The sequence below is a fragment of the Nonomuraea sp. NPDC003754 genome, from assembly GCF_053605785.1.
On the sequence record NZ_JBSGJX010000010.1, the window covers coordinates 112,108 to 168,198 of the forward strand.

At 71.7% G+C, this 56,091-nt stretch carries 55 protein-coding genes (2 of these 55 cut by a window edge); 14 read left to right on the forward strand and 41 right to left on the reverse strand.

Going from position 1 to position 56,091, the window contains the following annotated elements; genetic code table 11:
* Positions 1 to 290, reverse strand: the 5' end (the start) of a protein-coding gene (locus tag ACWEVS_RS15290; protein ID WP_452551957.1) for a S66 peptidase family protein. The gene continues 679 nt to the left of window position 1, outside the view; only the first 290 of its 969 coding nucleotides appear in the window; the start codon lies at positions 288 to 290; its stop codon lies off the left edge, out of view.
* Between the two features lie 30 nt (positions 291 to 320).
* Between ACWEVS_RS15290 and ACWEVS_RS15295 the strand changes: the two genes are divergently transcribed.
* The gene (locus ACWEVS_RS15295; protein ID WP_452551958.1) at positions 321 to 1,199 is read left to right on the forward strand and encodes a sulfotransferase family protein; all 879 of its coding nucleotides are present in this window, start codon (positions 321 to 323) and stop codon (positions 1,197 to 1,199) included.
* Between the two features lie 76 nt (positions 1,200 to 1,275).
* On the opposite strand, the gene ACWEVS_RS15300 is transcribed toward ACWEVS_RS15295, so the two are convergent.
* From ACWEVS_RS15300 to ACWEVS_RS15320, 5 genes are all read right to left on the reverse strand, one after another.
* Positions 1,276 to 3,162 carry an ABC transporter ATP-binding protein gene (locus tag ACWEVS_RS15300; RefSeq protein ID WP_452551960.1) on the reverse strand — a complete coding sequence of 629 codons (1,887 nt, stop codon included), beginning with the start codon at positions 3,160 to 3,162 and terminating at the stop codon, positions 1,276 to 1,278.
* Between the two features lie 40 nt (positions 3,163 to 3,202).
* Positions 3,203 to 4,012, reverse strand: coding sequence for an enoyl-CoA hydratase/isomerase family protein (locus tag ACWEVS_RS15305; protein ID WP_354907067.1), 810 nt, complete (start codon positions 4,010 to 4,012; stop codon positions 3,203 to 3,205).
* A 179-nt stretch (positions 4,013 to 4,191) separates the two neighbouring features.
* Positions 4,192 to 4,407, reverse strand: coding sequence for a helix-turn-helix domain-containing protein (locus tag ACWEVS_RS15310; RefSeq protein WP_020547488.1), 216 nt, complete (start codon positions 4,405 to 4,407; stop codon positions 4,192 to 4,194).
* Positions 4,408 to 4,520: 113 nt separating this feature from the next.
* Positions 4,521 to 6,119 carry an ABC-F family ATP-binding cassette domain-containing protein gene (locus tag ACWEVS_RS15315; RefSeq protein ID WP_354907068.1) on the reverse strand — a complete coding sequence of 533 codons (1,599 nt, stop codon included), beginning with the start codon at positions 6,117 to 6,119 and terminating at the stop codon, positions 4,521 to 4,523.
* A gap of 414 nt (positions 6,120 to 6,533) precedes the next feature.
* A complete protein-coding gene (locus ACWEVS_RS15320) occupies positions 6,534 to 8,039 on the reverse strand; it encodes a golvesin C-terminal-like domain-containing protein (protein WP_452551962.1) in 1,506 nt (501 codons plus the stop codon).
* 218 nt (positions 8,040 to 8,257) lie between these two features.
* On the opposite strand from ACWEVS_RS15320, the gene ACWEVS_RS15325 reads away from it, so the two are divergent.
* The gene (locus ACWEVS_RS15325) at positions 8,258 to 10,183 is read left to right on the forward strand and encodes a family 10 glycosylhydrolase (RefSeq protein WP_452551963.1); all 1,926 of its coding nucleotides are present in this window, start codon (positions 8,258 to 8,260) and stop codon (positions 10,181 to 10,183) included.
* 105 nt (positions 10,184 to 10,288) lie between these two features.
* Here the strand turns inward: ACWEVS_RS15325 and ACWEVS_RS15330 are convergent, their stop codons facing one another.
* Positions 10,289 to 10,942, reverse strand: coding sequence for an acVLRF1 family peptidyl-tRNA hydrolase (locus tag ACWEVS_RS15330; protein ID WP_354907071.1), 654 nt, complete (start codon positions 10,940 to 10,942; stop codon positions 10,289 to 10,291).
* Between the two features lie 98 nt (positions 10,943 to 11,040).
* On the opposite strand from ACWEVS_RS15330, the gene ACWEVS_RS15335 reads away from it, so the two are divergent.
* The 5 genes from ACWEVS_RS15335 (at position 11,041) to ACWEVS_RS15355 (ending at position 16,447) form a co-directional block, all read left to right on the forward strand.
* Entirely contained in the window at positions 11,041 to 11,841 is an 801-nt protein-coding gene (locus ACWEVS_RS15335; protein ID WP_449925603.1) for a PIG-L deacetylase family protein, read from the forward strand.
* A 134-nt stretch (positions 11,842 to 11,975) separates the two neighbouring features.
* Complete coding sequence (locus ACWEVS_RS15340) at positions 11,976 to 13,457, forward strand: nitrilase-related carbon-nitrogen hydrolase (protein ID WP_452551965.1); 1,482 nt, start codon at positions 11,976 to 11,978, stop codon at positions 13,455 to 13,457.
* Positions 13,441 to 14,568: a sensor histidine kinase gene (locus tag ACWEVS_RS15345; protein ID WP_452551966.1), complete on the forward strand. Its 1,128-nt coding sequence runs from the start codon at positions 13,441 to 13,443 to the stop codon at positions 14,566 to 14,568. Before ACWEVS_RS15340 ends, ACWEVS_RS15345 begins: the two co-directional genes overlap by 17 nt.
* A gap of 7 nt (positions 14,569 to 14,575) precedes the next feature.
* On the forward strand, positions 14,576 to 15,262 hold the full coding sequence (locus ACWEVS_RS15350; RefSeq protein ID WP_452417863.1) for a response regulator: 687 nt from the start codon (positions 14,576 to 14,578) through the stop codon (positions 15,260 to 15,262).
* A 123-nt stretch (positions 15,263 to 15,385) separates the two neighbouring features.
* Entirely contained in the window at positions 15,386 to 16,447 is a 1,062-nt protein-coding gene (locus ACWEVS_RS15355) for an EAL domain-containing protein (protein WP_452551968.1), read from the forward strand.
* Between the two features lie 26 nt (positions 16,448 to 16,473).
* On the opposite strand, the gene ACWEVS_RS15360 is transcribed toward ACWEVS_RS15355, so the two are convergent.
* A complete protein-coding gene (locus ACWEVS_RS15360; RefSeq protein ID WP_449925617.1) occupies positions 16,474 to 17,058 on the reverse strand; it encodes a TetR/AcrR family transcriptional regulator in 585 nt (194 codons plus the stop codon).
* Between the two features lie 31 nt (positions 17,059 to 17,089).
* Between ACWEVS_RS15360 and ACWEVS_RS15365 the strand changes: the two genes are divergently transcribed.
* Positions 17,090 to 18,355, forward strand: coding sequence for an aminotransferase class V-fold PLP-dependent enzyme (locus ACWEVS_RS15365; RefSeq protein WP_452551970.1), 1,266 nt, complete (start codon positions 17,090 to 17,092; stop codon positions 18,353 to 18,355).
* Between the two features lie 7 nt (positions 18,356 to 18,362).
* Here ACWEVS_RS15365 and ACWEVS_RS15370 read toward each other — a convergent pair whose 3' ends face one another.
* The 18 genes from ACWEVS_RS15370 to ACWEVS_RS15455 all read right to left on the reverse strand — a co-directional run bounded on the left by ACWEVS_RS15370 (position 18,363) and on the right by ACWEVS_RS15455 (position 35,858).
* Positions 18,363 to 18,965 carry a response regulator gene (locus ACWEVS_RS15370; RefSeq protein WP_452551972.1) on the reverse strand — a complete coding sequence of 201 codons (603 nt, stop codon included), beginning with the start codon at positions 18,963 to 18,965 and terminating at the stop codon, positions 18,363 to 18,365.
* Positions 18,962 to 20,107 carry a sensor histidine kinase gene (locus tag ACWEVS_RS15375; protein WP_452551973.1) on the reverse strand — a complete coding sequence of 382 codons (1,146 nt, stop codon included), beginning with the start codon at positions 20,105 to 20,107 and terminating at the stop codon, positions 18,962 to 18,964. Before ACWEVS_RS15375 ends, ACWEVS_RS15370 begins: the two co-directional genes overlap by 4 nt.
* Entirely contained in the window at positions 20,074 to 20,808 is a 735-nt protein-coding gene (locus ACWEVS_RS15380; RefSeq protein ID WP_452417856.1) for an ABC transporter permease, read from the reverse strand. The genes ACWEVS_RS15375 and ACWEVS_RS15380 overlap by 34 nt, the downstream gene beginning before the upstream one ends.
* A 2-nt stretch (positions 20,809 to 20,810) precedes the next feature.
* On the reverse strand, positions 20,811 to 21,695 hold the full coding sequence (locus ACWEVS_RS15385) for an ABC transporter ATP-binding protein (protein WP_449925630.1): 885 nt from the start codon (positions 21,693 to 21,695) through the stop codon (positions 20,811 to 20,813).
* 475 nt (positions 21,696 to 22,170) lie between these two features.
* Positions 22,171 to 23,016, reverse strand: coding sequence for an ATP phosphoribosyltransferase (hisG, locus tag ACWEVS_RS15390; protein WP_449925632.1), 846 nt, complete (start codon positions 23,014 to 23,016; stop codon positions 22,171 to 22,173).
* A gap of 14 nt (positions 23,017 to 23,030) precedes the next feature.
* Entirely contained in the window at positions 23,031 to 23,294 is a 264-nt protein-coding gene (locus ACWEVS_RS15395; RefSeq protein WP_358139153.1) for a phosphoribosyl-ATP diphosphatase, read from the reverse strand.
* A 47-nt stretch (positions 23,295 to 23,341) separates the two neighbouring features.
* Entirely contained in the window at positions 23,342 to 24,445 is a 1,104-nt protein-coding gene (gene manA, locus ACWEVS_RS15400; RefSeq protein WP_452417854.1) for a mannose-6-phosphate isomerase, class I, read from the reverse strand.
* A 420-nt stretch (positions 24,446 to 24,865) separates the two neighbouring features.
* The gene (locus ACWEVS_RS15405) at positions 24,866 to 26,929 is read right to left on the reverse strand and encodes a DEAD/DEAH box helicase (protein ID WP_452551976.1); all 2,064 of its coding nucleotides are present in this window, start codon (positions 26,927 to 26,929) and stop codon (positions 24,866 to 24,868) included.
* Positions 26,930 to 27,244: 315 nt separating this feature from the next.
* Entirely contained in the window at positions 27,245 to 27,607 is a 363-nt protein-coding gene (locus tag ACWEVS_RS15410; RefSeq protein ID WP_354907085.1) for a metal-sulfur cluster assembly factor, read from the reverse strand.
* A 2-nt stretch (positions 27,608 to 27,609) separates the two neighbouring features.
* Positions 27,610 to 28,044 (reverse strand): Fe-S cluster assembly sulfur transfer protein SufU, encoded by a 435-nt coding sequence (gene sufU / locus ACWEVS_RS15415; RefSeq protein WP_183661900.1) that lies wholly within the window; start codon positions 28,042 to 28,044, stop codon positions 27,610 to 27,612.
* Between the two features lies 1 nt (position 28,045).
* A complete protein-coding gene (locus ACWEVS_RS15420) occupies positions 28,046 to 29,299 on the reverse strand; it encodes a cysteine desulfurase (protein WP_354907086.1) in 1,254 nt (417 codons plus the stop codon).
* A 67-nt stretch (positions 29,300 to 29,366) separates the two neighbouring features.
* Complete coding sequence (gene sufC / locus ACWEVS_RS15425; RefSeq protein ID WP_449925644.1) at positions 29,367 to 30,113, reverse strand: Fe-S cluster assembly ATPase SufC; 747 nt, start codon at positions 30,111 to 30,113, stop codon at positions 29,367 to 29,369.
* A gap of 2 nt (positions 30,114 to 30,115) precedes the next feature.
* The gene (locus ACWEVS_RS15430; protein ID WP_354907088.1) at positions 30,116 to 30,433 is read right to left on the reverse strand and encodes a non-heme iron oxygenase ferredoxin subunit; all 318 of its coding nucleotides are present in this window, start codon (positions 30,431 to 30,433) and stop codon (positions 30,116 to 30,118) included.
* Complete coding sequence (sufD, locus tag ACWEVS_RS15435) at positions 30,430 to 31,554, reverse strand: Fe-S cluster assembly protein SufD (RefSeq protein ID WP_452551978.1); 1,125 nt, start codon at positions 31,552 to 31,554, stop codon at positions 30,430 to 30,432. The genes ACWEVS_RS15430 and sufD overlap by 4 nt, the downstream gene beginning before the upstream one ends.
* Positions 31,554 to 32,966 (reverse strand): Fe-S cluster assembly protein SufB, encoded by a 1,413-nt coding sequence (gene sufB, locus ACWEVS_RS15440; protein ID WP_449925652.1) that lies wholly within the window; start codon positions 32,964 to 32,966, stop codon positions 31,554 to 31,556. The genes sufD and sufB overlap by 1 nt, the downstream gene beginning before the upstream one ends.
* Positions 32,963 to 33,655, reverse strand: coding sequence for a helix-turn-helix transcriptional regulator (locus ACWEVS_RS15445; protein ID WP_354907091.1), 693 nt, complete (start codon positions 33,653 to 33,655; stop codon positions 32,963 to 32,965). The genes sufB and ACWEVS_RS15445 overlap by 4 nt, the downstream gene beginning before the upstream one ends.
* 71 nt (positions 33,656 to 33,726) lie before the next feature.
* Positions 33,727 to 34,986 carry a multidrug effflux MFS transporter gene (locus ACWEVS_RS15450; RefSeq protein ID WP_449925656.1) on the reverse strand — a complete coding sequence of 420 codons (1,260 nt, stop codon included), beginning with the start codon at positions 34,984 to 34,986 and terminating at the stop codon, positions 33,727 to 33,729.
* 95 nt (positions 34,987 to 35,081) lie between these two features.
* The gene (locus ACWEVS_RS15455) at positions 35,082 to 35,858 is read right to left on the reverse strand and encodes a VOC family protein (protein ID WP_452551980.1); all 777 of its coding nucleotides are present in this window, start codon (positions 35,856 to 35,858) and stop codon (positions 35,082 to 35,084) included.
* A gap of 149 nt (positions 35,859 to 36,007) precedes the next feature.
* Here ACWEVS_RS15455 and ACWEVS_RS15460 point away from each other — a divergent pair, with 149 nt between their 5' ends.
* The 3 genes from ACWEVS_RS15460 to ACWEVS_RS15470 all read left to right on the forward strand — a co-directional run bounded on the left by ACWEVS_RS15460 (position 36,008) and on the right by ACWEVS_RS15470 (position 38,676).
* A complete protein-coding gene (locus tag ACWEVS_RS15460; RefSeq protein WP_449925665.1) occupies positions 36,008 to 36,916 on the forward strand; it encodes an ABC transporter ATP-binding protein in 909 nt (302 codons plus the stop codon).
* Complete coding sequence (locus tag ACWEVS_RS15465) at positions 36,913 to 37,680, forward strand: ABC transporter permease (protein ID WP_449925667.1); 768 nt, start codon at positions 36,913 to 36,915, stop codon at positions 37,678 to 37,680. The genes ACWEVS_RS15460 and ACWEVS_RS15465 overlap by 4 nt, the downstream gene beginning before the upstream one ends.
* A 78-nt stretch (positions 37,681 to 37,758) precedes the next feature.
* Entirely contained in the window at positions 37,759 to 38,676 is a 918-nt protein-coding gene (locus ACWEVS_RS15470) for an EamA family transporter (RefSeq protein ID WP_354907096.1), read from the forward strand.
* A gap of 79 nt (positions 38,677 to 38,755) precedes the next feature.
* On the opposite strand, the gene ACWEVS_RS15475 is transcribed toward ACWEVS_RS15470, so the two are convergent.
* From ACWEVS_RS15475 to ACWEVS_RS15535, 13 genes are all read right to left on the reverse strand, one after another.
* Positions 38,756 to 39,430: a GntR family transcriptional regulator gene (locus ACWEVS_RS15475; RefSeq protein ID WP_452551982.1), complete on the reverse strand. Its 675-nt coding sequence runs from the start codon at positions 39,428 to 39,430 to the stop codon at positions 38,756 to 38,758.
* A 10-nt stretch (positions 39,431 to 39,440) separates the two neighbouring features.
* Complete coding sequence (locus ACWEVS_RS15480; RefSeq protein ID WP_452551983.1) at positions 39,441 to 40,397, reverse strand: ornithine cyclodeaminase family protein; 957 nt, start codon at positions 40,395 to 40,397, stop codon at positions 39,441 to 39,443.
* A 79-nt stretch (positions 40,398 to 40,476) separates the two neighbouring features.
* Positions 40,477 to 41,439: a proline racemase family protein gene (locus tag ACWEVS_RS15485; RefSeq protein ID WP_452417845.1), complete on the reverse strand. Its 963-nt coding sequence runs from the start codon at positions 41,437 to 41,439 to the stop codon at positions 40,477 to 40,479.
* Entirely contained in the window at positions 41,436 to 42,143 is a 708-nt protein-coding gene (locus tag ACWEVS_RS15490) for an ABC transporter ATP-binding protein (protein ID WP_354907100.1), read from the reverse strand. The genes ACWEVS_RS15485 and ACWEVS_RS15490 overlap by 4 nt, the downstream gene beginning before the upstream one ends.
* Positions 42,136 to 42,903: an ABC transporter ATP-binding protein gene (locus ACWEVS_RS15495; protein ID WP_354907101.1), complete on the reverse strand. Its 768-nt coding sequence runs from the start codon at positions 42,901 to 42,903 to the stop codon at positions 42,136 to 42,138. The genes ACWEVS_RS15490 and ACWEVS_RS15495 overlap by 8 nt, the downstream gene beginning before the upstream one ends.
* Positions 42,900 to 43,877, reverse strand: a complete 978-nt coding sequence (locus ACWEVS_RS15500; protein ID WP_354907102.1) for a branched-chain amino acid ABC transporter permease — start codon at positions 43,875 to 43,877, stop codon at positions 42,900 to 42,902. Before ACWEVS_RS15500 ends, ACWEVS_RS15495 begins: the two co-directional genes overlap by 4 nt.
* Entirely contained in the window at positions 43,874 to 44,767 is an 894-nt protein-coding gene (locus ACWEVS_RS15505; RefSeq protein WP_354907103.1) for a branched-chain amino acid ABC transporter permease, read from the reverse strand. The genes ACWEVS_RS15500 and ACWEVS_RS15505 overlap by 4 nt, the downstream gene beginning before the upstream one ends.
* The gene (locus ACWEVS_RS15510; protein ID WP_449925678.1) at positions 44,764 to 45,906 is read right to left on the reverse strand and encodes a branched-chain amino acid ABC transporter substrate-binding protein; all 1,143 of its coding nucleotides are present in this window, start codon (positions 45,904 to 45,906) and stop codon (positions 44,764 to 44,766) included. Before ACWEVS_RS15510 ends, ACWEVS_RS15505 begins: the two co-directional genes overlap by 4 nt.
* Before the next feature lie 518 nt (positions 45,907 to 46,424).
* On the reverse strand, positions 46,425 to 47,426 hold the full coding sequence (locus ACWEVS_RS15515; RefSeq protein WP_354907105.1) for a proline racemase family protein: 1,002 nt from the start codon (positions 47,424 to 47,426) through the stop codon (positions 46,425 to 46,427).
* A gap of 33 nt (positions 47,427 to 47,459) precedes the next feature.
* Entirely contained in the window at positions 47,460 to 48,353 is an 894-nt protein-coding gene (locus tag ACWEVS_RS15520; protein WP_452551985.1) for a dihydrodipicolinate synthase family protein, read from the reverse strand.
* Positions 48,337 to 49,746, reverse strand: coding sequence for an FAD-dependent oxidoreductase (locus ACWEVS_RS15525; RefSeq protein WP_449925682.1), 1,410 nt, complete (start codon positions 49,744 to 49,746; stop codon positions 48,337 to 48,339). The genes ACWEVS_RS15520 and ACWEVS_RS15525 overlap by 17 nt, the downstream gene beginning before the upstream one ends.
* The gene (locus ACWEVS_RS15530; protein ID WP_354907108.1) at positions 49,743 to 49,985 is read right to left on the reverse strand and encodes a (2Fe-2S)-binding protein; all 243 of its coding nucleotides are present in this window, start codon (positions 49,983 to 49,985) and stop codon (positions 49,743 to 49,745) included. The genes ACWEVS_RS15525 and ACWEVS_RS15530 overlap by 4 nt, the downstream gene beginning before the upstream one ends.
* The gene (locus tag ACWEVS_RS15535) at positions 49,982 to 51,121 is read right to left on the reverse strand and encodes an NAD(P)/FAD-dependent oxidoreductase (protein ID WP_354907109.1); all 1,140 of its coding nucleotides are present in this window, start codon (positions 51,119 to 51,121) and stop codon (positions 49,982 to 49,984) included. Before ACWEVS_RS15535 ends, ACWEVS_RS15530 begins: the two co-directional genes overlap by 4 nt.
* A 138-nt stretch (positions 51,122 to 51,259) precedes the next feature.
* Here ACWEVS_RS15535 and ACWEVS_RS15540 point away from each other — a divergent pair, with 138 nt between their 5' ends.
* Together ACWEVS_RS15540 and ACWEVS_RS15545 are read left to right on the forward strand one after the other, a co-directional pair.
* Positions 51,260 to 52,198, forward strand: coding sequence for a COX15/CtaA family protein (locus tag ACWEVS_RS15540; protein WP_449925687.1), 939 nt, complete (start codon positions 51,260 to 51,262; stop codon positions 52,196 to 52,198).
* A gap of 72 nt (positions 52,199 to 52,270) precedes the next feature.
* On the forward strand, positions 52,271 to 52,966 hold the full coding sequence (locus ACWEVS_RS15545) for a SanA/YdcF family protein (RefSeq protein ID WP_452417843.1): 696 nt from the start codon (positions 52,271 to 52,273) through the stop codon (positions 52,964 to 52,966).
* On the opposite strand, the gene ACWEVS_RS15550 is transcribed toward ACWEVS_RS15545, so the two are convergent.
* The gene (locus ACWEVS_RS15550; RefSeq protein WP_354907112.1) at positions 52,951 to 54,168 is read right to left on the reverse strand and encodes a PrsW family intramembrane metalloprotease; all 1,218 of its coding nucleotides are present in this window, start codon (positions 54,166 to 54,168) and stop codon (positions 52,951 to 52,953) included. The two genes, ACWEVS_RS15545 and ACWEVS_RS15550, sit on opposite strands and share 16 nt — an antisense overlap.
* Positions 54,169 to 54,221: 53 nt before the next feature.
* Complete coding sequence (locus ACWEVS_RS15555) at positions 54,222 to 55,181, reverse strand: heme o synthase (RefSeq protein ID WP_449925691.1); 960 nt, start codon at positions 55,179 to 55,181, stop codon at positions 54,222 to 54,224.
* Between the two features lie 239 nt (positions 55,182 to 55,420).
* On the opposite strand from ACWEVS_RS15555, the gene tkt reads away from it, so the two are divergent.
* Positions 55,421 to 56,091, forward strand: partial view of a transketolase gene (gene tkt, locus ACWEVS_RS15560; protein WP_449925693.1) — the start only. 1,423 nt of this gene lie beyond the right edge of the window; the window shows 671 of its 2,094 coding nt (coding positions 1-671); its start codon is at positions 55,421 to 55,423; the stop codon falls past the right edge of the window.

Consider the following 56,091-nt stretch of genomic DNA (forward strand, 5'->3'; position numbering starts at 1 on the left):
ACCGCCGAGACGGCCGGGTCGCACCAGGCGGCCTGCAGGTCGGCGGCGCGGTCGGCGTCGGTGCCTGCCAGGTAGCCCTCGCGATCGAGCACGTGCCGGCCCAGGACGACCTTCAGCCCCAGCCCTTCCAGCAGCTTCACCCCCCGCTGCAGCAGCGTCGCGTTCGGCGGCCCTGACGGCGAGACGATGGCGACCGTGTCACCCGCGCCCAGGCGGAGCGGTCCTGATCCGGAGCCGGCGCCCGCTCCCGGGGTCGCCGTGGCCGATGTTGGCGTGGCCGGTTCGTTCACCCGGCAAACGGTGTCACACTTACCTGACGTATGCGACCTCCGCCCCACATTCTCGTGGTCAACGGCATCAAGGTCCGCAGGCCGGTCTTCCTGCTGGGAGCTCCTCATTCCGGCGCGGACCTGCTCGCGCGTGCCCTGAAGCGCTCCCCCGGCTTCCACATGACCATGGGCCGCCAGTCGGTGGCGCACGTGGTGCACGCCTTCGCCCGCCGCCCGTCCATCGGGCGCAGCTCGGGCGCGGTCAGGGTGCTGCGCGACTCGCTCGCCGAGTCGTGGCAGGTGCTGCCCGGCTCGTGCGGCCAGTGCGCGCTGCCGTGCCGGGAGGCGGGCGGCGTGACCGGCAGCGGTCCCTGCGTCGCCACCGCCACCGTGACACGCTTCGGCGACGCGAGCCCCGACCTGCTCTACAGCGCCGAGGTCCTGCTGCGGGCCTTCCCCGACGCCCGCTTCGTGCAGCTGATCCGCGACGGCCGCGACGTCGCCTGCGACATGGCCGCCGACCCCGACTGCCTGGCCTGGTTCAAGCCGCCGATGATGGCCGACGACACCGAGTTCCCCAACACCTTCCTCGGGATCAACCGCGACGAGCACCGCGACCGGTGGAAGACCATGCCGACGGCGGGCAAGTGCGCCCTCCGCTGGCGCAGCGCGGTGCGGCTCAGCGCCGCCCTGCGCCGGCAGCTGCCGGCCGAGCAGCTGCTCACCGTCCGCTACGAGGACCTGGTCCACTCCACCGGCGAGAGCGTCGCGTCGCTGTCGGGCTTCCTGGAGACGCGGGTGTCGAAGGTCGCGCTGTACGGCACGCGCATCCCGGAGGTGGGCGGGTGGCACACCCGGCTGCGTCCCGACGACCGCGAGCTGGTGGAGAAGGTCGCCCGCGAGGAGCTGACCAGGCTCGGCTACCTGTAGGGGCCGGGCTCGGCTGCCTGTAGGGGCCGGCTCGGCGCGGTGCGGGCGGCTCGACCGGTGGTCGCGGGGCGCGGGCTCAGGACCGCTCGCGCGCCTCGGCGGCGAACTGGGTGCGGTAGAGCTCGGCGTAGGCGCCGCCGCGGGCCAGCAGCTCCTCGTGCCTGCCGCGCTCGGCGATCGTGCCCTCCTGGACGACGAGGATCTCGTCGGCCTCGCGGATCGTCGACAGCCGGTGCGCGATGACCAGCGAGGTGCGCCCCGCCAGCGCCGTCTTCAGCGCCCGCTGCACCGCCGCCTCCGACTCGGAGTCGAGGTGGGCGGTGGCCTCGTCGAGCACGACCACGCTGGGCGCCTTCAGCAGCAGCCGGGCCAGGGCGAGCCGCTGCTTCTCCCCTCCCGACAGCCGGTAGCCGCGGTCGCCGACCACGGTGTCGAGCCGGTCGGGCAGGCCCTCGACCAGGTCGGCGATCTGCGCGGCGCGCAGCGCCTCCCAGATCTCCTCGTCGTCGGCGCCGGGCTTGGCGTAGCGCAGGTTGGCGCCGATGGTGTCGTGGAACAGGTGGGCGTCCTGCATGACGACGCCCACGGTGTCGCGGATGGAGGCGAGGGTGGCGTCACGCACGTCCAGCCCGTTGAGCCGGACCGCGCCCTCGCCGACGTCGTACAGGCGCGAGACCAGCGAGGTGATGGTGGTCTTGCCCGCCCCTGACGGCCCGACGAGCGCCACCAGCCGCCCCGGCCGGGCGGCGAACGAGACGCCCTTGAGGACGGGATTCGAGGGGCTCGTGTCCTGCCTGGCCACCGACTCCAGGGAGGCCAGCGAGACCTCCTCGGCGGCGGGGTAGCGGAAGTGCACGTCGTCGAACTCGATCGTCACCGGGCCGGCCGGCACCGGACGCGCTTCCTCCTTCTCGGCGACCATGGGCCGCAGGTCGAGCACCTCGAAGACGCGGTCGAAGCTGACCAGCGCGGTCATCACGTCGACGTGGACGTTCGACAGCGAGGTCAGCGGGCCGTACAGGCGCATCAGCAGCGCCGTGAGGGCGACCAGGGTGCCGAGCTCGAAGTAGTCGCCCACGGCCAGGACCCCGCCGATGCCGTAGACCAGGGCCGTGGCCAGGGCGGCGACCAGGCCGAGCGCGACCCTGAAGACGGTGCCGTACATGCCCACGGTGACGCCCACGTCGCGGACCCGGGCGGCGCGCCTGCCGAAGGTGTCGGCCTCCTCCTCCGGCCTGCCGTACAGCTTGGCGACCATGGCGCCGGCCACGTTGAAGCGCTCGGTCATCACCGAGCTCATCTCGGCGTCGAGCTGCATCTGCTCGCGCGTGAGCGCGGACATGCGCCGCCCCACCCACTTGGCGGGGAAGATGAAGATCGGCAGCAGGACCAGGGCGACCAGCGTGACCTGCCACGAGAGCACGAACATCGCGCCCAGCACGAGGACCAGGCTGATGACGTTGGAGACGACCGACGACAGCGTGCTGGTCAGCGCGCGCTGCGCGCCGATGACGTCGGTGTTGAGCCTGGAGACCAGCGCGCCCGTCTGGGCGCGCATGAAGAAGGCCACCGGCATGCGCTGGACGTGGTCGAAGACCTCGGTGCGCAGGTTGTATATGAGGCCCTCGCCGATGCGGGCGGAGAACCACCGCTGGGCCAGCGTCAGCCCGGCGTCCAGCGCGGCCAGCGCCGCGATCGCGACGGCGAGCCAGACGACGACGTCCGGCCGCTTGGGCAGGATGCCGTCGTCGATGATGGCCTTCATCAGTAGCGGGTTGGCGACCACGATGACCGCGCCGGCGACCACCAGCACCAGGAAGGCGGTGATCAGACCGCCGAAAGGCCGGGCATGGCCGGCTATCCGCCTGACCGTGCCAGGCCGGAGCCGCTGCTTCATGACCGACTCGTCACGGCGCAGCGATCGCATCGTCTGGGGCGCGAAGCCCCCACCCATCATCGTCATCGGCAATCTCAGCACCCGTTGGGCGGCACCGATTCCCTGATCAGCTCCCGGCGAACAGTGTCCTGATCCTGACCTGCTGCTCGGCCCGCTCGGCCGCCGCCTGCTCCTCCAGGGTGCGCCCCGCCGCGCCCTGGAGCAGCCGCTTGGTGGCCGTGGCCGCGTCGCGGTTGGTCGAAAGCAGCTCGGCCGCCTTGTCCTGTACGGCCTGCGCCAGCCCTTCCCTGCTGACGACCCGTTCGGCCAGCCCGATCCTGAACGCCTCCTCGGCGCCCACGACCCTGGCCGTGAGACAGATGTCGATCGCCTTGGCCGTGCCGACCAGATCGACAAGGGGCTTGGTCCCCGTCAGGTCGGGCACGAGCCCGAGCGCGGGTTCCTTCATGCAGAACTTGACGTCTTCGGCCACGATCCGCAGGTCACAGGCGAGCGCCAGCTGGAATCCGGCGCCGATGGCGTGACCGTGAACCGCGGCGATGGAGACGATCTCCGGACGGCGCAGCCACAGGAAACCCTGCTGGGCCTGTTCGATCCGCTGCTCGAAAGACTTCTCGTCGAGTTGTGCCGTCGAGCTGAACGAGCCCTGTCCTGGCACCCCCTCGGGTGTGAACATCCGCAGGTCGATCCCTGCTGAGAAGGACGGTCCCTCACCTTGGACCACGACGATTCGAACCTGCTCGGGCAGGTCGTCACCGATCCGAGCCAGAGCCGACCAGGTAGCGAACGTCTGTGCGTTCCGCTTGTCCGGCCGATCCAGCGTGATCGTCGCGATCTCACCGTCCACCTCGTAGCGCAGACCGGCCTCCTCGAAGGAGACGTCCGCCGCACTCCCCCCAAGCGTCGCTTCCGCCATCGCTCACTCCCGCGTGGTCACGGGTAGCGTCCCGACCTGTGACGGTCGGGTCCGCTCCCTCGCTGGTCCGTCGCGCCCGAGCCTACCGATTCCCTAGAATGAGGTTCTAGTAGGGCCCGGGCGGGACGGCACGCTGACTGGGAGACGAGCGGCTGCGGTCGCGCGTATCCGAGGCGGCCTCAGCGCTTGGACTTGCCTCGGGTGGCCCCGCCGCGTCCGCGCAGAGTCACACCGGACTCGCTGAGGATGCGGTGGATGAACCCGTATGACCGGCCGGTCGAAGCGGCCAGGGCGCGGATGCTCTCACCCGCGGCGTAGCGCTTCTTCAGATCGCCGGCCAGTTTCTCACGGTCGGCCCCGGTGACCCGGGTGCCTTTCTTCAGAGTCTCGGCCACGAGTACCTCCTGTAGTGCCAGACTTCCGCAGCGTTACTCCGCCATGATCAGTCATTTCAGCGGGATCGGCTACCTACTCCAGGGGAAAAGATCCCTACCCGCTCAAATTAAGATCAGGCAAGTGCCACAAGATCGGAAAATTCAGCGCTCCAAGCGTCTTCAGTTCCGTCAGGTAGCAAGATCACCCTATCGGGTTGCAGCGCCTCAACAGCACCCTCGTCGTGCGTAACCAGGACGATCGCCCCAGAATAGGACCTAAGTGCCGAAAGTACCTGCTCTCTGCTGACGGGGTCGAGGTTGTTCGTGGGCTCGTCGAGAAGGAGGACGTTGGCGCTCGAGAGCACCAGGATGGCCAGGGCGAGACGGGTCTTCTCGCCGCCCGACAGCACGCCGGCCGGCTTGTCGACGTCGTCGCCGGTGAACAGGAACGAGCCGAGCACCTTGCGCAACTCGGTGTCGGTGAACGTGCCGCCCGCCGACTGCATGTTCTCCAGCAGCGTGCGATCGCCGTCGAGGGTCTCGTGCTCCTGGGCGTAGTAGCCGACCTTGAGGCCGTGACCCGGCTTGACCTCGCCGGTGTCGGGCTTCTCGATGCCGCCGAGCAGCCGTAGCAGCGTGGTCTTGCCGGCGCCGTTCAGGCCGAGGATGACGACCCTGCTGCCCCGGTCGACGGCCATGCTGACATCGGTGAAGATCTCCAGCGAGCCGTACGACTTGGACAGGTCCTCGGCCGTCAGCGGCGTCTTGCCGCAGGGCAGCGGGTCGGGGAAGCGCAGCTTGGCGACCTTGTCGCTCTTGCGCACCTCCTCGGTGCCCGACAGCAGCCGGTTGGCGCGGCGCATCATGTCCTGGGCGGCCTTGGCCTTGGTGGCCTTGGCGCGCATCTTGTCGGCCTGCGACAGCAGGGCGTTGGCCTGCTTCTCGGCGTTGGCGCGCTCGCGCTTGCGACGCTTCTCGTCGGTCTCGCGCTGGGCGAGATAGGCCGTCCAGCCGACGTTGTAGATGTCGATCACGCTGCGGTTGGCGTCGAGGTGGAGGACCTTGTTGACCGTCGCTTCAAGTAGACCAACGTCGTGGCTGATGATCACCAAGCCTCCCTGATGGGAGCGCAAAAAATCCCGAAGCCACCCAATTGAGTCGGCATCTAGGTGGTTTGTCGGTTCGTCCAGAAGGAGAGTTTCTGCACCGCTGAAGAGAATTCGGGAGAGTTCGACCCTTCTGCGCTGGCCGCCGGACAGGGTCTCCAGCGGCTGCTTGAGCACCCGGTCGGGCAGCCCGAGGCTGGAGGCGATGGAGGCCGCCTCCGACTCGGCCGCGTAGCCGCCGAGGACGTGCATCTGGTCCTCGAGCCTGCCGTAGCGCTTGACCGCCCGGTCGCGCACCTTCGGGTCGTCGCTGGTCATGCCTTCCTCGGCGGCGCGCAGCTTGCGCAGCACCTCGTCGAGGCCGCGGGCCGACAGGATGCGGTCGCGGGCCAGCACCTGGAGGTCGCCCGCGCGGGGGTCCTGGGGGAGGTAGCCGATGCTGCCGGAGGCGGTGACCGTGCCCGCGGCGGGGACGCCCTCACCCGCGAGCACCTTGGTCAGGGTGGTCTTGCCCGCACCGTTGCGGCCGACGAGGCCGATCTTGTCACCGGGGTTGACGCGGAACGTCGCGTTCTCGATGAGCAGGCGCGCTCCCGCGCGCAGCTCGATATCACTGGCGATGATCATGGTTAGGAGGACACTCCCGGGCTAGGAAAGTCGGTCAGGCGGCGGGGGCCGGTCAATCGGGAGTGTGCATGGGGATCAGTGTACGGGCCGGGGCACGCCTCCTCCCCTTGTTAACGGGCTGGGCGGGGCAGGGCTTCCCGTGACGGCGAGAAGGGCGGCCCGCGGGCCGCCCTTCTCCTCGATCTTCGGTTCTCCCCTGAGGGGACTCAGCGGGCCGGACCGGCCGCCCGTCCATGGACCGGAGACAGGTCCGGATCCCCGCCACCCGGCTTCCGCCGCTTCGCGGTCCGGTGACCTGGGACACAGCGCCCCGTGAGCCGGGTCAGGGTCCGGGGTTGGGGTCCGGGGGCGGGGCAGCCGGGTCCGGGTCCGGGTCCGGGGCAGCCGGGCCGGGGGCGTTTCGGTGGTGATCGGTCAGAGGCGGGTGATGCGGACGGCGTCGGCTATGACGTAGCCGGTGCCGGAGGTCCAGCGGCTGACGCCGACGACGTCGCGATCACCGGCGTTGAGCGTGAAGGTGCCGATGCTGCGCCAGCCGCCGCCGCCCGACCGCTGGTCGACGTAGACCGTCTGGTTGCCGCTGGAGGTGGCCACGATGTAGGGGGCCGAGCTGTTGTAGCCCGGGTCGGAGGGGTACCAGACCTCGACCCGGTAGCTGCCCGCGCTGGGCAGGTTGGCCCGGTACCAGGCGGGGTCGCTGGCCGCCACGGGGTTGGCGAAGCGGTAGTCGGCGCCGTAGCGCTGGGCGGAGTAGCTGGAGGTGCCCCAGTTGCCGCTGGCCGTGAACGCGCCGGTGTTGTCGATCGTGGTGGACCACGAGCCGCCGCCACCGCCGGTCACGTACGACATGTAGGTGGTCCAGTTCCAGTACTGGCCCGGGTCGGTGTGCGTGGCGCCGGGGACCTCGTTGTGGCCGATGATGTGGGCGCGGTCCTTGGGGATGCCGTACTTGTCGCAGATGTTGCGGGTCAGGGCGGCCGAGGCCCGGTACATCGCGTCGGTGAACCACGAGGCGTCGCTGATGAAGCCCTCGTGCTCGATGCCGATGGAGCGGGTGTTGTAGGACCAGTTGCCCGCGTGCCAGGCGACGTCCTTCTCGCGGACCATCTGGGTGATGGCGCCGTCGGAGGAGCGGACCACGTAGTGCGCCGAGACCTGGGCGCTCGGGTTCTGGAACCAGGAGATCGTCCCCGCGTAGGAGCCCTGGGTCACGTGGATGACCACCCGGTCGATGGCGTAGCTCGACGGACGGCTCGACGCGGTGTAGTTGCTGGAGCTGGCGGGCACCCAACTGGCGTTCGGGTAGTCGGGGCTGGCGGCGGCCACGGCGTTCGTGTCCTTGGCGTTCAGGTCCTTGACCGTGGCGTACCGTCCACGCTCGGCGGTGACCTCCCGGGGGGCCACGCGCAGGCCCTTGGCCTTGAAGCCGAGGCCGAGCATCTCGTAGACGGCGTCGGCGTAGAGGCGGGCGAGCTCGGGCGAGGTGGCGTTGCCGTACGCGGCGACGGCCTCGTACCAGCGACCCTCCTCCTTCCTGGCGGCCTCGTCGAGGCCGAGGCCGTCGGCGAGGGAGCGCAGGACCGCGGCGCCGCCGAGGATGTTGGCCTCGGTGTCGGCGCGCAGCTTCTCCACCGGCAGGCCGGTGAGTTCGGCGGCCTTCTCCAGCGTGTGCGTGGTGGGGTTGCTGACCAGGTGCATCACGCCGTAGCCGCCGCTGGCGCTCGGCTCGCCGTTGTGGCCGTCGAGGTGGGTCTCGGCGTAGGCGATGGCGGCGAGCAGGTCGCGGGGGACGTCGTGGGCGGCGGCGGCCTTGTCGAAGGCGGCGCCGAGGGGTGTCGCCCGGTCGGCGACGGCAGGCTGACCGGTAAGGACGAGGAGGGCGGAGAGGGCAGAGGCGACAAGAGCGGCTAATCGGGTCATGAGCGCTCCTCGAGCAGGGGGTGTGGCTGCACATTAAGGGCTCTTCATGACAGATGTCGATAATTGACATTACCGCGATTGTGGATGAAAATTTCCGTCCTTCGCCGAGGAGGGGATGACCGCCGGGCGCCGGCCACGCGCCACCCGTCGCCGCGTCGCCCGGCGATCGGGATGAAGACTATTGCGTTCGTCGGCATCTTGGATGAAAAATTCCTTCTGTGACCCGATTAGCGGCGCTCTTCGCCCTCGTGCTCACCTTCCTCGTCAACCCAGCCGCCGTCCCGACAGCCGCCTCCGCAGCCGCCGCTCCCGCCACGGCGGCCTGCGTCCCCGATCCCGCCACGCCCAAGCGGCAGCTCAGGGCCATGTGGATCTCCTCGGTCGCCAACATCGACTGGCCCAGCAGGACGGGCCTGTCCGTCTCCGCCCAGCAGGCCGAGTTCCGCTCGTGGCTCGACCTGGCCGTCCAGAAGCGCCTGAACGCCGTCGTCGTCCAGGTGCGCCCGACCGCCGACGCGTTCTGGCCCTCGCCGTACGAGCCGTGGTCGCAGTGGCTGACCGGCACCCAGGGCACCGACCCCGGCTACGACCCGCTCGCGTTCATGGTCGCCGAGGCGCACGCCCGCAACCTGGAGTTCCACGCGTGGTTCAACCCCTACCGGGTGGCCAACCACGACGACCCCACCAAGCTCGTCGCGACCCATCCCGCCCGCCAGAACCCCGGCTGGCGCTTCGCCTACGGCGGCAAGCTGTACTACAACCCGGGCATTCCCGCCGTCCGCGCCTTCATCCAGGACGCCATCATGGACGCCGTCACCCGCTACGACGTGGACGGCGTGCACCTCGACGACTACTTCTACCCCTATCCGGTCAGCGGCCAGACCATCCCCGACGCGGCCACCTTCGCCCAGTACGGCGGCGCCTTCACCGACATCGCCGACTGGCGCCGCGACAACGTCAACCTCCTGGTGCGCGAGCTCGGCCAGCGCATCCACGCCGCCAAGGCGCACGTCGCCTTCGGCATCAGCCCGTTCGGCATCTGGCGCAACGCCTCCACCGACCCGCTCGGCTCGCGCACGTCGGGCCTGCAGTCCTACGACGCCATCTACGCCGACAGCCGGCGCTGGGTGAAGCAGGGCTGGATCGACTACCTGACGCCGCAGCTCTACTGGCACATCGGCTTCGCCGCCGCCGACTACGCGGTGCTCACCGCCTGGTGGTCGGAGGTGGTGCGAGGCACGAACGTGCAGCTCTCCGTCGGACAGGCCGCCTACCGCGCGGGCGCCTCCGGCCAGGATCCCGCCTGGCAGGACCCCGCCGAGCTCAGCGACCACCTGCGCGACAACCGCGGCCACCCCGAGGTGCAGGGCGACGTCTACTTCAGCGCCAAGGACGTGCGGGCCGACAGGATCGGCTCCTTCTCCCTGGTCGTCTCCGACCACTACCGCAGGCCCGCCCTGATCCCGCCCAGAGGTACGGCGCCCGCCCCGCCGTCCCCGACCGGCGTCTCGGCGACGCCGGTGTCCGGCGGGGTGAAGGTGTCGTGGCAGGGCAGCGGCGCCGCCTACGCCGTCTACCGGGGCGACCCCGCCGACCCCTGCCTGTTCACCGACGCCCGCAACCTGATCGGCACCACCCGGGGCACCTCCTTCATCGACACCTCGCCCGGGCCCGGCACGTACCACGTGACCGCGCTCGGCAGAACCCACCAGGAGAGCGCCGCGAGCTCGGGCGGCGGCGGCGGCCCGTTCAGCGTGATCGTCGACGGGCCGGCCGCCGGGTCGGCGTGGGGCACCTCGGCGTACTCCACGCAGCGCTACGGGGCCGACTACCGGTTCGCCGACCCCGTCGCCGCCAGTGACCCGGCCTGGTTCAGGACCACCGTCCCCCAGGCGGGCGCCTACCGGGTGGAGGTCTGGTACCCGGCCAACGCCGGGTACAACAGCGCGACCCCGCACCTCGTGGCCGCCGCGAGCGGAACCCAGACCGTGACGGTCGACCAGCGCACGGGCGGCGGGCAATGGCGCTCGCTGGGCACCTTCACGCTGAACGCGGGCACGTACAACGTGGTCGGGGTGAGCAGATGGACCTCGGCCACCGGCTACGTCATCGCCGACGCCGTCCGGATCACGGCGACCGGCTGAGGCGGCCGTGCGGAGTGGCCCGCATCTCCGGACGGCGGGTCACTCCGGATCGGCGACATGGATCCGGACGGCAGGTCACTCCGGATCATGAATCCGGACGGCGGGTCACTCCGGATCGGTGACGTGGATCCGGACGGCGCGGAACAGCGCGGGCGTCTCCCGCAGGACGGCGAGTCTGGGGTCGGGCACGGTGAGGAACGGCTCGGTCTCCAGCGCGAACAACGGCGCGAGGCGCCGGTCGGCACGCATCGCGTCGACCGCCTTCCTGTCGCCGCCGAACACCACCCCCGCCAGCGCCTCCAGGTGCGGCGACAGCACCTGGAGCGCGGTGTCGGCGGCGGCCTGCCAGACCTGGTCGGCCTGGTTCTGCCTGCGCCTGGCGAAGCGCTGCTGGGACCAGCCGCCGGCCGCCGTGCGGCCCTGCACGTAGCGGGAGCCGACCTTGGAGGCGACCAGTTCCGAGCCGTGGAAGACGCCCGCCGCGTAGCCGCCCAGGCGGACGAGCACCACCCCGACGAGCCGGTCGGCGCGGGCGTGCGTCACCAGCCGGGCCACCCTCGGCGGGCCCTGCGGCAGCGGCGGGAACGGGGCGTGGCACGCCGCGATCGCGCCGTCGGCGGCGGCCAGCCGTACGACATGGGTGTCACCTGTCGCCTCGAAGGGGCCGTGCCGGTCGGCGAAGCCGTCGATCCAGCGCTGGACGCGCTCGGGGGGCACCGACACCCACCGTCCCCCGCCCTTCGCCGGTCGCGCCTTCACCCTGGCAGCGTACCGGTGCCGGGGTGAAGATCCGCGAAGTCGGCCGGCGAAGATCATCCAGTGGCTACGCTGGTTGGCTTCACGACCCAGGGGGACGCATGGCAACAGTCGTGGCATTCCACGCGCATCCGGACGACGAGGCCATCCTGACCGGCGGCACGCTGGCCCGTGCCGCCGCCGAAGGCCACCGCGTGGTGATCGTCGTCGCCACCGACCACATGGGGGCCGCCGCCGACGGCGACACGACGCGCATGGACGAGCTGCGCGCGAGCGCCGCCGTCCTGGGCGTCCACCGCGTCGTCCACCTCGGCTACGCCGACAGCGGCCACGGCGCGATCCTCTACCCCGATCCGCCGGACCGCGCCCGTTTCGTCGCCGCCGACCCGGCCGAGGCCGCGGGCAGGCTCGCGGCGATCCTCACCGAGGAGCGGGCCGACATCCTGCTCAGCTACGACGCCAACGGCGGGTACGGCCACCGCGACCACGTCAGGGTGCACGAGGTCGGCAAGCTCGCCGCCGCCGAGGCGGGGGTGCCGCGCCTGCTGGAGGCGACCCTCCCCCGCGACATCGTCGCCCGGCTCATGACCGCGGCGCGCGTCCTGCGGCTGCCGCTCCGCTACGACCCCGACGCGCTCAGCCGCGCCTACAGCCCCCGCGAGGCCATCACCCACCGCATCGACGTACGCCGCTTCGCCCGGCAGAAGCGCGACGCGATCGCCGCCCACCATTCGCAGGTGGCGGGCCGCGGCAGGCCGGCGCCCGTCATGCGGGCGCTCCTCCGGCTTCCTGTCCCCGTCTTCGGGTGGGTGCTCGGCAGGGAGTGGTACGCCGAACCCGCCGCGGGAGCGGGACCGGGGCGCGTCCTCGACGACCTGTTCACCCCGGCCGCGCCGCGCTGACCCTTCGGCGGCCGCAAACCCCTGCTTCGGATGTGACCGGCGGAAACACGATCTCCGTCACCCGTGCGGATGAGGGCGGGGATCATCCGCCCGCGCGACGCGCCGGGCGCGGTCCCCGGCCGACCATGGCGGGCATGAATCGTCTTCTTCTCCTGATGCTCACCGCGCTGTCGGCCGTCCTGCTCGCGTTCGGGACGGGGCTCACGCCCGTGTGGTGGTGCGCGTGGATCGCGGCCCTTCCCGTGCTGGCCGTGGCCGTCAGATCGGGCCCATGGACCCGCACGGCCGCGGGCACGGCCGCCTGGCTCGGCGGCCAGACGCCGATGTGGGGCTACTACCTCGATGTGCTCGAGCTGCCGCCCGCGCTCGGGGCGGCGCTGATCGCCGGGACCTCGCTGCTGTTCGGTCTGGCGGTGCTCGCCTTCGGGGCGATCGCACGGCGCGGCAGGCCGCTCGTCGCCGCGCTGGCGTTCGGCTCGTCCTGGGTGGCGGCGGAGTTCGCCGTGTCGCTCACGCTGCCGCACGGCGCCTGGTGGAGCATGGTCTACTCGCAGGCCGACGTCCTGCCGGTGCTCCAGCTGGTGTCGCTGACCGGCCCGTGGGGCGTCACCTTCCTGCTGCTGGGCGTCCAGGCCGTCCTGGCCGGCCTGCCGTGGACGGCGGGCGGGCTGCTGCGGGCCGCCGGAGCGGCGGTCGTCGTGGCACTCGTGACCGGCTACGGCGCCGCACGGCTGGCCGCCGCGCCCGGCGCGGCCGGCGGTACGACGCGGGTGGCGCTGCTGGCCACCGACGAGCCGAACGACACCGTCCCCGTCGGCACCCCGCAGGGCAGGACGCTGGTCGCGCGCTACGTCGGCGCGCTGCGCAAGCTGCGCGCCGACGTCGTCGTCCTGCCCGAGAACACCTTCGCCGCCGACGCCGCCACCCTGCCGGCGCTCGCCCGGCCGCTGGGCGCGCTGGCCGCCGAGCGCCACGCCACCATCCTGGTCGGCCTCACCCTCGCCGACGGCGACGTACGCGGCAACAGCGCGCTCGCCTTCTCCGGCAAGGCCGCCCCGGTCCGCTACGACAAGCGACATCTCATCCCCGGCATCGAGTCGGCGTACGAGCCGGGACCCGCGGACGCGGTGGCCTTCCTCCCGGGATCAGGCGGCCGGTGGGCCATCGCCATCTGCAAGGACCTCGACTTCACCGCGCTCGTGCGCGACTACCGGCGGCGCGGCGCGACCGCCGTCTTCGCCCCCGCGTGGGACTTCCCCGGCGACGCGTGGATCCACAGCAGGATGGCGCTGGTGCGCGGGGTGGAGAACGGCATGACCGTCGTGCGCGCGCCCAGGGCGGGCATCCTGCTGGCCAGCGACGCCTACGGGCGGGTGCTCGCCGAGGCCCGCACCGGGCCGGGCTTCGCCTCCGCCGTCTTCACGCTGCCCGCGCCCGTGGCGGCCACGCCGTACAGCGTGCTCGGCGATTGGCTAGGCTGGGCCGGCCTCCTGCTGCTGCCCCCGACCCTGCTCGTCGGGCTGCGGGCCGCAGGGAACGGAAGGGATGGCGATGGTGCGCGCGGCCGGCTCGGCTCCGACCGTTCCGCGAAGCGGGCTCATGCGGTTCGCCCGTAGCCTGCCCACACCGCCCGCCGGGCTGGTCGACGCCGTGCTGGCAGGGGCGGTCACCGTCGCGACCGTGGCGCCCACGCTCCTGCCCACGCCCACGCCCGCGCCGTGGTGGGTGGTCCTGTCCGCGGTGGCCTCCGGCGTGCCGCTGCTATGGCGGCGACGCGCCCCCGTGCCGGTCTCCGTCGTCTCCGGACTGGCCATGACCGCGATGGTGCTGTGGGAGAAGCCGTTCCTGCCGTGGGGGCCGCTGCTGGGCGTCTACACCGTCGCCGAGCTGAGCGGCACCACCGTACGGCTGCTCGCCGCGCCCGTCGTCGGGATCGCCGTCTACGTGTCGCTGGCCGTACCGCACGAGGAGAGCGAGGTCTACCGGATGGTCGGCACCGCGTTCGTGGCCGCCTGGGCGCTCGGCGCCGGGGCGCGGGCGCGGGCCGCGCGGCTGGCCGAGCGGGCCGAGCGCGGCAGGAGGGTGAAGCTGGAGCGCGCCGCCGCGGCCGCGCTGGAGCGCACCCGCATCGCCCGCGACGTGCACGACGTCGTCACCCACTCGGTCGGGCTCATGGTCGTGCAGGCCGAGGCGGGCTCAGCCGTCCTCGGCTCGGACCCGCGGCAGGCGCAGGCGGCGCTCGACGCGGTCGCCGACACCGGCAGGACCGCGCTGGTCCAGCTGCGCGGCCTGCTCGACACGCTGCGCCGCGACGACCGCCACGACGCCGACCCGCCGGGACACCCGCCCCCCGGCCTCGACACCCTTCCCGGCCTGATCGACAGGACCCGCCGGGCGGGCCTCGAGGTGACGCTGGAGACCGGCGCCGGTCCTCACCCGGTGCCCCGCGAGACGGCCGTCGCCGCCTACCGGATCGTCCAGGAGGCGCTGACCAACGTCATCAGGCACGCCCGAGCCCGCCATGCCCACGTGGCGGTGACCTGCGCGGACGACCTGCTGACCGTCACCGTCACCGACGACGGCGCGGGCGCGGGCCCCGGCGGGCCCGGCGGCCACGGCCTGGCAGGGATGCGGGAGCGGGTCGCCGCCTGCGGCGGCACGCTGCGGGCGGGAACCGCGCCCGGCGGTACCGGGTTCGTCGTCCACGCCGAGCTTCCCCTCCCCTAGGAGTCGCGTGATCAGCGTCCTCATCGCCGACGACCAGGATCTGTTCCGCGCCGGCTTCGCCATGATCCTGGGCGTCCACCCCGACATCACCGTGGTCGGCGAGGCCGCCGACGGCGCCGCCGCCGTCGCGGCGGCCGAACGGCTGCGGCCCGACGTGGTGCTCATGGACGTGCGGATGCCCGGCATGGACGGCCTGGAGGCCACCGCGCGCATCTGCGCCGCCACGAGCGCCAAGGTCCTCGTGCTGACCATGTTCGACCTGGACGACTACGTCTACGACGCGCTGCGGGCCGGGGCGAGCGGATTCCTGCTGAAGGACATCCGCCGCCAGGAGCTGGCCGAGGCGGTCAGGGTCGTGGCCGCCGGCGAGGCGCTGCTGGCGCCCTCCGTGACCCGACGGCTGGTGGAGAGCCTGGTCCGCCGCCCTGGGCACGGCGTCGCCCCGCGGCTGGCGGCCAGGCTGGAGCGGCTGACCGACCGCGAGAGCCAGACGCTGAGACTGCTGGCGCGGGGGCTGTCCAACGTGGAGCTGGCCGCCGAGCTCGTCGTCAGCGAGAACACCGCCAAGACGCACGTCAGCCGGATCCTCACCAAGCTGGGGCTGCGCGACCGGGCCCAGGCCGTGGTGTTCGCCTACGAGTCGGGGCTGGTCGTCCCCGGCGCCCCTGCCGACGGCGGCGGGTGGCCGCTCTAGACGGGCCCAGGGCCGCGCCGGGCTGGAGACCCGGTGTGGCGTCCCAGGAACCGGGAGCGAAATGTCGGTGAATTTCCCCGCACCGGGCTTCTGGGCTGCCAGGAGCGGCCCCAGAATTTGGACGTGTCTCCCCAGACTCCCCTGCTTCCCCAGTACGACCAGGAAGCTTCCGCCGCGATCTCCCCTGTGGTCGACCTCGAGACCGGCGGTGTCATCGCGTTGCACGTGTCCCCTGACGCCGCCGAGATCGGCGCAGGAACCCTTCCCGTCATCCTCGATCTTCCCACCCACATGGTCATCGGCGGCTCGGCCGCGCTCTCGCCGCTGCACGAGGCCCTCAGGAGGTCCGGCAGGCGGCCGAGGGAGGTGATCCTCCAGGTGCACGGCCCGTGCGTGGACGCGGACAGGAAGGCGCTGCTCGTCGGGCTGGACGGCCTGCGGGCGATCGGCTACCTGGTCGCCTTCGGCGGCCTGGGCGTCGGCAGCCTCCCGATGGAGCTGATCATCGAGGCCGCGCCGTACCTCATCGTGCTCGCCCCCGAGCTGGTCGCCCGCGTTCCGCAGGATCCCAGGAGGTCGGCGGCGGGCGAGGCGCTGGCGACGCTGGCGCGCGGCATCGGCGCGCACGTGCTGGCCCCCGCCATCGCGCAGGAGGCACAGCTGGCGGCCGTGCGCTCGTGGGGCACCCGGCTGGCGGAGGGACCGCTGCTGCGGCCGGGACCGGACGGCCGGGTGCGGGTGCCGCTACCGGTGCGCAAGCCGTCGCAGGCCGACCTGATGCTCGGACCGCGCGTGCACGAGCTGCTGATGCCGGCCGTGTCGCTGCCCGCCGGGGCGACGGCCGAGGAGGCGGTGGAGGCGTTCGGCACCGAGCCCTCGATCACCAGCGTCATCCTGGTGGACGAGTACCAGCGTCCCGAGGGCAGCCTGGACCGCAGCAGGTTCCTGCTGTCGATCGCGGGGAGGTACGGCCACGCCCTGCACGCCAAGAAACCGGCGCTGCGGCTGGCCGACCCGCCCAGGACCGTTCCCAAGACCACCCCTGCCATCGCCGCGATGCAGGTCGCGGGGCGCGACACCGCCCGCGTCTACGACGACCTGGTGGTGACCGACGAGGTGGGCAGGTGCATGGGGATCGTCAGGGTCAGCGACCTCATGCGGGTGGCCAGCGGGCCGTACCGGTGACCCGCGCGGGGCCGGCCGCGCTCGTCTCAGAGATCCTTCTCCAGGATGACGGCCAGGGCGGCCACCTCGGCCAGCCGTACGGCCGCATCCGGTACGGCCCGCCCCTCGAGCACGTGCCGCCGCGCGGCAGCCACGGGCACGTCGACGAGCGCGAACGTGACCCGCTCCAGCCCGTCGGCGCCCGGCACCCGCTCCGCCAGCTCGCGCAGCGCCGCCATGACGTCGGTGTTGAGCGCGTCGAGCTGCGCCCCCAGCTCGGCCGGCCAGCGCTCGCGCAGTTCGGCCACGTTGTGCGCGAGCAGCAGCCGCGCCTCGTCGGGGTGCTCGGCCGACCAGCGCACCACGTGCGCGGCCGCGGCGCGCACCGCCTCGGCCAGGTCGGGCCTGCGCACGGCGCGCAGGAAGCCCTCCTGGAAACGCCGCACGGCCCTGATCCACAGGTGTGCCAGCAGCAGGTCGCGCGAGCCGTAGCGGTGGTAGATGGATCCGCTCGGCGCGCCCAGGCGCGCGGCGACGGCGGTGACGGTGACGGCCTCGTGGCCGCCCTCCGCGGCGAGCGCCGCGGCGGTGTCGAGGATCTGGTCGGCGCCGAACTTGGCTGGTCTTCCCACATCGGCACGTTAGCGTGCTAGGAAGGAAGTCGTGCTGAACAGGCGGACGTTGCTGGTGGGCGGAGCGGGCGCGACGCTGGCGGGCTGCACCGCGCCCGCCGAGGGCCCGAGGCCGGTGACGGACGACTGGGCCTCGGTGCGCGCGCAGTTCGCCCTCGACGCGAAGGTGGCCAACTTCGCCGCGTACGTGCTGGCCGCCCACCCGGCCGTGGTGCGCGCGGCGATCCAGCGCCACCGCGACGGGCTCGACGGCGACACCGCCGGATACCTGGAGGCCGATGACCGCGACGCCGCGGTCCGGGCGGCCGCCGAGCGCTACCTCGGCGCCGAGGCGGGCCAGGTCGCGCTCACCGACAGCACGACGATGGGCCTGAGCGTGATCTACTCGGGCTTCCGCCTGCGCCCAGGCCAGCACGTGCTGACCACCGAGCACGACTTCTACGCCACGCACGAGAACCTCAGGATGCTGGCCGAGCGCACCGGCGCCCGGGTCACGCGCGTGCGGCTGTACGACGACCCGGCCAAGGCCGACGCCGGGCGGATCGTGGCGGCGCTGAAGGCGGGGCTCACCCCGCGCACCCGGATCGTCGCGGTCACCTGGGTCCACTCCGGCACCGGCGTCAGGCTGCCGATCCGCGCCATCGCCGACATGCTCGCCGAGGCCAACCGCGACCGCGACGAGGCCGACAGGGCGCTGCTGTGCGTCGACGGCGTCCACGGCTTCGGCGCGCTGGCCGACTCCGTCGCCGACCTCGGCTGCGACTTCCTGGCCTCCGGCACCCACAAGTGGCTGTTCGGCCCGCGCGGCACCGGCATCGTGTACGGCAGGGCCTGGGAGCACGTCGCCCCCATCATCCCGAGCTTCAGCGGCCCGGGTTTCAGGGCCTGGTTCGGCCGTACCGCGCCCACCGGGCCTGGCGGTCTGGTCAACACCCCCGGCGGCTACCAGACCTTCGAGCATCGCTGGGCGATGGCCGAGGCCTTCGCCTTCCAGACCTCGATCGGCAAGCAGCGCGTGCACGAACGGACGATCGAGCTGGCCACCCGCCTCAAGCAGGGCCTGGCCGCCGACCGGCGGGTGCGGCTCATCACGCCGATGGATCCGGCGCTGTCGGCGGGGCTGGTGTGCTGCGAGATCGACGGCGTGACGCCCTTCCAGGCGACGGAACGCCTGCGCGCCCGGCGCATCCTGACCAGCACCACCCCCTACCAGCAGGTCTACCTGCGCTTCGGCACCTCGATCCTGGTCAGCCCCGAGCAGGTCGACCAGGCCGTCAAGGCGGTCGCCGCGCTCTAGCGCGGCCTCACAGCCACCCCTGCTCCCTGGCCCGCCGGACGGCCTCCATGCGGTTGCGGGCGTGGGTCTTGCCGATGGCCGACGACAGGTAGTTGCGCACCGTGCCCTCCGACAGGTGCAGGCGGCGGGCGATGTCGCCGATCGTGGCGCCGTCGACGGCCGCCGCCAGGACGTCGCGTTCGCGGGGCGACAGCGGGTTGGGCCCCGCGCTGAGCGCGGCGGCGGCCAGAGCCGGGTCGATGACCCGCTCCCCCTCGTGGACCCGGCGGATGGCGGCCGCCAGCTCGCGCGCGGGGCTGTCCTTCACCAGGAACGCCACGGCGCCCGCCTCCATGGCCCTGCGCAGGTAACCCGGCCTGCCGAAGGTGGTCAGGATCATCACCCTGCATCCGGTGGCGGCGATGGTCGCGCCCGCGGTGATGCCATCCACACCGCCAGGCATCTCGATGTCCAGCAGGGCGATGTCGGGCCGTACGGCTGCCGCCACGGCGACGGCCTCCTGCCCGTTGGCCGCCTCCCCCACCACCTCGATGTCGGGCTCCAGGTTGAGCAGCGAGGCCAGGGCGCCGCGGACCATGCTCTGGTCCTCCGCCAGCACGACCCTGATCATGCGGGTACCGCCACCCACAGCCGGAAGCCGCCCGCCTCGCGGGGGCCCGCCTCGATCGAGCCGCCCGCCGCCCTGACCCGTTCGGCCAGGCCGGCCAGGCCGCTGCCGGTCGACTCGGGCGGACCGCCACGCCCGTTGTCCACGATCTCCAGCGTGGCCGCCGTCCCGTCGTAGGTGACGTCGATCTGGCAGCGGGTGGCGTCCGCGTGCCGTACGACGTTGGTGACGCCCTCGCGGGCCGCCCACCCGAGCAGGCCGTCCAGGGCCTCGGGCAGCGGGGTGCCCGTGACGCGCACCACCGGCTCGGCCCCCGCGGCCCGCAGCACGGCGCGCGCGTTGTCCAGCTCCTCCGACAGCTCACGCTGGCGGTACCCGGTGACGGCCTCGCGCACCTCCGTGAGCGCCTGCCTGGCCACCTTCTCGATGTCGCCCACCTCCTCCTGGACCCGGCCCTCGGCCAGACGCCCCGCCAGCTCGCTCTTGAGCACGATCAGCGACAGGCTGTGGCCGAGCAGGTCGTGCAGGTCGCGGGCGATGCGCAGCCGCTCGTCGGCCGCGGCCAGCCTGGCCACCTCGTCCTGCGCGGTGCGCAGGCGCTGGGCCAGCAGCCGGGTCCTGCGCACGCCCATGAACAGGATGCCGAGCGTGACGACCTGCAGGCCGAGGATCACGATGGTGGCGGCGTCGCTGCCGGACAGCAGGCCGCAGCCGACGACGGCCGCCAGCATGCCCGCGATGCCCGCCGCGGCGGGACGCGGGGACAGGATGAAGGAGTACAGGACGGTCGTGTAGACGGGCAGGGTCAGCCAGCCCTCGCCGAAGACGGCCGCTCCGGCGACCGCGACGACGGTGGTGAGCGCGAGCAGCGGGTAGGTCCAGGGGCTGCGCTCCTCGAAGGTGCGGGGACCCACCGTGGTGGCGATGTAGGAGGCGGCGAAGACGACGAGGGTCACGCCGCCCCACGCCGCCCTGGCGCCGGTCACCGCGCCGGTCGCGATCTCCGAGGCGGGGAAGAAGAGGTAGACGAGCCCGACCGACATGCCCGCCAGGCGCCTGCCGCGGGAGGGGACGTCGCCGGCGCCGAAGGTCATCAACGACTGGCCCGAGGTCATCCCCGTACGGTAGCCCTCCGGTACGACCATGTCGCCACCAGACCCAGGGCCACCGCCCAGCCGAGCACGACCAGCGCGTCCCCGAGAGGCAGGCCGTGGCCCTCGGTGATGCTCCACCCCATCTCGGCGTAGTGGTAGGAGGGCATGAGATGGGCGATGGTCCGCATCGCGCCGCCCATGACGTCGGCGGGGAACCACAGGCCGCCGAGGATCGCGAAGGCGAACATGCCGATCATGGAGGCGGGCTGGGCCACCTCGGGCGGCAGCAGCGAGCCGATGGTCAGGCCGAGCGCCACGAACGGAACCGCGCCGAGCCACAGCGACAGCACGAGCGGGATCCACTGCCCGGGGGGCAGCGACACGTGCCTGACCAGGATCGCCGCGAGAGCCACCAGGGTGAGCGCGGGAAGGACCAGGGTCATGGCGGCGGCCAGCTTGGTCACGATGATCATCCAGCCGGGCAGCGGGGTGATCTGCAGCTGGCGCAGCCAGCCCGACTGCCGCTCCTGCGCCCACGGCATCGCGGTGCTGACCAGGGCGGCGGCCATCGCGCCGTAGGCGGCCATCGAGACCATCAGGTAGACGTTGGCAGTGACCCCGCCGCTCGCCACCTGGTCGCCGTAGATGCCGGCGTTGATCAGGTAGATCACCACGGGGAAGGCGACGACGAAGATGATGTAGCGCCGGTTGCGCAGCATCCTGACGATGTCGGTTCTGGCGTAGTGGAGCATGCTCAGGACTCCTTGGTGAGGGCCAGGAAGGCGTCTTCGAGGTCGGCACCGTCGAGCCGGAGGTCGCGGACGTCGAGCGTGGTGCCCCGGTAGAGCGCCGCCACCGTCGCGTCGGCGTCGGTGGTGCGCAGCGTGGCCGTGCCGTACGCGATCTCCACGGCGGTGACGCCGGGCAGCGCCGCCAGGCCCGCCGCCGGCTGGGCGCCGATCGAGAAGCGCACGCTCTGGCCGCCCACGGCGGCCTTGATCTGGGCCGCGGTCCCGTCGGCCACCACCCTGCCCCTGGCCACGACGACCACCCGGTCGGCGTGCTCGTCGGCCTCCTCCAGGTAGTGGGTGGCGAACAGCACGGTACGGCCACCGGCCGCGTAGTCGCGCATCCCGGCCCAGAAGCGCAGCCGCGACTCCACGTCCATGGCCGCCGTGGGCTCGTCGAGCAGCAGGACCCTGGGCGCCCCTGCGATGGCCAGGGCGAACCTGACGCGCTGCGTCTGCCCGCCGGACAGCCGGTCCGCGCGCCGCTTCGCCAGGTCGGTGAGGTCGGCGAGCTCGAGGGTCTCCTCGAGCCCCATGGGGTCGGGGTACAGCCGCCTGACGAGGTCGACCAGCTCTCTGACGGTCAGCTCGGGGATGAGCGCGCCGTCCTGGAGCATCGCGCCGAGCTCGCCCGCGGCCACGGCCGCGTCGGGGGTCCGGCCTAAGATCCCGATCGTGCCCGAGGTGGGGCGCAGCAGGCCGAGCAGCATGCCGATGGTGGTCGACTTGCCCGCCCCGTTGGGGCCGAGCAGCGCGACCGTCGTGCCCTGCCCGATGGTGAGGGACAGCTCCTCGACGGCGCGGACGTCCCCGTACGCCTTGCTGACCTGGTGGAATTCGATGGCGTTCATGGAGACGACGCTAGAGGCGGCTCCGGCGCGGGGGCAGTGCCGTCTGTCCGGCGCTCGCCATGACATTTGTCAGACGCCACCGGCGCCGCCGCTTCGCCCGCTTTCCGGAGCCACCCCCGGCCGTCGGCCACGGGTCTCCTCAGCGCGGTGACGTCACGGGCCGGATCTCCCGGACGACCAGGAGATCGGCGTCGTGGCCTGGCCTGATGCGGCCTTCCTTGCCCGCCAGGCCGCACACGTCGGCGGCGACCGAGGTGGCGGCGCTCAGCGCGGACCTCCCCGTGACGGATGGCGGCGCCGCCGGATCCCGCCGCGCGGCTTCGTCGTGAATCCGCGCGGCGGCGGCCTGTCGCCGGTCAGCCGGCCGTCACCGGCGCCGTGACCGATCCCGCCAGATCCGTGACCGATCCCGCCAGGCCCGTGACCGATCCCGCCAGGCCCGTGACCGATCCCGCTTGATCCGTGACCTGTTCCGCTAGATGCGGCAGGCGTAGATGTCGGTGACCAGGATGGCGCGCGCGCCGATCTGCCAGAGCTGGTCCATCACCTGCTGGTGGCCCTTGCGCGGCACCATCGTGCGGACGGCGACCCAGCCCTCGCGGTGCAGCGGCGAGATGGTGGGCCCCTCCATGCCGGGCGTGATCGCGCTGGCCTGCTCGATCTGCTCGGCGCGGATGTCGTAGTCCATCATCACGTAGTCGCGGGCGTGGATGACGCCCTGCAGCCGGCGCACGAGCTGCTGCATGCCCTGCGTCTCCGCCGAGCCCTCGCGCCTGATCAGCACCGCCTCCGAGCGCATGATCGGCTCGCCGAAGACCTCGAGGCCGACGTTGCGCAGCGTGGTGCCGGTCTCGACCACGTCGGCGACGGCGTCGGCGACGCCCAGCCGGATGGCGGTCTCGACGGCGCCGTCGAGCTTGATGACGCGGGCGTCGACGCCGCTGTCGGACAGGTACTTCTCCAGCAACCCCGCGTAGGAGGTGGCGATGCGCAGGCCGTTGAGGTCCTGCACGGCCGCCATGGTGCCCGACTTCGCCGCCAGGCGGAAGGTCGAGCCGCCGAAGCCCAGCGGCAGCACCTCCTCCACCGGCGCGCCCGAGTCGAACAGCATGTCGCGACCGGTGATCCCGGCGTCGAGCGTGCCCTCGCCGACGTAGACGGCGATGTCGCGCGGACGCAGGAAGAACAGCTCGCAGGAGTTGTCGGCGTCGACGACGACCAGCTCCTTGCTGTCCTTCCTGGTGCGGTATCCGGCTTCCTTCAGCATGGTGGCGGCGGCCTCGTTGAGGGCGCCCTTGTTGGGTACGGCCAGCCGTAGCATCGTGGACGAACCTTTCAGAGGTACTTGTAGACCTGGTCAAGCCCGATGCCGCGGGCGATCATGAGGCACTGCACGTGGTAGAGCAGCTGCGAGATCTCCTCGGCGGCACGGTCGTCGGATTCGTGCTCGGCGGCCATCCAGCTCTCGGCGGCCTCCTCGACGACCTTCTTGCCGATGGCATGGACCCCGGCGTCCAGCGCGGCCACGGTCCCCGACCCCGCGGGCCGGGTGCGCGCCTTCTCGGACAGCTCGGCGAACAGCTCATCGAAGGTCTTCATGATCTCTCTCGGTGCTCGGTCGATGTGGTCTTCCAGCCTATCGGCCCTCAGACACCGGTAGCGGGGGCGTCCGCCTCCCGAGACGGCTGCGCCCAGAAGACGGTGCCGGAGCCTCGCACCTGGACGGCGGCCTGCGAACCCGGCACGAACGCGGACTCGCCCGGCCGCAGCGTCCGCCCGTCGACGGCGACCTCGCCCTCGACGCAGACGAACACGCGCGGCACACCGCCCTCTAGCGTGACGTCGGGCGCCTGCGCGCGGCCCAGCGCGAACTCGGGGACGGGCACGGTGTAGAGCCCGTCCACCGGCTCGACCCGCAGCGGCTGGGCGGCGAAGTCGGTGATGCGCAGCAGCTCGTCGACGTCGATCGGCTTGGGGGTCAGCCCCGCGCGCAGCACGTTGTCCGAGCCGCCCATGATCTCCACCCCGAACCCGCTCAGGTAGCAGTGGAGCACCCCCGCACCAAGGAACAGCGCCTCGCCCGGCATCAGGTCGTGCCGGTTCATCAGCAGCGGCGCCAGCACGGCGGGGTCGTCGGGATACTGCTCGGCCAGGCGCGTGACGAGGTCGTGGCCACGCCGCCCGGCCGCCGCCGCGACGGCCTCGACCAGCGCCTTGCGCTCCGGCCACTCCAGCAGCAGCCGCAGCGCGCCCGCCGAGTCGCCCGCCTCCAGCAGGCCGACGACCGGCCTGAGCTCCGGCAGTTCGAGCTCGGCCAGCAGCCGCGCCGCCTCACCCGGCGCCCGGAAGCCCGCCAGGCCGCTGAACGGGGTCAGCGCGCAGACCAGCTCCGGCTTGGGGTGGGCGTCGACGTAGGCGCCGCGCGCGTGGCCCGCCTCGGCCTGCTCGGCCGAGGGATGCACCTGCAGCGACAGCACCCGCTCGACCGCGATCAGCTTCAGCAGGTACGGCAGGCGCGCCCCGAACCTGGCCACCGTCCCGGCGCCGAGCTCCGCCTGTGGGTCGGCGGCGATCGCCTGGTCGAGGGTGATGCCGCGCTCCACGAGCAGGGAGGGCCCTGACGGGTGGGCGCCGAGCCACATCTCCGCCTCGGGGTCGGGCGAGGGCGACGGCCGGCCCGTCAGCGTGGCGATGGCGGTGCGGGAACCCCAGTCGTAGTGCTTGACGGGGTTGGAAAGCAGCTCAGTCACGAGATCTCCGATGATGCCCAGAATGCGGCCTGATCGAGACTATCGCGCCCGTGTGAACGGCGACGGAACCCCAGGAAACGGCACCACTCGCGCACGTCGCCCACCTCGCGGAACGACACCGCGGGCACTCCTGCGCGTCCCACCGGCCCTCCCCCGTGCTTCCGGACGAGGGTGCCGCTGTACTCCCGAACGAGCGCGCCGCCCTCCGGACGAGACTGCCGCCGTGCCCCTCAACGAAGGTGGCGTCGTGCTTCTGGACGGGGTGCCGCGGTGCTCCTCTACGAAGGTGGCGTCGTGCTTCTGGACGGGGGTTCCGTCGTCATTTGGGGACCTGGTGAACGTCACAGGGGACCGCGTGAAACGGCGCTGCCCGCCGTACCGCGCCAGCAGGCGGGTACGGCGGGCAGCCGGGAAGGTGGGTCAGCGGCCGAAGCGACGGCCCGGGTTGCCGCGGTCGGAGCGGTAGCCGCCGTTGCCGCGCTCGTCGGAACGGTAGCCGCCGGAGCGGGGGCCCCGGTCGTCACGTCCGGCCGAGAACGGGCGGCCCCGGTGCTCGCCGCGGTCGTCCGAGCGGTAGCCGCCGGAGCGGGGACCCCGGTCGCCGGAGAAGGGACGGCCGCGGTCGTCCGAGCGGAAACCGCCGCGGGAGCCCCTTTCGTCGCGGTAGCCGCCGGAACGGGGCGCGCGGTCGTCGGTGCCGAAGCCGCCGGAACGGGGCGCGCGGTCGTCGGTGCCGAAGCCGCCGGAACGGGGCGCGCGGTCGTCGGAGCCGAAGCCGCCGGAGCGGAACCCGCCACGGGCACCACGGTCGTCGGAGCGGAACCCGCCGCGCGGCCCGCGGTCGTCCGACCGGTTGCCGCCGCGCTCGCCGGAGCGGAAGTCGCCGCGGTCGTCGGAGCGGTAGCCGCCCTGGCGCCGGTCGCGGTAGGGCGCCCTGTCCTCGCCGAACGTGCGCGGCTCGGTCGAGCCGCCCTCGTGCTGGCGGGACCGGCGCTCGCCGTCGAAGGAGCGGTGCGGGCGCCGCTCGCCACCGAAGTCGCCACGCGAACCGCGGTCGCCGCCGAAGTCGCCACGGGAGCCGCGGTCGCCACCGAAGTCACGCTGGGGGCGGCGGTCCTCGTCGTCGTGGCGGCGGGGGCGGCGGTCGTCGCCGAACCCGTCGGCCGTACGGCGCGGGCGCCGGTCGTCGCCGAAGTCGCGGCGGCGGCCACGGCGCTCACCGCCGTGTCCCGCGCCCTCGCGGCGCGGACGCAGCGGCTTGCGCACGTCGGGCTCCCACACCGGGATGGACTCGCCGCTGGGGGCGCGGGCGCCCGTCACCTCGGCGACACGGTCGTTGCCCGGCGCGGCCTTGAGCCGGAACGGGTGGATGCCCGCCCGGCGGGTCAGCGCGTCGGTGGAGCGGCGCTCGTTCGGCAGGACCAGGGTCACCACGGTGCCCTTCTCCCCCGCGCGGGCCGTGCGGCCGCCCCTGTGCAGGTAGCTCTTGTGGTCCTGCGGCGGGTCGACGTGCAGCACCAGGCTGATGCCGTCGACGTGGATGCCGCGGGCCGCGACGTCGGTGCAGACCAGGACGTCGACCTGACCCTCCTTGAACTCCGACAGGATGCGGGTGCGCTGGTTCTGGCGCTTGCCGCCGTGCAGGCCGCCGGCCTTGACGCCGACGCGGGCCAGCTGCTTGCACAGCCGGTCGACGCCGTGCTGGGTGCGCACGAAGATGATCGTGCGGCCCTCGCGGTTGGCGATCTCGGCGGTGACGTCGAACTTGTCGTCCCGGCTGACCTGGATCACGTGGTGCTCCATCGTGTCGACCGGCGAGGTCGCGGGCGCGATGGAGTGGGTGATCGGGTCCTTGAGGAAGCGCTGCACCAGCTTGTCGACGTCGCCGTCGAGGGTGGCGGAGAAGAGAAGCCGCTGGCCGTCGGCGGGGGTCTGGGCGAGCAGGTCCGACACGACGGGGAAGAAGCCGAGGTCACACATGTGGTCGGCCTCGTCGAGCACGCTGACCTCGACGGCGTCCAGCGAGCACTCGCCCTGGCGCATCAGGTCGCCCAGGCGGCCGGGCGTGGCGATGATGACGTCGACGCCGCGGCGCAGCGCCTCGATCTGCTTGCCCATGGACATGCCGCCGACGACGACCTTCATGCGCAGGCCGAGGCCGCGGCCGAGGGGCTCGAGCGCGTCGTGCACCTGCAGGGCCAGCTCGCGGGTGGGGACGAGGATCATCGCGCGCGGGCGCTTGGGGGCCGGCTTGACGCCGGCGATGCGCGCCATCGTGGGCAGGCCGAAGGCGAGGGTCTTGCCGGAGCCGGTCTGGCCGCGGCCGAGAACGTCAGCGCCGGTCAGCACGTCGGGGATGGTGGCGCGCTGGATGGGGAACGGGCTGTCGATGCCCTGCCGGGACAGGCCGGTCACGAGCGGCTTGGGCAGGCCAAGCAGTTCGAACTCCGGAATGCCGTGCTCCTCGGTGGAGGTTTCGGGCATGGCAGCGTCGAGCATGGTCACGAAGTCGTGCCTTTCAGTCAGAGTGGCCGCGTCACTTCTGCGAAAGGACGAGCCATGTGCGCGGGCGTCTCTCACGCCCGCCTGGGAAGGACGGGGCCGCTGTGTCCGGCCCGTCTGCGCGCATCCCATCTGCCGGCCGCAGGCGGCGTTCACGCACAGTGGTGCGTCAGATGCACGTGTTGCCTAACACGCGAGAGGATTGGGGTATTCCCGCGCGGGACGCCGGACCTTCCGGAGCCCTGGCATGCTGAAACGGCCGGCGCCGATATTCGCCGACCGTCGCAGCAAAAAAGATCAGACGTTGAATCCTAGCATACGCAGCTGGTCACGCCCGTCGTCGGTGATCTTGTCGGGGCCCCATGGCGGCAGCCACACCCAGTTGATCTTCACGTCGGAGACCATGCCGTCGAGGGCCGAGTGAGCCTGGTCCTCGATGACGTCGGTCAGCGGGCAGGCCGCGCTGGTCAGCGTCATATCGATGGTGGCCACCGGCTGGCCGCCCTCGACCGGGTCGAGGTTGAGGCCGTAGACCAGGCCCAGGTCGACGACGTTGATCCCGAGCTCGGGGTCGACGACGTCCCTGAGCGCCTCCATGACCTCCTCGACGGTCGCCTCGCCGTCGAACGCCGACGTAGGCGTCTCCACCGGCTTGCTCATATCTATGCGCTCCTCACAACAGCGTCCTTGTAGGCCATCCAGGACAGCAGCGCGCACTTGACACGCGCGGGGAACTTGGCCACGCCCGCGAAGGCCACCGCGTCGCCGAGCACGTCCTCGTCGGCCTCCACCTGGCCCCTGCCCTGCATCAGCCGGGTGAACTCGTCCACCACCGACAGCGACTCCTCGACCGTCGAGCCGGTGGCCAGCTCGTGGAGCACCGAGGCCGCGGCCTGGCTGATGGAGCAGCCCTGCCCGTCGTAGGAGACGTCCTCGATCTTGCCGCCGTCGCCGAGCTTGACCCTGAGCGTGATCTCGTCGCCACAGGTCGGGTTCACGTGGTGGACCTCGGCGTCGTACGGCTCACGCAGCCCCCGCCCCTGCGGGTGCTTGTAGTGCTCCAGGATCAGCTCCTGGTACATCGACTCGGCGATCATCTCAGGCGAACACCTTCTGCACGTGGTGGAGACCCCTGACCAGGGCGTCTATCTCGCTCGTGGTGTTGTACAGGTAGAACGACGCCCGCGTGGTCGCGGGTATTCCGAACCTCAGGTGGAGCGGCCGCGCGCAGTGGTGCCCCACCCGGACGGCGACGCCGAACCGGTCGTCAAGGATCTGCCCCACGTCGTGCGGATGTATGCCGTCGAGGGTGAACGACACCGTCGCGCCCCTGCCCTCGGTGGAGGCGGGACCGATGATCCGCAGCGTCGGCACCTCGGCGAGGGCCTGCAGCGCGTAGGCCGCCAGCTCCCGCTCGTGCGCCTCGATGGCCGCCATGCCGACGCCCTCGAGGTAGTCGACCGCCGCGCCGAGCCCGATGGCCTCGACGATCGGCGGCGTGCCCGCCTCGAACTTGTGCGGGATGGGCGCGTAGGTCGAGCGGTCCATCCAGACCGCCTCGATCATCTCGCCGCCGCCGAGGAACGGCGGCATGGCCTCGAGCAGCTCCGCGCGCCCCCACAGCACGCCGATCCCCGAAGGGCCGAGCATCTTGTGGCCGGTGAAGGCCACGAAGTCGGCCCCGAGCCCGGCCAGGTCGACCGGGTGGTGCGGCACCGACTGGGAGGCGTCGAGCATCAGCAGCGCCCCGGCCGCGTGGGCGCGGCGGGCGATCTCGGCGACCGGGTTGACGGTGCCGAGCACGTTCGACTGGTGGGCGACGGAGACGATCTTCGTGCGCTCGGTGATGACGTCGTCGGCCAGGTCGAGCCGGCCGTCGTCGGTGACGCCGAACCACTTGAGCGTCGCGCCCGTCCGCTGCACCAGCATCTGCCACGGCACGATGTTGGAGTGGTGCTCCATCTCCGAGATGACGATCTCGTCGCCGGGGCCGAGCGTGAAACGGGGGTCGGTGTTGGTGCGGTTGCCGAAGGAGTAGGCCACCAGGTTGAGCGCCTCGGAGGCGTTCTTGGTGAACACGATCTCGTCACGGCTCGGCGCCCTGACGAAGGCGGCGACCTTGTCACGCGCCGCCTCGTACGCCTCGGTCGACTCGGTGCCGAGCGCGTGGTGAGCCCGCCCCACGTTGCTGTAGTGCATCGCGAAGTGCTCACGCATGGTCTCGATGACCTGCGCCGGCTTCTGCGAGGAGTTGCCCGAGTCGAGGTAGACGAGCGGGCGCCCGCCGGACAGCTCGCGGGACAGGACAGGGAAGTCTTTCCTGACCCTCTCCACGTCGAATGCTCCGTTCATCGGTCGCTCACCCCTCTCCGCTCACTACGCCGGGCTCGCTCCGTGCCCATCGGTCGCTCACCACTTCTCAGGCCGAGGCCTTGGTGTACTGCTCGTAGCCCTCGGCTTCGAGCTTCTCGGCCAGCTCAGGGCCACCCTCCTCGACGATCCTGCCGCCCGCGAAGACGTGCACGAAGTCAGGCTTCACGTAGCGCAGGATGCGGGTGTAGTGGGTGATCAGCAGGACGCCGGTCTCGCCCGAGGCCCGGAAGCGGTTGATGCCCTCGGAGACGACGCGCAGGGCGTCGACGTCGAGGCCGGAGTCGGTCTCGTCGAGGACGGCGATCTTCGGCTTGAGCAGCTCGAGCTGGAGGATCTCGTGGCGCTTCTTCTCACCGCCGGAGAAGCCCTCGTTGACGTTGCGGGTGGCGAAGGCCGGGTCGATGGCCAGGGAGTCCATGCCCGTCTTGAGGTCCTTGCTGAACTCGCGCAGCTTCGGCGCCTCGCCGCGGACGGCGGTGACGGCCGAGCGCAGGAAGTTGGAGACGCTGACGCCCGGCACCTCGACCGGGTACTGCATGGCGAGGAACAGACCGGCGCGGGCGCGCTCGTCGACCGACATCTCCAGCAGGTCGACGCCGTCGAGCAGGACCTGCCCGCCGGTGATCGTGTACTTGGGGTGACCGGCGATCGCGTAGGCGAGGGTGGACTTGCCCGAGCCGTTCGGACCCATGATGGCGTGGGTCTCGCCGGCCTTCACGGTCAGGTTGACCCCGCGCAGGATCTCCTTGTCGGCGACGGAGACCTGCAGGTCACGAATCTCAAGGGTGGACACTGTTATGACTCCTTCGAGAGCGAGACGAGGACGTCGTCGCCGTCGATCTTCACTCGGTAAACGTTCACGGGCTTGGTGGCGGGCGGGCCGGTGGGCTTGCCCGAGCGCACGTCGAAGCACGAGCCGTGCAGCCAGCACTCGAGGGTCCCGTCGTAGACCTCACCCTCGCTGAGCCTGACTTCCGCGTGCGAGCAGACGTCGTGCAGGGCGAAGACCTCCTCGCCCTTGCGGACCAGCGCCACGGGGGTCTCGTCGACCTCGAGGCCGACGACCCCGCCGTCGGGGATGTCGCTGACCTTGCAGACCTTCTGGAATGTCACTTCTCGAGCTCCGCCTCCACCTTGGCGAACACGCGCTCGCGCAGCTCGGGCACGGAGATCTTCTCCACCAGCTGGCCGAGGAAGCCCCTGATGACCAGGCGGCGGGCCTCGTCGTAGGGGATGCCGCGAGCCTGGAGGTAGAAGATGTGCTCGTCGTCCAGGCGGCCCGAGGCGGAGGCGTGGCCCGCGCCGGCCACCTCGCCGGTGAGGATCTCGAGGTTGGGCACCGAGTCGGCGCGCGCGCCGTCGGTGAGGATGAGGTTGCGGTTGAGCTCGTAGGTATCGGTGCCCTCGGCCTCGACCCTGATGATCACGTCGCCGATCCAGACGGCGTGCCCGTCCTCGCCCTGCAGCGCGCCGCGGTAGTCGACGTTGCTCTTGCAGTTGGGCTGCGAGTGGTCGACCAGCAGGCGGTGCTCCAGGTGCTGGCCGGCGTCGACGAAGTAGATACCCGACAGGTCGGCGTCGCCGCCGGGGGCGGTGTAGGCGACGCTGGGCGACAGCCGGACGAGGTCGCCGCCCAGGGTGACCACGAAGCTGCGGAAGGTCGCGTCCTTGGCGAGCTGGGCGTGGTGGTGGGAGACGTGGACGGCGTCGTCGGCCCAGTCCTGCAGGCTGATGACCTTGAGGGTGGCGCCGTCGCCCACGACGAACTCGACGTTGTCGGCGTAGACCGCGCTGCCCTGGTGGTCGATGACGACCACGGCCTCGGCCATCGGCTCGACCTTGACCACGATGTGGCCGTAGGCCGCGCCCGCCAGGCCGCCGCCACGGACCTCGATCTGGATCGGCTCGCCGGGGACGGCCTCCTGCGGCACGGTGACGACCAGCGCCTTCTCGAAGGAGGTGTAGGCCTGGGCGCTGACCCTGTCGACGGGCGCGTAGGCCTTGCCGACCCGCGCGTCGTCACGGCCGACCCACTCGACGGTGACGCCGGCGGGCGTGTAGGCCTGGGTGACGACCTGCCCGGTCACCTCGGCGGCGCCGTTGTGCAGGCCCTTCAGCCGCGAGATCGGCGTGAAGCGCCAGGCCTCCTCGCGCCCGGTCGGCACCGGGAAGTCGGCCAGGTCGTAGGACGACTTCTCGTGCAGGGTCGACAGGGGCTTCTCGTTCAGGCCCATCAGCCGACGGCTCCTTCCATCTGCAGCTCGATCAGGCGGTTCAGCTCGAGGGCGTACTCCATGGGCAGCTCGCGCGCGATCGGCTCGACGAAGCCGCGCACGATCATCGCCATCGCCTCGTCCTCGTCGAGCCCGCGGCTCATGAGGTAGAACAGCTGGTCCTCGCTGACCTTGGAGACCGTGGCCTCGTGACCCATCGAGACGTCGTCCTCGCGGACGTCGACGTAGGGGTAGGTGTCGGACCGGCTGATCTGGTCGACCAGGAGCGCGTCGCACTTGACGGTCGAGGCCGAGCCGTGGGCGCCCTCCTCGATCTGGACCAGGCCGCGGTAGGAGGTGCGGCCGCCGCCGCGCGCCACCGACTTGGAGATGACGCTGGAGGAGGTGTTGGGCGCCAGGTGGACCATCTTGGACCCGGCGTCCTGGTGCTGGCCCTCGCCGGCGAAGGCGACGCTCAGCGTCTCGCCCTTGGCGTGCTCGCCCATCAGGTAGACGGCCGGGTACTTCATCGTGACCTTGGAGCCGATGTTGCCGTCGATCCACTCCATGGTCGCGCCCTCGTAGGCCACGGCGCGCTTGGTGACCAGGTTGTAGACGTTGTTCGACCAGTTCTGGATGGTCGTGTAACGGCAGCGGGCGTTCTTCTTCACGATGATCTCGACGACCGCCGAGTGGAGCGAGTCGCTGGAGTAGATCGGCGCGGTACAGCCCTCGACGTAGTGGACGTAGCTGTTCTCGTCCACGACGATCAGGGTCCGCTCGAACTGGCCCATGTTCTCGGTGTTGATCCGGAAGTAGGCCTGCAGCGGGATCTCGACCTCGACGTTCGGCGGCACGTAGATGAACGAGCCACCGGACCACACGGCGGTGTTGAGCGCGGCGAACTTGTTGTCGCCCACGGGGATGACCGAGCCGAAGTACTCCTTGAAGAGCTCCTCGTGCTCCTTCAGGCCCGTGTCGGTGTCGACGAAGATGACGCCCTTCTCCTCGAGGTCCTCACGGATCTTGTGGTAGACGACCTCGGACTCGTACTGGGCGGCGACACCGGCGATGAGGCGCTGCTTCTCCGCCTCCGGGATGCCGAGCTTGTCGTAGGTGTTCTTGATGTCGGCGGGCAGCTCGTCCCAGGAAGCGGCCTGCTTCTCGGTCGAGCGCACGAAGTACTTGATGTTGTCGAAGTCGATGCCCGAGAGGTCGGAACCCCAGGTGGGCAGCGGCTTCTTGGCGAACAGCCGGAGGCCCTTCAGGCGAAGGTCGAGCATCCACTCCGGCTCGTTCTTGAGCGCGGAGATGTTGCGGACGACCTCCTCGGACAGGCCGCGCTTGGCCGCCGCTCCCGCGGCGTCAGGGTCGGACCAGCCGAACTTGTAATTCCCGAGGCCTTCCAGCTCCGGGCGGTCGGTGACAGTCACCTTCCGGTCTCCTTGCTTTCTCTTATCCGAACGGGGCTCACGTGGGTGGTACAGACCCCGTCGCCGTGTGCGATGGTGGCCAGGCGTTGCACGGGGACGCCGAGCAGTTGCCCGAAGGCCTCTGTCTCGGCTTCGCACAGCTGCGGGAACTCCGCCGCCGCGTGTGCCACCGGGCAGTGATGCTGGCAGAGCTGGTCGCCGCCGGACTTGGCCTTGCTGGCCGAGGCGGCGTAACCGTCCGCCGACAGCGCCTCGGCCAGCACCTGGACGCGCTGGTCTTCGGGCACTGTCCGCATGACCGGCTCGAGCCGCTGCAACAGGCCCTTGACCTGCGAGCGGGCGAACTCGGTCACCGCTTCCTCGCCCATGCGCTCGGCCAGGAAGCGCAGCGCGCTGCCCGCGAGATCGTCATAGGCGTGCTCGAAAGCACTGCGCCCCGCATCGGTGATGGCGAACAGCTTGGCCGGTCGTCCACGGCCGCGCTGACCCCGGGGCCGGGTCGTGCGCGGCTCGATCATCCCGTCGGCCAGCAGCGCGTCGAGGTGACGGCGGACGGCTGCGGGGGTGAGCCCGAGCCGCTCGCCGAGAGCCGCGGCCGCGACGGGACCGTGCTCCAGGATCAGCCGGGCCACGCGGGCGCGGGTGCTGCGCTCGTGTCCAGGCTCAATCGAAGGGGGCACGTTTTTCACAACATCAGTGTGCCGTAATTCCTTCCCGGTTCTCAAATGAACGGGGATGCAATTTCTCACGCAGGCAAGGCTTACCTAACTGCGAAGACGCGTCCCCGGCCGAGGAGCACGAAGACCAGGAAGGAGGTGATGACGAGCGCCAGCATGACGACGGCCATCGGCACCGCCGTACCGGAGCCGGCCAGGCCCACGAGAGGCGCGGCGACCGCGCCGAAGGCGAACTGCAGGACGCCGAGCAACGCCGAGGCGCTTCCGGCCACCTGCGGGGGCTGCCCGGCCAGCGCCAGCGCGCCGGTGCCCGGCAGGACCAGACCCGCGCCGCACATCATGACGAACAGCGCGGCCACCACGCCGCCCAGGCCCGCGCCCGTGCCGGGCGAGCCGGCGGTCGTGGCGGTGACCAGCAGCGCCGCGCCCACGAGGCTGACGAGCATGCCGGCCAGCACCAGGCGGGCGGGCGAGACGCGACCCGAGAGCCTGCCGCCGAGCTGGGCCATGACCGTGAGGCCGAGGGCGTTGAGCCCGAAGATGAGCGAGAACTGCTGCGGCGAGGCGCCGTACACCTCCTGCAGCACGAACGGCGAGCCGGAGATGTAGGCGAACATGCCGGCGAAGGCCAGCCCCGCGGCCAGCGAGCAGGCCATGAACGACCGGTCGCCGAGCAGCCGCCAGAAGGTGGCGACGGTGTTCCCGAGCCCGCCGCGCTCCCTCTGGTCGGCGGGGAGGGTCTCCTTGACGCCCGGCAGGACGGCCAGCAGCAGCACCACGCCCGCCACGCTGAGCGCGACGAAGATGCCGCGCCAGGAGGTGAAGGACAGCAGCTGGGCGCCCGCGATGGGGGCCAGGATCGGCGCCAGACCGCTGACCAGCATGAGTGTGGCGAAGATGCGGGCGATGGCGGCGCCTTCGTACAGGTCGCGGACCACCGCCCGGACGATCACCAGCGCGGCGCCGCCCATGACGCCCTGGGCCAGCCGCGTGGCGATGAGCGCGGGAACGGAGGGCGCGAAGGCGCACAGCAGTGAGGCCAGCGCGTAGCCGGCGACGCCGACGATGAGCGGGAACCTGCGTCCTCTGACGTCGCTCAGCGGGCCCGCCAGGACCTGGCCGAGGCTGATGCCGACGAGACACGCGGTCAGCGTGAGCTGGACCTGCGCGGGCGCCGAGAGCATCTCCCCGGTGATGGCGGGCAGCGCGGGCAGGTACATGTCGATCGAGAGCGGACCGATGGCCGAGAGCGCGCCCAGGATCAGCAGCAACAGCCCGCGGCGGCCGCTCCCGGTCCCCCCTGCCTCCCCGGCGACGTCCGGCGCGGCGGCTGCCACGGACATGGTGAAACCCCTCTCCCTCGTAGGCCGTGGCCCACGAGGGCCGAGGGGTCAAACCACGATCTGGTACGCCGAATTCCCAAATTTCGGCCTAATTTTCACGCAGCTTGGTTCAGCTGGATCACCGAGAACGCGGCGCCCTGCGGGTCGACGAGCATCCCGAACCTGCCGGGCGGGGCGTCCATCGACTCGACCAGGACCGTGGCGCCCAGCGACCTGGCCGTGGCGACCGTGGCGTCGAGGTCGGCGACCGCGAAGTAGATCCCCCAGTGGGAGGGGGTGCCCTCGGGGTACTGGGGCGGCATCTCCATCATGCCCGCGACGCTCCTGTCGCCGACCAGCCATTCGGTGTAGGCCATGCCGTCCATCTGCTGGGTCCTGGGGGTCCAGGGCAGGACGGTGCCGTAGAAGCTCGTGGCCGCCTGCGGATCCCTGGTCACCAGCTCGTTCCAGCAGAACGCGCCGGGCTCGTTGACCAGCTCGGCGCCCTTGTGGTTGCCGGCCTGCCAGACCGAGAAGAAGGAGCCGTCCGTGGCCTGGAAGACGGCCATCGAGCCTTCCTCGAAGATCCGCATGGGCTCGACGACCACGGTCCCGCCCGCGTTCTTGACCCGGTCGGCGGTGACGGCCGCGTCGTCGGTGGCCACGTACGTGTTCCAGACCGGCGGCATGCCCTCCGCCATGATGGGGCCGACGCCCGCGACCCGCTTGCCGTCGCGGACGAACTGCCCGTATCCCCCCGCGGCCGGGTCGTCGATCATCTCGGCCGTCCAGCCGAAGATCTCGCCGTAGAAGCGGACCGACGCCCGCACGTCAGGAGTCGACAGATCAACCCAGCACGGGACGCCCGCCTCGTAACCACTTCGAACCGACATCGCGCTACCTCCTGTCGGTACACCACACAATCACGTGACCAACCTCACATCCCTGGAGTTGGCTGCCTTTTTAGCTTTTTGTCGCCCACGGGTGTCGCCGGCGCCGCCTGGCGCGCTGACCGCGCGTAGGGGTCCCTAAACTCGTGGCCATGAGCTCCCCTGCCGTCGAGGTCGTCGATCTGGTGAAACGCTACGGCGGCACCACCGCCGTCGACGGGCTGACCCTTGCCGCCGAGCGCGGCGCCGTCACCGCGATCCTCGGCCCCAACGGCGCGGGCAAGACCTCCACCATCGAGATCTGCGAGGGGTTCCGCGACGCCGACGGCGGCACCGTGCGGGTGCTCGACCGCGCGCCCGCCGACCCCGCTCTGCGCGCCAGGGTGGGCGTGATGCCGCAGGCGGGGGGCGTGCCGCCGGCGATGCGCTGCGGGGAGTGGCTGCGGCTGATGTCGCGCTTCCACGCCCGTCCCCTCGACCCCCAGGCCCTTCTGGTACGGCTCGGCCTGGCCGAGCACGCGCGCACGCCGTACCGGAGGATGTCGGGCGGGCAGCAGCAGCGGCTCTCGCTGGCCGGTGCCGTCATCGGCCGGCCCGAGCTGGTCTTCCTCGACGAGCCGACGGCGGGCCTCGACCCGCAGGCCAGGCGGGCCTGCTGGGAGCTGGTCGCGGACCTGCGGACGGCGGGCGTGGCGGTCGTGCTGACCACCCACTACATGGACGAGGCCGAGCGGCTGGCCGATCACGTGGTGATCATCGACAGGGGCCGGGTGGTGGCCGAGGGCACCCCCTCCTCGCTCACCGGCGCCGAGCGGCAGCTGCGCTTCCGGGCCCGGCCTGGCCTCGGGCTCGAGGAGCTGCTGAGCGCGCTGCCCTCCGGATCGGCGGCCAAGGAGTCGCCGGCCGGCCATTACATCATCGAAGGGTATGTCGGGCCGGAGATGCTGGCCACCGTGACGGCCTGGTGCGCCGCCGAGGGCGTCATGGCCGACGATCTGTCCATCGAGCGCAGGACGCTGGAGGATGTCTTCCTCGAGCTGACCGGCAGGGAGCTGCGATGACCGCCCTCGACCTCACCCCCGCGCCCGGGGCGGCGCCCTTCCACCGGATGGTGCTGGCGCAGGCGGGCGCCGAGGCCAAGGCCATCCTGCGCAACGGCGAGCAGCTGCTGCTCACGCTGATCATCCCGGTGCTGCTGCTGGTCGGCTTCTCGCTGGCGCCGCTGGTGGACGTCGGCGGGGGCTCGCGCGTCGGCTTCCTGGCCCCCGGCGTGCTCGCGCTGGCGGTCATGTCGACGGCCTTCACCGGCCAGGCGATCGCGACGGGTTTCGAGCGCCGCTACGGCGTGCTGAAGCGCCTGGGCGCCACCCCGCTGTCGAGGGCCGGGCTGTTGCTGGCCAAGACCGCGGCCGTCGTCGCGGTGGAGCTGCTGCAGGCCGTGGCCATCGTGGTGGTGGCGCTCCTGCTCGGCTGGCAGCCGCGCGGCTCGCTGGCCGCGGCCGTGCTGCTGGTGCTGCTCGGCACGGCCGCCTTCAGCGGGCTCGGGCTGCTCATGGCCGGGCTGCTGCGCGCCGAGGCGACGCTGGCCGCGGCCAACCTGGTCTACCTGGTGCTGCTGGGCTGCGGCGGCGTGGTGTTCCCGCTGGCCGCCTTCCCCGACGCCGTCGAGCCGGTGCTGGCCATGCTGCCGATCTCGGCGCTGACCGGCGGCCTGCGCGCGGTGCTGACCGAGGGCGCGGCGCTGCCGCTCGGCGCGGTGGCGGTGCTGGTGGCGTGGGCCGCGCTCACGCTGGGACTGGCCTCCAGGACGTTCCGCTGGGAGTAGGCCGCCCACCGCCGGGGGATGTCGGACCCGCCCAGTAGGCTCGGGGCTTGCCGTACGTTTTCTCCCCGAGGAGCCCTGTTGACCGCCTTTGCCCTTGACGGGCCCGCCGACCGCTTCAAGTCAGCCCTGCCGCGCACGGGCGGTCTGTTCCGCACGGCCGCCGACTCGATGCCGCCGTCGGGGTTGATCATGCTGGCCATCGTCTCGGTGCAGCTGGGCGCGGGCTTCGCCAAGGAGCTGTTCGCGGCGCTGCCTCCGGCCGCCGTGGTGTTCATGCGCATCGTGGCGGGCGCGCTGATCCTGGGTGCGTTCGCGCGGCCGAAGCTCAAGGGGCTGTCGTGGCGTGACTGGGCGGTCGGCATCGGCTTCGGCCTCACGCTGGCCGTGATGAACCTGTCGTTCTACGAGGCGCTGGCCAGGCTGCCGATCGGCATCGCGGTGGCGATCGAGTTCCTCGGCCCGCTCGGCGTGGCCATCGCCGCTTCGCGCCGGCGCCTCGACCTGCTGTGGGCGCTGCTGGCCGCGGTGGGCATCGCGCTCATCGCGCCCTGGACCGAGTCTGCCGCCGTCAGCTGGCTGGGCATCGGCTTCGCGCTGGTGGCGGGGGTCTGCTGGGCGGCCTACATCCTGCTGTCGGCCGCCGCGGGCAGCCGGTTCCCCGGGACCACGGGGCTGTCGTTCGCCATGATCGTCTCGGCGGTGGCCATCGCGCCGGTGGGCGTGATGACGGGCGGCGCCGACCTGCTGCAGCCCTCGGTGATCCTCATCGGGCTCGGGGTGGGGCTGCTGTCGTCGGTGATCCCCTACTCGCTCGAGCTGCAGGCGCTGCGGCGGATGCCCAAGCACGTGTTCGGCATCCTGATGAGCCTGGAGCCCGCGGTGGCGGCGATGATCGGGCTGGTGCTGCTGGGCGAGATCCTGCACGTGCAGCAGTGGGCGGCCATCATCTGCATCGTGGCCGCCAGCCTGGGCGCCACCCGCGCCGCCAGGGCCTGACCTCCGCGAGACAGCCGCTCACCCGGTGACCTGGGATGAGCGGCTTTCGTCTTGCGGCGGACCCGAAGCCTCGCGGGGCTCAGGTCGGGGGCTCGGCCCAGATGTCGCGGACGTGGTGGATGTGCTCGCCCATGATGCGCTCGGCCGCCTGCCTGTCGCCCGCCTTGAGCGCGTCGAGCAGCGCCAGGTGCTCGCGCGCCGAGTCGGGCAGCATGCCGCGCTCCGACAGCTGCGACAACCCGTACAGCCTGGCCCTGTTGCGCAGGTCGCGCACCACCTCGACCAGGTGCGCGTTGCCCGACAGCGACAGCAGCTCGATGTGGAAGCGCAGGTCGGCGTCGATGTAGGCGAGCAGGTCGGCGCGCTCGGCGGCGTCGACGATCTGCTGGGCGATCGGCCGCAGCCGCTCGAACTCCTCGGCCCTCGACGCGTCGGCCAGCCGGGCGATCGTCGGCACCTCGATCAGCTGGCGGATCTCGGTCAGCTCGTCGAGGTCGCGGTCGGACAGCTCCGTGACCCGGAAGCCCTTGTTGCGCACCGCCTCGACCAGGCCCTCCTTGGCCAGGTCGAGCATGGCCTCGCGGACCGGCGTGGCCGAGACGCCGAACTGGGCGGCGAGCACGGGCGCGGAGTAGACCACGCCAGGGCGCATCTCGCCGGTGACGAGCGCGGCGCGCAACGCGTGCGCGACCTGCTCGCGCAGGCTCTGCCGCTCTCCCACCATCGGAAGGTCGAGCCGATCCTCCGCAGCCATCCCGGCTTCCCTACTTTCGTCCGTTCATGTGAGCCCACGCCTCGTATGCGGCCGCCGCGACCACCAGGTCCTCCCACGCCATGCCGACACTTTTGAAGACCCGCGGCCCCTCGCCCACGTCGACGCGACCGTTGACCAGGTCGGCGAGGTTGCCGGCGAGATGACCACTGGTGATCGTACCGCCGCGCAAAGGGAGGATCACATCTCCAGCCTCGGACAATGCCGCCTTCCTCGCCTCGACGACCAGGGTGGCGCGGGCGACGAGATCATCGTCGATCTCTCTGGCGTCGGGCTCGTGCGACCCGACGGCAGTCACGGTGACGTTGTTGCCGGTGAGCTTACCGGGGAACAAGGGATCCCTGGCGGTGGTACAGCAGGCGACCAGGTCGGCCTGCTCGAGCGGCACCAGCGCGTCGGACGGCGGCGCGCCGACGGCGGCCGAGGCGGCCACGCCGATGTCGGCGCAGCGCAGGGCCAGCGCGGCGGCCCGCTCGTGGTCCCGGCCGACGATCGTGACCCTGTCCACGGGACGCACCTCGCGCAGCGCCCGCACGTGGCCCCACGCCTGCGGCCCGGTGCCGTACACCAGCAGGCTGCGGGCGTCGGGCGGCGCCAGATGCCTGACGGCGAGGGCGGAGACGGCGGGCGTGCGCAGCGCGGTGAGCGCCAGGCCGTCCATGGCCGCCAGCGGCGCCATGGTGTCGCCGTCGAACAGCAGGTAGGTGCCCTGGATGCGGGGCAGCCCGCGGGCGGGGTTGCCCGGCGCGACGGTGACCACCTTGACGCCCGCGTACCGGCCCGCCGAGGCGGGCATGAGCAGGAACTCCCCCTGCCCGGCCGGCACGGCGGCACGGGCGGGCGCGGTCTCGGGGTCGAACCCCGAGACCAGCGTCTCTTCCAGGACCGCGACGGCCCGTGCCATCGGCACCAGCCTCTCCAGGTCCTCGATGTACGGCAGGCCGCTCATCGGCGCGCTCCGGCCAGAGGGTGGCCGGCCGGGACCGGAGGCGCGGATCCAGCCCCGGCCGACATGCTCGCGAGGCGGCTCATCGCAGCGTGAACCCCGTTCCGATCGGGTCCCGCGGATCGAGTTCGAAGCTGTGCCGCCCGGTACGGTAGGCCATGCCCTCGATCTCCGGAATCACGCCTTCCGGGGTGGATTCGGCCACCCAGGCGCGGAACGACGAGCCGACGATGCTGTCGTGCGTGAGCGTGAACCCGGCCGGCAGTTCCTCGGCCAGCAGCGCCAGCCTGGCCGCGGTGCCCGAGCCGCACGGCGACCGGTCCACCTCCCCGTCGGCGAAGACGGTGACGTTGCGCTGGTGGGCGGGCCCGACCTCGTCGTAGAAGATCACGCCGTAGATGCCCGACAGCCGCTCGTCCGACGGGTGCCTGGCGGCGGGGTGGTCGGCGAGCGCCGCCTTGATCCGCCGCCCGTGGGCGATCAGCTCGGTCAGGTCCTCGGGCCGCACCGACAGCCCCAGCGAGGCGGCGGGCAGCGAGGCGTAGATGGCCCCGCCGTACGACACGTCGACCTGGACGCCGTCCGCGGGCACGGACCGGGCGATCACGTAGGACGGGACGTTCCTGAAGGTCACCGAGGTGATCTCACCGCCGGTCATGGCCACCCTGGCCGTCACCCTCCCGGAGGGCACGTCGATGACCACGTCGGTGGTGCCGTCGGGGTCGGCCTCGACCAGCCCCTCCTGGACGGCGTGCACGCCGAGCGCGATCGTCCCGTGCCCGCAGGCGGTGGAGTAGCCGTCCTTGTGCCAGAACAGCACGCCCAGGTCGGCGCCGGGAGAGTCAGGCGGCACCAGGAAGCAGCCGTACATGTCGGCGTGCCCGCGCGGCTCGTGGCACAGCAGCCGCCGCACCCTGTCGATCTCCTCGTCCGCGAAGGCCGTGGCACGGCGTTCGAGGACGGACGAGCCCTTGATCTCGCCGACCCCGCCGACGACGATCCTGAACGGCTCGCCGCCGGTGTGGTAGTCGATGGTCTGGATCATGCCCCTCCCAGGTAGGCCTCGACGACGCGCGGGTCGGAGCGGAGCGCGTCCGCGCTGCCCGACAGCGTCCCTTGTCCGCTCTCCAGCACGTAACCCCGGTGCGCGATCTTCAGCGCGGCTGAGGCGTTCTGCTCGACGAGCAGCACGGCGGTGCCGGAGGCGTTGATGTCGGCGATGAGGTCCATGACCTGGGCGACGATCAGCGGCGCCAGGCCCATGGACGGCTCGTCGAGCAGCAGCAGGCGCGGCCCGGTCACCAGCGCGCGGCCGATGGCGAGCATCTGCTGCTCGCCGCCGGACAGCGTGCCGCCCTGCTGGGCGCGACGCTCGGCCAGACGGGGCAGCAGGCTGTACACGTGGTCGACCCGCCGCCTGATCTCCGCCTGGTCGCGCACGAGGTAGCCGCCGAGCAGCAGATTGTCGTGCACGGTCAGGGTGCTGAAGACCCTGCGCCCCTCGGGGCAGTGGACCAGGCCGAGGTTGGTGATCTTGTGCGCGGCCACGCCGGTGATGTCCTGGCCCTCGAAGACGACCTTGCCGCCGCTGGGCCGTACCAGGCCCGAGATGGCCGACATGGTGGTCGTCTTGCCCGCGCCGTTGTTGCCGAGCAGGGTGACGATCTCGCCCTCGCCGACGGTCAGCGACAGGCCGCGCAGCGCGTGCACGCCGTCGTAGTGGACGTCGAGGTCGCTGATCTCAAGCATGGGCGTCGCTCCCCAGGTAGGCCTCGATGACGGCGGGGTCGCGGCGCACCTCTTCGGGGCGGCCGTCGGCGATCTCCTTGCCGAAGTTGAGGACCACGATGCGTTCGGAGACCTGCATGACCAGGCCCATGTCGTGCTCGATCAGCACGATCGCGATGCCCAGCTCGCGGATACGCCTGATCAGGTCGAGCATCTCGGCCTTCTCGGCGTGGTTGAGACCGGCGGCGGGCTCGTCGAGCAGCAGCAGGCGCGGCTTGCGGGCGAGGGCACGGGCGATCTCGACGCGGCGCTGCTCGCCGTAGGGCAGGTTGCGGGCGGCCGAGTAGCGGTCGCCGCGCAGGCCCACGAAGTCGAGCCAGTGGTTGGCCGCGTCGGTGCACTCGCGCTCGGTGCGGCGGTAGCGCGGGGTGTGCAGCAGCGCGTCGAACACGTTCTGCTTGAGCCACAGGTGGCTGCCCGCGCGGACGTTCTCCAGCACCGACAGCTCGCCGAACAGCCGCAGGTTCTGGAAGGTACGGCTGATGCCCGCCCCCGCCACGGCCGAGGGCCGCAGGCCCAGCAGCGAACGCCCGTCGAAGGTGATCTGGCCGGCCGTGGGCCGGTAGAAGCCGGTCACGCAGTTGAAGGCGGAGGTCTTGCCGGCACCGTTCGGGCCGATGACCGAGACGATCTCGGCCTCGTTCACCGAGAAACTGAGCCCGTCGATGGCCACCAGGCCGCCGAAGGCCAGGCGCAGCTCGCTCACCTGGAGGAGTGTCACTTGAGCGCCTCCCTCGAACGGGCGGGCCACAGACCCTGCGGCCGGACGATCATCACGATGATCAGCAGCACGCCGAAGATGAAGAACCGGTAGTCGGCGGCGTCGCGCAGCAGCTCGGGCAGCAGGCTGATGATGATCGCGCCGAGCACGACGCCGGGCACCGAGCCCATGCCGCCGAGCACCACGGCCATCAGGACCGTCGCCGAGTACAGGAAGGTGAAGCTGTTGGGCGAGATGGCCGACACCTGGCCGGCGAACAGCACGCCCGCCAGCCCGCCCCACACCGCGCCCGCGATGTAGGCGGCCAGCTTGACCCGGTAGGTGTGCACGCCGGTCGCCTCGGCGGCGTCCTCGTCCTCGCGCACGAAGCGCATGGCCCGGCCGAGCCGTGACCTGCCCAGGCGGGAGGCGCCGATCACGGCGATCGCGACGATCAGCACCGTGACGAAGTACAGGCTCACCGGTCCGTCGGTCAGACCGGGGATGCCGTAGATGCCCGAGGGGCCGCCGGTGATGGGCAGGTTGTTGGCGGTGATACGGATGATCTCGCCGAAGCCCAGCGTGACGATGGCCAGGTAGTCGCTGCGCAGCCGCAGCGTCGGCGCGCCGATGATGACGCCGGCGATGACGGTGACCACGATGACGGCGGGCACGGTGGCGACCAGCGGCAGGTCGAACCGGGTCGACAGGATGCCGCTGGTGTAGGCGCCCACCGCGAAGAAGGCGGCGTAGCCCAGGTCGAGCAGGCCGGTGAACCCGACCACGATGTTCAGTCCCGAGGCCAGCATCACGAAGATGGCGGCCGTGGTCATGATGGACATCGTGTAGTCGGTCGCGTTGACGAACGGCACGAGCAACGCGATCAGCAGGCCCGCCAGGCCGACCCAGCGGTTGTCGAACAGCTTGGACAGGCGCGTCTGCGGTTGCTTGGCGCCGATCTTGCGAGGGGCTTCGGGGGCTTTGGTCTGGTTCACACCCGCTCCGTCACACGTTCGCCGAGCAGACCGGTGGGTCTCACGGTCAGGAACAGGATCAGCACGCCGAAGGCGAACACGTCACGCCACTCACCCCCGAGCCAGTAGGTGCCGAACGACTCCAGCAGGCCGAGCACGAGGCCGCCGAGCATGGTGCCGGGGATGTTGCCGATGCCGCCGATGACGGCCGCGGTGAAGGCCTTCAGCCCGATGAGGAAGCCCATCAGGAAGTCGATCTTCCCGTAGTACGCGCCGGCCATCACGCCGGCGGCGCCGGCCAGGGCCGAGCCCAGGAAGAAGGTCCTGGAGATGACGGCGTTGACGTCGATGCCCATCAGCGAGCTGGTGCTCGGGTCGAGGGCGATGGCCCGCATGGCCCTGCCCTCGCGCGTCTTGGTCACCAGCAGGTTGAGGCCGACCATGAGGACCACGGCGACCCCGATGAGCACGAGCTGCTGCAGGGTGAGCCGGGCGCCGAACACCTCCAGCGTGGTGCCGCTGAGCCGGACGGGGTAGACCCGGGGGTCGGGACCGGAGACGGCCCGCATGCCGTACTCGATGGCGAAGGACGCGCCGACGGCGGTGATGAGCAGCGACAGGCGGGGGGCGCCGCGGAGCGGGCGGTAGGCCACCCGCTCCAGGACCACGCCCGCCAGGCCGGTGCTCACCATGGTCAGCAGCAGGACGGCCAGCAGCACCGGCAGCGTCATCGCCGCGGAGACCCCGCCCAGCGCGGACAGGACGGCGAAGCCGCTGAACGCGCCGAGCATGTAGAGGTCACCGTGGGCGAAGTTGAGCAGCTTGATGATGCCGTAGACCATGCTGTAGCCCAGCGCCACCAGAGCGTAGAACGAGCCGACGAACAGGCCGTTCCAGACGAGCTGTGTCATGAGAGAGCATCCTGTAGGGCGAACTTGTCACCCTTCCACACGAGGATCTGGAAACCGCCGGTGGACAGGGTGTGCTCGGGGGTGAACTTCAGCGGGCCGGAGAACATCTGGAACCCGTTGATGCCCTCGAGCGCGGTGATGACCTTGGCGCCGTCGGTGGAGCCCGCCTTGGTGATCGCCTCGGCGGCCAGGCGCACGGCGTCGTAGGCCTGGTTGGAGTAGGGGCCGGGAGCGGACCCGAACTTCTTGGTGTAGTTGTCGATCCAGCCCTTGGCGTTGGGCAGCGTGTCGGGGATCGGGGTCATGGTGGCGAAGACGCCCTCGGCCTCGGCGCCGGCGATCTCGCCGAGCTTGGCGGAGACCGAACCGTCGGCGACCATGATCGCGCCCTTGTAGCCCGCCTGGCGCAGCTGCCTGGTGATCAGGCCGCCCTCCTGGAAGTAGCCCGTCCAGTAGACGAAGTCGGGCTTCTTCTCCAGGACGTTGTGGATGTTGGCGCTGTAGTCGCTCTCCTTGGGCGTGACCGCCTCGGTGATGACCGCCTTGTCGCCCAGCAGCGGCTGGGTGCGGACCGCGATGTCCTTGGAGTAGCTGGTGTTGTCGTGCATCAGCGCGACCCTGGTGGCACCCTGCTTGGTGATCCACTGGCTGGCCGACTCGGCCTGCTGGGTGCCGGTGCCGTTGATCAGGAAGACGTGCTTGAGCTTCTGGTCGACCAGTTCCTGCGAGTTGGCGGCAGGGATGATCATGGGTATGTTCGACTTGCCGAACACCGGCAGCGTGGGCAGCGTGGCGCCAGAGCAGTAGCCGCCGATGGACACCTCGACGCCCTCGGTGACCACCTTGTTGGCGGCGGCGACGGCCGTCTGGGCGTCACAGGCGTCGTCGGCGGCCTTGAGCTCGAGCTGCCGGCCGAGGACGCCACCCTTGGCGTTGATCTCGTCGATGGCGAGCTGGGCCGCGTTGGTCATGTAGGGGCCGATCGCGGCCTCGCTGCCCGACTGGGGGACGAGCATGCCCAGGCGGATGGGGCCCTTGGCCTCCTGCTGGGCGCCACCTCCATCGCCAAGGAGGCCCTGTCCGCAACCCGCCAGCATCATTGCGGTCGCGACCAGGGAGACGACGTGCGTCTTGCGCATTGAGACTCTCCTCACGTGAGTGATGTGTGACATCACACCGACGCGCTCAGGGGCAGGTCAAGCGCCGAGACCAGACCGTTAGCGTCCTAACACGCAGGTGGAACGTCAAGAGAGATCGCGGTGTGCATCCCGGACCTCACATCGAAGAGGCGGTGATTTCGGGCGCGCCGAAACCGCCTTTCAGTTGTACGGCTGACCGCCGCGGGAAGGCCGCGCCCCGGCCACACGCGCAGCGGGACGGAAAGGGCGCGCGGTACCGCTCCCGGCCGAAAATCGGGCGGAAGGCCACGCGACGCCACCCGGGCGGAAACCGGGCGCAAGGCCGCGCGACGCCACCCCGGCTGGAATCCGGGCGGAAGGCCGCGTGGCGCCGCCCCGGGCGGAAACCGGGCGCAAGGCCACGCGACGCCACCCGGGCGGAAACCGGGCGGAAGGCCGCGCGACGCCGCTCCCCTGCGGAAACGGGCGAAGGGCGCGTGGCGCCGCTCCCCCCACCGGGAAGCGGCGCGGCGGGCGCGTCAGAGGATGAAACCCTCGGGGAACGGGTCACGAGGGTCGAGGAAGTACTGCGCGGTCCCGGTGACCCACGCTCTGCCGGTGATGGTCGGCACCACGGCGGGCCGCCCGCCGACGCTCGTCTCCTCCACCAGCCGCCCCACGAAGCGCGTGCCGATGAAGGACTCGTTGACGAAGTCGGCGCCCAGCGCCAGCTCGCCTCTGGCGTGCAGCTGGGCCATCCTGGCGCTGGTACCGGTACCGCACGGCGACCGGTCGAACCAGCCGGGGTAGATCGCCATGGCGTGCCTGGAGTGGGCGGCCGTCGAGCCGGGAGCCGCGAAGTACACGTGGTGGCAGCCCCTGATCCGGTCGTCCTCCCGGTGCACCGGCTCGTCGGACTCGTTGATCGCCGCCATCGTGGCCAGGCCCGCGGCCAGGATCTCGTTCTTCGCGGCCCGGTCGAAGGGCAGCTTGTAGGAGTCGAGGTCGACGACGGCGTAGAAGTTGCCGCCGTAGGCCAGGTCGTAGCGGACCTCGCCGAAGCCAGGTACCTCCACCACCGCGTCCAGCCGTTCGCTGTAGGCCGGCACGTTGCGCAGCGTCACCGACTCGGCGGCGCCGTCCTTGACGGCCACGTCCACGACGACCAGGCCCGCGGGCACCTCGAGGCGGACGGTGGTCACCGGTTCGACGACCTCCACCATCCCCGTCTCCACCAGCACGGTGGCCACGCCGATCGTGCCGTGGCCGCACATCGGCAGGTAGCCGGAGACCTCGATGAACAGCACCCCCCAGTCCGCGTCGGGCCTGGTGGGCGGCTGCAGGATGGCGCCACTCATGGCCGAGTGGCCGCGCGGCTCGTTCATCAGCAGCTGCTTGATCGGGTCGAGATGCTCGCGGAAGTACACGCGCCGCTCGGCCATGCTGTTGCCGGGGATCACGCCGACGCCGCCGACGATGACCCTGGTCGGCATGCCCTCGGTGTGGGAGTCGACGGCGTGGAAGACGCGCTTGGATCTCATGGTGGTCCAGCCTCTCTCATCGCACCTTCTCTCTCAGCGCAGGCCCTCGGCGAGCGCCTTTTCGGTGGCGGCCCTGATCACGGCGGCCTGCTCGTCGGTCAGCGGCAGCCTGGGCGCCCTGCAGGGACCGCCGTGGCGGCCCGCCACGTCCATGGACAGCTTGATGGCCTGCACGAACTCGGTCTTGGAGTCCCAGCGCAGCAGCGGGTGCAGCTGGCGGTACAGCGGCAGCGCGGTCTCCAGGTCGTGGGCCATGGCGGCGCGGTAGAGGGCGACGCTGGCGACGGGCAGCGCGTTGGGGTAGCCGGCGACCCAGCCCTTCGCGCCGGCCAGCGCCAGCTCGAGCACCACGTCGTCGGAGCCGATGAGCACGTCGAGCTCCGGCGCGAGCTCGGCGATCTCGTAGGCGCGCCGCACGTCGCCGGTGAACTCCTTGACGCCCACGATCAGGCCCTCGTCGAACAGCTTCGCCAGCAGCGCGGGCGTGAGGTCGACCTTGGTGTCGTAGGGGTTGTTGTAGGCCACGATCGGCAGGCCGGCCTTGGCGACCTCCCGGTAGTGGTCGATCACGATCCGCTCGTCGGCCCGGTAGGCGTTGGGCGGCAGCAGCATCACGCTCTCGCAGCCGGCCTCACGCGCCTGCTCGGCCCACCGGCGCGACTCGGCGGCGCCGTAGGCGGCGATGCCGGGCATCACGTTCCGGCCGCCGATGGCCTTCACCGCCGTCTCGACGGCCTTGGCACGCTCCTCCGCCGTCAGCGTCTGGTACTCGCCGAGCGAGCCGTTGACGGCCACGCCGTCACAGCCGTTCTCGACCAGCCAGCGGCAGTGCTCGGCGAACCCGTCGAAGTCGACCGACAGGTCCTCGCGCAGGGGCAGGGCCGTGGCGACCATGATTCCGTGCCAAGGCTCAACGCGGTTGCTCATCATCAATCCTCTCCAGACAGCCGAGGGGGATCGGCTGGGCAATGGGACGGCGGGGGGCTTGGGTGGTCGGCTCGCCCGACAGGCATGAGACGGCGTAGCCGCAGACGCGGCCCTGGCACCAGCCCATGCCCGGGCGGGCGAGCAGCTTGACCGACCGCGCGTCGGTCGCCCCCAGCGTCATGGCCTCGCGGACCGCGGCCAGGGGCACCTCCTCGCAGCGGCAGATGAGGGTGTCGTCGGCCAGCCAGTCCTGCCAGCCGGGTTGGACGGGATAGGCGTGCTGGAGCGCCTCGCCGAAGGCCCGCAGGCGTTCGGCGCGCCGACGCAGCACGCCCGGCACATGGTCGAGGGACCCGCCGGGGGCGGTCAGGTCGCGGGCGATGGTGAGGCCGGCGATGCGGCCCTCCAGCTCCGACAGGGCGGCGCCGCCGACGCCGGTGGGCTCGCCCGCGGCGTACACGCCTGCGACGGTGGTGCGCTGGGCGGCGTCGACGGCCACGACGGGGCTGCCGTCGGGCGAGTGGGCCGTGGCGCAGCCGAGCTGGACGGCCAGCTCGATCTGCGGGACGAAGCCGTAACCCGCCGCGACGGCGTCGCACTCGACGGTACGGGTCGACAGGATCCGCCAGGCGGGGTCCAGGCGGGCGACCGTCACGTGCGTGACGGAGGTGGTGCCGTGCGCGGCCACGACCGCGTGCCGCGTCCGGTACGGCACGCGCCGCCTGGCCAGCGCGGCCCCGTAGCCCACCGCCTCCCCCGCCTTGCCGGCCGCCAGCAGCGGGTGGCGGGCCAGCCCGAACAGGCCGTTGGCCTCGAAGACCCCGGCGACCGAGGCGCCCGCCCCGGCCAGCCCCGCGGCCACGGGCAGCAGGAAGGGCCCGGTGCCGGAGACCACCACGCGCCGCCCCGCCGTCACACCGTTGCCCTTGAGCAGCGCCTGCGCGCCACCGGCGGTGAAGACGCCCGGCAGGTCCCATCCGGGGAAGGGCAGCGGCCTGTCGTGGGCGCCGGTGGCGACGAGCACGGCGCGGGCGGTGACGGAGACGGGCCGCTCGTCCCGCCCCTCCAGGCAGTGGACGGTGATCGAGCCGTCGCCGTCCTGCTCGACGGCCCACACCTTGTGGCCGAGCAGGAGGGTGGCCCTGGACTCCAGGGCACGGCACTGCCGGGCGAACCGGTCGGCGCCATGGCCGGTGGGCCGCCCGCCCGCCTGGTGGCGGAAGTACTGGCCGCCCAGGCGCGCGGCCGCGTCGATCAGGACGACGGACGCTCCGGCCTGGGCGGCGCTCAGCGCGCCGGCGACGCCCGCGGGGCCGCCGCCGATCACGACGACGTCGTAGCCGGAGTCGTGACGGGTGTCGTGAGCGGTGTCGTGGGTGGTCTCGTGGGTCATGAGGTCGTCACCTCGTCTCCCGGCATGGCCTCGACCAGGCAGGCGCGCTGGGATTCGCGTCCGTTGACGGTGACGAGGCAGTCGAAGCACACCCCGATCCCGCAGAACAGGCCGCGCGGCCGCCCGCCGTGCCTGGTGGTGCGCCAGGAGGTGATCCCGGCCGCGTGCAGGGCGGCGCCGACGGACTGGCCGGGGGTGACCCTCACCGGCCTGCCGTCGACGGTGATCTCGAAGCTCACGCGAATCTCCCTGGGCTGAACGGGGTGAGGTCGAGGTCGGTGCGCTCGCCGGCCAGCAGCTGGGCGAGCAGGTGTCCGGTGGCCGGCGCCAGTCCGATGCCCGCGCCCTCGTGACCGCAGGCGTGCAGCAGGCCGGGCACGCGCGGGTCGGCGCCGATGACGGGCAGGTGGTCCGGGCAGTACGGCCGGAAGCCGCAGTAGGACCTGATCACCCGCTTGTCCCGCAGCACGGGGAAGAGCGCGGTGGCCTGGGCGGCCAGCCTGCGCAGCACGGGGATCGAGATGGTGCGGTCGAAGCCGACGCGCTCCCTGCTGGCCCCGATGAGGACGGTGCCCGACGGCGTGCCCTCGACCACGCCTGAGGTCTCCAGGTCGGCCGAGTCGCTAGCGACGTTCGTCACGTAGGCGGCCGTGTAGACCTTGTGCCTGATCAGCGGCTCGGCGATGGGCTCGGTGACCAGGATGAATCCGCGCCTGGGCAGGATCGGCAGCTCGATGCCCGCCATGGCGGCGATCTCACCGCCCCACGTGCCCGCCGCGTTGACCACCGCGCCGCCGATGATGTCGCCGTGGTCGGTGCGCACGCCCGTGACCCTGCCGCCGTCGCCGCCCTCGCGCAGGAAGCCGGTGACGGTGACGCCCGTGCGCAGGCGCAGCGCTCCGTGCCCGAAGCTCTCGGCGCCGTGCCTGATGAGACGGGCGGCGGCCAGCATGGGCTGCACCTGGGCGTCCTGCGGGTAGAACACGCCGCCGGCCAGGCCCTGGGCCAGGTGCGGCTCGTAGTCGTGCAGCGCGCCGCCGGGCACCACCGTGTGCTCCACGCCCTGCTTGCCGGCCAGCGCGACCAGCTGCCGCTGGATCTGCTCGGTCTCGGCGACGACGAGGCCGCCCTTGGCCTCGTACTCGAACCCGCCGTGCGCGGCCAGTTCCCGCCACAGGCGGTTGGACAGCAGCGCCAGGTCGAGCTCGGGGCCCGGCTCCTTGTCGGAGACCAGCACGTTCCCCTCGCCCGCGCCCGTGGTGCCGCCCGCCACGGGGCCGCGGTCCAGGACTGTCACGTCCATGCCCGCGGCGGCCGCGTAGTAGGCGCACGCCGCGCCGACGACGCCGGCGCCGATGACGATCACGTCGGACATCGTCCGCTCTCACCTCCGGTCAGTAATATGTCACATAGCTATTAGCGCCGTCCAGCGGCCCCTCCAGTGGATCACTACCCCGACCTGCGCGTCGACTCGATGGAGGGACCGCGCACCCCGCCCCATACCATCGATGGCGTGAAATCTCTCTGGCCGCCGACCGCCCGCTCCATGACCCTGTGGGCCCTGCTCGGCGTGATCGCCAACGCCGGCATCACCGTCACGGGCGTGGCCGTGCGGGTCACGGGCTCCGGGCTCGGCTGCCCGACCTGGCCCAGGTGCACGCCGGACAGCTTCATCCCCGTCGCGCATCCCGAGCACAACTGGTTCAACATGTCGGTGGAGTTCGGCAACCGGCTGTTCACCTTCGCCGTGCTCGCGGTGGGCGCCATGTGCCTGGTGACAGCCTGGCGGCTGCGGCCGCACCGCCCCGACCTGGTGAAGCTGGCGTGGCTGCAGCCCGCCGGGGTCCTCGCCCAGGCGCTGTGGGGCGGCCTGGTGGTGCGCAGCATGCTCCACCCCGTCACGGTCAGCGTGCACTTCCTGATCTCCGTCGGCCTGATGGCGGGCTGCTGGGCCCTCTACGCCCGCTCCCGCGAGGGCCGGGGCCCGGCCAGGACCGTGGTGCACCGCGACATCCGCAGGCTCGGCAACGTGCTGGTGGCCGCCGTGGCCGTGCTGCTGGTGGCCGGCGTCGTGGTCACGGGCACCGGCCCCCACTCGGGCGACGAGCTGGCCAGCCGCTTCGCCTTCGACATCGAGGCCGTGGCGCGGCTGCACGCCGACGTCGTCTACGTCGTCGTCGGCCTCACCTTCGCCCTGCTGTTCGCGCTCCACGTCACCCGCGCGCCCCAGCCGGCCCGCAGGGCGGCGCTCGCGTTGCTGCTGATCGAGCTGGCCCAGGGCGCGATCGGCTACATCCAGTACTTCCTCGCCGTGCCCGCCGCCCTCGTCGCCCTCCACGTGCTCGGCTCGACGCTGGTGTGGATCGGCGCGCTGCGGGTGGTCACCAGCCTCCGCGTCCGCGAGGAGCTGCCCGCCGGTGTCCCGGCGCGGCCGGTCCCCCTCCCCCACTGACCACCCGCCCCCGACGTGAGGCGTATGGCACGATAAGTCCGCCACTCCCCCACCGGTGGAAGGTGGACTTTCGTGCCGTTTGCCAGGAACATCCGCTTCTCCCGTACGGCGCTGCGCCGCGCCTACCAGGTCGCGGTGGCGCTGAGCGTGCTGGCGATCACCCCCTTGACGTGGGTGTGGCTGAGCAGCGACCACCGCCGCGTGGTCGCCGGCCCGCCCGGATGGCTCGACGAGGTGCCCTCCTCCGGCACCGCGCTGGTCCTGGGCGCCGGCCTCTTCTCCGGCCGGCCCAGCCCGTTCCTGGCCAAGCGGCTGGACATCGCCGCCGAGCTCTACCGGGCGGGCAAGGTCAAGGCGCTGCTGCTGTCGGGCGACAACAGCCGCAAGGACTACGACGAGCCCTCGGCGATGCGCGACTACCTGCTGGCCAGGGGCGTGCCCGACGCCGTCATCGTGCGCGACTACGCCGGCTTCGACACCTGGGACTCCTGCGTGCGGGCCCGCGAGGTCTTCGGCGCGAGGGACGTCACCGTGGTCACGCAGGTCTTCCACCTGCCGCGGGCCGTCACGCTGTGCCGTACGGCCGGCCTGGAGACCTTCGGCGTGGGCGACGACTCCTCCCGGCAGTGGGCGGTGACCACCTACGCCTCGGCCGGCCGGGAGTTCTTCGCCGCGGCGAAGGCGCTCGGCGACGTCGTGCTCGGCACGAAGCCGGTCTTCCCCGGGCCGCGGGAGACCTCACTCCACGAGGCTCAGAGCGGCCACTGACCCTCGCTGGACGGAGCGGGCGCGCCGGGCGCGTAGCCGGGCGGCGGGGTGCCCTGGGCGGCGGCCCTGGCGTGACGCTCGGGGATCGGGAACCGCGCCCTGGCCGCGCTCATGCATTCCAGCAGCGCCCGCTGCTCCTCGTGGAAGGTCTGGTCGTCGACGATGTGGCGGGCCGCCCGCTCGTGCAGCAGCCCCAGCTCGGTGGCGGCCAGCTGGTAGTCGCTCATCGCGCGCAGCCCCTCCTTGCCGCCGTGCGCCTTGGCCCACTGCCGGGCCTGCCTGCGCCGCGACAGCGCCGACAGCATGTAGATGTCGGCCACGTCGACCAGCCTGGTCGGCTCGTAGGGCGGAAGGTAGCGCTGCAGCAGCGCCACGATGCGGCGCCGGTCGCGGACCACCACCCCGATGAGGACCAGCAGCACGACCATCAGCACCAGGTAGGCGGTCACCAGCCCGGCGAAGCCGCCGTAGGAGGCCAGGCCGTTCCACATGCCGTGCAGGAGCATGGCGGCGATCCAGCCGGCCAGGATGACCAGGGCCCGGTCGGGACCCGTCCGGCGGGCGGCGTAGGCGACGGCCACGCCCGTCATCGAGGTGAACAGCGGGTGGGCGAACGGCGACAGGATGCCGCGCAGCACGACCGTCACGGCCAGCCCCTGCACGCCGAGCTGGTCCTGGGCGGCGATGTAGTAGCTGACGTTCTCGGACATCGCGAAGCCGAGCCCGACCATGCTGGCGTAGATGACGCCGTCGGTGGGCCCGTCGAGCTCGGCGCGCCTGAACCTGAGCAGGCCGAGCAGCACCAGGCCCTTCATGGTCTCCTCGACCACGGGCGCGCCGAAGGTGGCGGCGATGTTGCGCGCGCTGGCCGCCGACAGGCCGACGGTGTCGGTGATGTAGTGCAGGTTGAGCGAGTTGATCACGCCGGCCACCAGCACGGCGATGCCCGCGCCCCAGGCGTAGGCGAAGATCAGGTTGCTGCGCGGCTCCGGCTCCATCCGGTCGAGGGCGAGCACGGCCGCCAGCAGCAGCGGCACCGGCGCCATGGCCAGGACGAGCGCCACGAGGAACTGCACGGGCGCGCCGTTGAGCACATCGAAGGAGAACGACACCAGGGCGCAGATGCCCGCCAGCACCAGGCCCGCGATCAACGCGAAGGACGGCCGGTCCTTGAACACCCAGCGTGGATCACGGGTCTTCATACGGTGACTGTAACGGATGCCCATGGCGCTGTCCTTCCCCCGCGGGGAGCGGGTCAGGCCAGCAGCGGATCGATCGCGACCGCGAGGAACAGCAGCGCCAGGTAGGCGTTGGACCAGTGGAAGAAGCGCATCGGCCGCAGGTCGACGCCGCTCTTGCCGGCGTTGAGCCGGCCGAGCAGACGGTAGATCTCCACCAGGCAGAACGCGCCGAGCACCACCGCGACGATCGGGTAGAGCAGCGTGGTGTCCGCCACCGGCCACAGCAGCAGCGAGCAGGCCACCGTCGCCCAGGTGTAGGCGATGGACTCCAGCACGACCCTGCGCTCGGTGGCCACGACGGGCAGCATGGGGATCGAGGCCGCCGCGTAGTCCTCCTTGTAGCGCATCGCCAGCGTCCAGGTGTGCGGCGGCGTCCAGAAGAACACCACGCCGAACAGGACCAGCGGCGTCCAGTCGAGGCCGCCGGTGATGCCGGCCCAGCCGATGACGACGGGCATGCAGCCGGCCAGGCCGCCCCACACGATGTTCTGCGACGTGCGCCGCTTGAGGATCATCGAGTAGACGAAGACGTAGAACAGGATCGCCGACAGGTTGAGCGCCGCCGCCACCAGGTTGGTGGTGATCCACATGCCCGCGACGGACAGGACGCCGAGGACGATGCCGAAGACGAGCGCGGCGCGTGGCGTGACCTGGTGCCTGGCCAGCGGCCGCTTGCGTGTGCGGCGCATCTTCACGTCGATGTCGCGGTCGATGTAGCAGTTGAGCGCGTTGGCGCTGCCCGCCGACAGCGTGCCGAACACCATGACCGACAGGGCCTTCCACAGCGGCGGCAGGCCGTCGGCGGCCAGGAACATGACCGGCAGCGTCGTGATCAGGAGCAGCTCGATGACCCGCGGCTTGGTCAGCGCGACGTACGCCTTGACGACCGCGGCGAAGGAGCGCGTCCCCCGTTGCGGCGCCGCGGCCGCCACGGGGGCCGCGGCCGGCGATTGCCTGTTCGTGAGCACCGTCAAGGCGCTTCCAGCGAGTGCGGAGTCAACGCGTAACCTCTGAAGAGAGCGGAACCGTGGACGCCGGGCACCAGACGTCCTTGCGAACAAACAAACTGTAGTCGCAGGGTGAGCCGGTCCGGCCAATGGGGGCACCGGGGGGCGGGTTGGTCCTCTTCACCAAGGTCCACTCAGTTAGGGTCGGTGTGGGCGGAAAAAGCCACCAGCACCGCCATGACAACGAGATTCCGGAGATCGAGCAGTTGAGCACCTTTGAATGGACCGACCTCGACAAGAAGGCGGTCGACGTCGTCCGAGCTTTGGCCATGGACGCGGTCGAGAAGGCGGGCTCCGGGCACCCGGGCACCGCGATGAGCCTTGCGCCGGCGGCGTACCTGCTCTTCCAGCGGACGATGCGCCACGACCCGACGGACGCGACCTGGGTGGGCCGTGACCGTTTCGTCCTGTCGTGCGGCCACTCCAGCCTGACGCTCTACATCCAGCTCTTCCTGTCGGGCTACGGCCTGACCCTCGAGGACATCGAGCGGCTGCGCAGCTGGGGCAGCCGCACGCCCGGTCACCCCGAGCACGGCCACACCGTCGGCGTGGAGACCACCACCGGCCCGCTCGGCCAGGGCGTCGGCAACGCGGTCGGCATGGCGATGGCCGCCCGCCGCGAGCGCGGCCTGTTCGACCCGGACGCCGCGCCCGGCACCAGCCCCTTCGACCACCACATCTGGTGCTTCGCCTCCGAGGGCGACATCGAGGAGGGCATCAGCCACGAGGTCAGCGCCCTGGCCGCGCACCAGAAGCTGGGCAACCTGACGGTGCTGTTCGACTCCAACCACATCTCCATCGAGGACGACACCCAGATCGCCCTGTCGGAGGACGTGGTCAGGCGCTACGAGGCCTACGGCTGGCACGTCCAGACCGT

Coding starts and splice junctions, on each gene's coding strand:
- ACWEVS_RS15410 (WP_354907085.1), bottom strand. CDS start 27,607: ATGAGCAAGCCGGTGGAGACGCCTACGTCGGCGTTCGACGGCGAGGCG.
- ACWEVS_RS15300 (WP_452551960.1), bottom strand. CDS start 3,162: ATGACGATGATGGGTGGGGGCTTCGCGCCCCAGACGATGCGATCGCTG.
- ACWEVS_RS15465 (WP_449925667.1), top strand. CDS start 36,913: ATGACCGCCCTCGACCTCACCCCCGCGCCCGGGGCGGCGCCCTTCCAC.
- ACWEVS_RS15490 (WP_354907100.1), bottom strand. CDS start 42,143: ATGCTTGAGATCAGCGACCTCGACGTCCACTACGACGGCGTGCACGCG.
- ACWEVS_RS15480 (WP_452551983.1), bottom strand. CDS start 40,397: ATGAGCGGCCTGCCGTACATCGAGGACCTGGAGAGGCTGGTGCCGATG.
- ACWEVS_RS15505 (WP_354907103.1), bottom strand. CDS start 44,767: ATGACACAGCTCGTCTGGAACGGCCTGTTCGTCGGCTCGTTCTACGCT.
- ACWEVS_RS15520 (WP_452551985.1), bottom strand. CDS start 48,353: ATGAGCAACCGCGTTGAGCCTTGGCACGGAATCATGGTCGCCACGGCC.
- ACWEVS_RS15375 (WP_452551973.1), bottom strand. CDS start 20,107: ATGGTCGTACCGGAGGGCTACCGTACGGGGATGACCTCGGGCCAGTCG.
- ACWEVS_RS15395 (WP_358139153.1), bottom strand. CDS start 23,294: ATGAAGACCTTCGATGAGCTGTTCGCCGAGCTGTCCGAGAAGGCGCGC.
- ACWEVS_RS15335 (WP_449925603.1), top strand. CDS start 11,041: ATGGCAACAGTCGTGGCATTCCACGCGCATCCGGACGACGAGGCCATC.
- ACWEVS_RS15450 (WP_449925656.1), bottom strand. CDS start 34,986: ATGTCCGTGGCAGCCGCCGCGCCGGACGTCGCCGGGGAGGCAGGGGGG.
- ACWEVS_RS15340 (WP_452551965.1), top strand. CDS start 11,976: ATGAATCGTCTTCTTCTCCTGATGCTCACCGCGCTGTCGGCCGTCCTG.
- ACWEVS_RS15295 (WP_452551958.1), top strand. CDS start 321: ATGCGACCTCCGCCCCACATTCTCGTGGTCAACGGCATCAAGGTCCGC.
- ACWEVS_RS15510 (WP_449925678.1), bottom strand. CDS start 45,906: ATGCGCAAGACGCACGTCGTCTCCCTGGTCGCGACCGCAATGATGCTG.
- ACWEVS_RS15405 (WP_452551976.1), bottom strand. CDS start 26,929: ATGCCCGAAACCTCCACCGAGGAGCACGGCATTCCGGAGTTCGAACTG.
- ACWEVS_RS15525 (WP_449925682.1), bottom strand. CDS start 49,746: ATGACCCACGAGACCACCCACGACACCGCTCACGACACCCGTCACGAC.
- hisG (WP_449925632.1), bottom strand. CDS start 23,016: ATGCTACGGCTGGCCGTACCCAACAAGGGCGCCCTCAACGAGGCCGCC.
- ACWEVS_RS15345 (WP_452551966.1), top strand. CDS start 13,441: ATGCGGTTCGCCCGTAGCCTGCCCACACCGCCCGCCGGGCTGGTCGAC.
- ACWEVS_RS15305 (WP_354907067.1), bottom strand. CDS start 4,012: ATGGCGGAAGCGACGCTTGGGGGGAGTGCGGCGGACGTCTCCTTCGAG.
- sufU (WP_183661900.1), bottom strand. CDS start 28,044: ATGATCGCCGAGTCGATGTACCAGGAGCTGATCCTGGAGCACTACAAG.
- ACWEVS_RS15380 (WP_452417856.1), bottom strand. CDS start 20,808: ATGCTCCACTACGCCAGAACCGACATCGTCAGGATGCTGCGCAACCGG.
- ACWEVS_RS15475 (WP_452551982.1), bottom strand. CDS start 39,430: ATGGCTGCGGAGGATCGGCTCGACCTTCCGATGGTGGGAGAGCGGCAG.
- ACWEVS_RS15315 (WP_354907068.1), bottom strand. CDS start 6,119: ATGATCATCGCCAGTGATATCGAGCTGCGCGCGGGAGCGCGCCTGCTC.
- ACWEVS_RS15370 (WP_452551972.1), bottom strand. CDS start 18,965: ATGATCAGGGTCGTGCTGGCGGAGGACCAGAGCATGGTCCGCGGCGCC.
- ACWEVS_RS15460 (WP_449925665.1), top strand. CDS start 36,008: ATGAGCTCCCCTGCCGTCGAGGTCGTCGATCTGGTGAAACGCTACGGC.
- ACWEVS_RS15385 (WP_449925630.1), bottom strand. CDS start 21,695: ATGAACGCCATCGAATTCCACCAGGTCAGCAAGGCGTACGGGGACGTC.
- ACWEVS_RS15550 (WP_354907112.1), bottom strand. CDS start 54,168: ATGAAGACCCGTGATCCACGCTGGGTGTTCAAGGACCGGCCGTCCTTC.
- ACWEVS_RS15515 (WP_354907105.1), bottom strand. CDS start 47,426: ATGAGATCCAAGCGCGTCTTCCACGCCGTCGACTCCCACACCGAGGGC.
- ACWEVS_RS15420 (WP_354907086.1), bottom strand. CDS start 29,299: ATGAACGGAGCATTCGACGTGGAGAGGGTCAGGAAAGACTTCCCTGTC.
- ACWEVS_RS15485 (WP_452417845.1), bottom strand. CDS start 41,439: ATGATCCAGACCATCGACTACCACACCGGCGGCGAGCCGTTCAGGATC.
- ACWEVS_RS15455 (WP_452551980.1), bottom strand. CDS start 35,858: ATGTCGGTTCGAAGTGGTTACGAGGCGGGCGTCCCGTGCTGGGTTGAT.
- ACWEVS_RS15320 (WP_452551962.1), bottom strand. CDS start 8,039: ATGACCCGATTAGCCGCTCTTGTCGCCTCTGCCCTCTCCGCCCTCCTC.
- ACWEVS_RS15535 (WP_354907109.1), bottom strand. CDS start 51,121: ATGTCCGACGTGATCGTCATCGGCGCCGGCGTCGTCGGCGCGGCGTGC.
- sufD (WP_452551978.1), bottom strand. CDS start 31,554: ATGGGCCTGAACGAGAAGCCCCTGTCGACCCTGCACGAGAAGTCGTCC.